Raw genomic sequence first — 57,163 nt, forward strand, 5'->3', positions numbered from 1 at the left:
CGATGGGCTTGGACTGATCCCAGTCGGCTGGCGCGCCAAGCTGCGTTCCGTTGCCCTTGCCGACGAACGAGACCCCTGGGAACCCGTGCAGTTCGCACGCCTTCGACGAGCTGTTTTTGAAGAGGATGGGCACGTACGTGCTGCCGGCGGCCCCGCTCATCGAGCCGAGCGTGACCGAGAGGTCGCTGACCGAGCAGGTCGCCGTGGCGCCGGATGTCTGGGTGGGCGTCGGAGTGCCACCGCTGTGCGTCGGGCTCGGCGTGGTGGGCGTGACGATGGGGCTGGCGGTCGGATCCACCTTCGTGCCCTTCGCGAAGACCAGGGTCGCCACCACGATGATGAGGATCGCCACGAGAACCGAGAGCACGATGATCGCGATCGTGCGTCCGCGCATGCCTCTCGGGTTGTCCGGTCCGCTTGGCCCGTCCGGCCCGGCCCCGCCGTCACCGAACGGCTCGGGGAACCCCTGCTGATCGCTCATTCACCTATCGTGCACTGCCGGGCCGTCCGGGCACTCGCGACCTGCCGAGATGCCCCGTCGATGGGGGTGTCAGGAGCCGGATGCTGCCTGCGCGGCCTCGAACTCACGGTCGAGCAGCCCGAAGATCGCCACGTCGTGCCACTCGCCGTCGACGTGATCGCGCTCGCGCAACAGCGCCTCGCGGGTCATGCCGAGGATGTCGCACAGACGAGCGGATGCCTGGTTGCCTGCATCCAGCTCGGCATACACCCGGTGCGCGCCGAGCTCGCGGAATGCGACGCCGAGGAGCGCGGTTGCTGCCTCGGTGGCGAAGCCGCGGCCGTGCACCGCCGGGTGGAACACCCAGCCGATCTCGACCTGCGCGTCTTTGGCGCTCTTCACGAACAGGCTGACGTCGCCGATGACGCGATGGTCGTTCGTGCCGTCGGTCGCGCACAGCTCGACCGCGAAAATGAGTCCGTCGCCGTCTTCTGCGAGCCGATCGAGCGCGATGCGCTTTTCGAGGTTCTTCGCCGGCTCGTCGTGGTCGTGCACCTCCCAGCGCAGGTAGCGCACCACGTCGGTGCGCTTCTGGTAGTTCTCACTGCGGTGCTCGAGGTCGCTCTTGGTGAGGGGGCGCAGCCGCAACCGGTCGGTTGCGATCTCGCGCGTCTCGAAGGGCAGCGCCAGCAGGCGGGCGTCGGTCGTCGTCTCGGAAGTCATAATGGCGTCCCTTCGTCGTCTGTGACTGTTGCCTCATAGGCAGGCATCCGCGCGCGGCACGCGGTCAGGATGCCTGGCCCTCGTCAGCAACGATACGCAGCCCTGGCCGCGCTTCCGAATCGAGGCCGAACACGGCGCTCACGCCGGCGATGAACGCCTCGGCGTCGCCGTCTCGCGAGAGTTCCCGTGCACGCACCGACGGCGTGTGCAGCAGAACGCCGACAAGGTGGCGAAGCGCCGCCTCGGTCTGCTCGGTGGAGTCGCCTCGGCGCCTGGCGCGCTCGAGTTCCGCCTCGAGAACTCCGAAGACGTGACTGCGCAGGGCCACGAGGGCCGGTTCGGTGCTCCGTTCGTCGCCCCTGGCCGCGAACTCGGCAGCGGCCTCGGCGACGACGGAACGAGCACGCTCGGTCGCGGTGAAATCCTCCAGGGGAGCGTGCAGGCCGATGGTCTCGAGGTCGAGCAGCTCGGTGCCGGTGACCTGGGCGACGTCGCGGTCCACGTTGCGCGGCAGACCGAGGTCGACGACGAGACGGTGCGCGACGGCATCCTGCCTGGCGCTCGCCCGCTCGACGAGCTCCCTGTCGACGAGCACCGTCGGGGCGAAGCTGCAGGCCACCACGAGCTCGGAGGTCGCAACGGCCTCCAGCAGCCCGTCAGGCTGAACGGCCTGGATATCGTGTTTGAGCGCGAATGCCTGAGCGCGGCCCGTGCGCGACCACACGCGCACGTTCCGCGCCCCGCGGTCGCGAAGAGCCTTCAGGCTCGCGGCTGCGTAGTTGCCCGTGCCGACGAGCAGGATGTTCGCGCTCGCCCAGTCCGCGATGCGGCTCTCGGCGAGCTCGAGTGCGAGCCTCACGATGGAGCGGCCGGCCGAGCCGACCTTGGTGCCGTTCTTGACGTCACGCGACACCCGGGATGCCGTCTGGAACAGTCGCTCGAGCTCACTCGTGGCGCTGCCGTTGCCCCTCGCGTTCTCCAGGGCGCGACGAACCTGCCCGGCGATCTCGCCCTCGCCGATCACGACCGACTCCAGGCCGCTTGCCACCGAGAACAGGTGGTCAGCGACGGAGGGGCCCTGCACGACGGCGGCTGATGCGAGCAGATCCTGGGGCGCGACGCCGGTGGCGTCGCCGATCGTGGCGAGCGCGAGGTCGGCGGCATCCGCACTGGCGGCATCCGTGATGTCGAGGTAGGCCTCGAAACGGTTGCAGGTGGCGAGAACGACGGCCCCCGCGAAGGCATCGGTGCGCGCTCGCAGTGCCGCGTCGACGTCACCGGCGCGCCGTTCGAGCCGCTCGAGCAATTCGAAATCGGCCGTGCGGTGGCTCGCGGTGAAGCAGAGAAGCACGGGATCGATGGTACGCCGCTGAAACTGTGCGTTCGTGCGGTGCACGAGAGCGACGCCAGCCGTCCTCGTGCCCGTCTCTTGCCCGTCTGCGCCAGGTTGCAGCGATTGCGCCCGATAGCGTGGCGCAACCGCCATGAAGTGGCGCAGGCACGAGTGGTCAAGAAACACGAGTGATTCACTACGTCGGCATAGGCTCAGCGGCGGGTGGGACAATCGAGCGCGTGACATCACCCGAACCGGCCACGCCGCGTACGTCAGCATCGCCCGAACCCGCGCAGGGCCTAGGGGCGGAGCATCCGCTGGTCGCCGGCCTCACCCCGCGGTCCGCGCTCATCACCGCATATTCCGGTGCCCGGCCGGCGACGCTTCCGGTGTGGTTCATGCGCCAGGCGGGCCGGTCGCTTCCTGAGTACCGGGAACTCCGCATCAGCACGAGCATGCTGGATGCCTGCCTCGACCCCGCGCTCTCGAGCGAGGTCACCCTGCAGCCGGTTCGCAGGCACCGCGTCGATGCGGCCATCTTCTTCAGCGACATCGTGGTGCCGCTGAAACTCGCGGGCGTCGACGTCGGCATCGTGCCAGGCAAGGGACCCGTGCTGGGCGCACCCGTGCGAACGGCCGCCGACGTCGCGGCGCTTCCTGAGCTCGACCCGGATGCCCTCGCACCCGTCGCAGAGGGCGTGCGGCAGACGGTTGCGGGCCTCGCCGAGCTCGGGCACGTTCCCCTGATCGGATTCGCAGGCGCACCGTTCACGCTCGCCGCCTACCTCGTGGAGGGCGGCCCGTCGAAGGACCACATCAGGGCGCGCACCCTCATGCACGCCGATCCGGATGCCTGGCACGCGCTCATGGAGTGGGCCGCGGATGTCACGGGCGCCTTCCTGAGCGCGCAGGTTCTCGCAGGCGCGAGCGCGGCGCAGCTCTTCGACTCGTGGGCCGGCGCGCTCTCGCTCGAGGACTACACGCGGCATGTGGCACCGGCATCCGCCCGCGCACTGTCTCACGTGCGCGACCTGACCTACCCGGATCCCGACCGCCCGAGCGATCCGTTGTCCACGACCCCGCCGGAGCGCAACGTACCCATCGTGCATTTCGGCGTCGGCACGAGCGAGTTGCTGCGCGCCATGTTCGACATCGGCGCCGACGTCATAGGCGTCGACTACCGGATGCCCCTGGACGAGGCGAGCAGACGCCTCGGCAATATCGTTCCTTTGCAGGGCAACATCGATCCCGCGTACCTGGATGCCCCGTGGCCCGTCATCGAGGAACACGTGCTCGACGTCGTGGAGCGCGGTCGCAGTGCGCCGTCGCACGTCGTGAACCTCGGGCACGGAGTTCCGCCAGAGACCGATCCGGACGTGCTCACGCGCATCGTCGAATTCGTGCACGGGTTGCCGGCGTGAGCGAGGCATCCGGTCGCAGCGTGAGCGAGGAGACACTGGCGGCGCTCGAGCACGCCATAACGGATGCTCCGACGAGAGTGGTCGTCGTCGGCGGAGGAGCTGCCGGGCTCGTGGCGGCGCGCGAGATCGCCCGGCCGGGGTTCGACGTGACCGTGCTGGAGGAACGAGACGAGCTCGGTGGAAGCGTTGCCAGGCACGGGGTAGCAGGCATCGAGCTGGATGCCGGCGCCGAGAGCTTCGCCACGCGCGGAGGTCACGTGGCAGCGCTGCTCGATGACCTCGGGCTCAGCGCCGAAGTGGTGACGCCGCTCGCGGCCGGTGCCTGGCTGCAGCTGCCCGGACGCGCGGTGCCTATGCCGAAGGCAGGCATCCTCGGAATCCCGAGCTCGCCCCTCGCCACCGACGTGATCGCTGCGATCGGCTGGCGCGGAGCGTTTCGCGCGTACCTCGACCGGCTCATGCCTGTGCTGAAGATCGGCGAAGAGCGCAACCTCGGCCGGCTCGTGCGACGGCGCATGGGAGCTGCCGTGCTCGACAACCTCGTGGCGCCCGTGACGACGGGGGTGTACTCCGCGTCGCCATACGACCTCGACGTCTCGGTCGCCGCTCCGGGTCTGAATCCGGCGATCACGCGAACCGGCTCACTGTCGGGGGGCGTCGCCGCGCTGAGGGGATCCGCGAAGGCGGGTTCCGCCGTCGGCGGTCTCGTCGGGGGGATGGCGCGGCTGATCGACCTGCTGGCGACGGATGCCACGGCCCGAGGCGCTCGACTGCGCACCGGCGCGAGGGCGGTCGCCCTGTACCACGGGGAAAGCCACGGCTCGGCGGAGGCGTTCGCCGGATCGGTCGACGCCGCATTCGGGGAGCGGAAACGCGACGACGATCGAGCGCGCGCGCCCCAGGCATCCGGTCGCTGGCTCGTCGAGCTCGACGACGGCGAGACGATCGCGGCCGACGCGGTGCTGCTCGCCGTGCCGGCCGACGCCGCTCTGCGGTTGCTTGGGCAGGCATCCGAGTCGCTCGCCTCGCTTGCGAGTCTGGACTGGCCGACGGCGTCGACCGTGGACATCGTCACGCTCGTGGTCGACGACCCGCGACTGGATGCTGCACCGCGCGGCACCGGGATGCTCGTGGCGGAGACCGTGCCGCAGTCCGAGGTGGCGGCGAAGGCGATGACGCACGTCACGGCGAAATGGCCATGGGTGGCGGAGCAACTGCCGCCGGGGCGCCACGTGTTGCGGCTGTCGTACGGTCGGGCCGGCGCTCCGAGTCCCCTGGAGGGGCTGGACGAGTCCGCCGTTCGCTTGCGTGCCATCGCGGACGCGTCAACCCTCTTGAATATTCCCCTAGCGGAATCTAGTGTCGTCGGATCGGATGCAGTGCGGTGGACTAATGCTCTTCCGGTTGCGGCACAGGGTCAGCGAGAACGCATCGAACAGGTGCGTGCAGGGGTCGAACAGGTCGAAGGGCTGGAGGTGACCGGCTCATGGCTGACGGGAACCGGGCTCGCCTCTGTCGTACCGGATGCGCGCAAGGCTGCCGAGCGCGTCCGCGCACTACGCTGGAAGACGCTGACCGACAAGGATCGAACTGCGTGACTGCAGGGGCGGGGGCACCATGAAAGGCAAAGTTCTCTTCGTGGTCGGACTCGGGACCGGGTATGTTCTCGGCACTCGTGCCGGCCGGCAGCGGTATGAGCAGATCAAATCGGTGTGGCTGAAGCTGTGGGATTCGCCCGCGGTTCAGAAGCAGGTGCACACGGTCCAGGACTATGCGGCCGACCGCATCGGCGATCTGGGCACGGTCGTGACCGAGAACATCAAGCGGATCGTGACGAAGTCCGTCGGATCGCAGTCGTCGAGCAAGGGCCCGAAGACCGCGGGTGGCACGGCGAGCGGTGAGAGCACCGGCCCCGCTTCGGGCTCGGTCGGGCCGGTCGGCGGCGAGGCGGCGTCGGAAGCCACCGGGCCGGGCGGGCAGGCATCCTGATGTCGGAGAGCTCTGGGTCGTCGGGGACAACGCGGGGCGGAGCCAGCTTCAGTTCGCCGAGCGCGGGAGTGCGCGACAAGCGCTCGCTCATCCAGCTGCTGCGCGATCTGCCCGGGCTCGTCGTTGCGCTGCTCAAGGCCGAACTCGCGCAACTCAAGGCCGAGCTCGTACGCAAGGCCGTCAACCTCGGCATCGGCATCGGGCTCTTCGTCGTCGCCGGAGCGCTGCTGTTCTTCATGCTCGGCACGCTCGTGGCCGCCGCCGTGCTCGGCCTCGCCGTCGTGTTTCCAGGTTGGCTCGCCGCATTGCTCGTCGCAGCCGGATTGCTGATCATCGCCGGGATCTTCGGCTTGGTCGGACTCATGGTGCTCAGGCGCGGCATGCCGCCGGCACCCACGGAGACGATCGACAGCGTCAAGCAAGACGTGAATGCGGTGAGGGGGCTGGGCGACTATGACCACTGAACCGGATCGCAGCGCGTCGCGCGGATTGCAAAGAGACGCGGAGAAGGGCACCGGCACGGGTATCGAAGCGGACGTTGCTGCTGCGCGAGCCGAACTCGCCGCGACTCTGGATGCCCTGCAAGACAAACTGAACGTGCCCAAGCGCATCCGCATCGCGGCTCGCGAGAACCCGCTGGGCCTCGCCGCGGTCGGAGCGGGTGCAGCAGCCGCACTTGCCGGAGTCGTCTGGCTGATGGTGCGGTCGTTGCGCTCCCGTTAGGGCGCAGCTCACGCGTTCTTCCCACGCTCGGGCGACACCCCGAAGCCCGGCCCGCGGCTCCTAGAGCTGGTGCCCGAGCTTGTACTCGGCCGGTTCGTCAGCCCGCGTGTATGAGAATCCGTCGGCTCCGATCGTGACGCTCAGCTCGGATGCCTCGGTGCGGGCGACCACGGGCTGCGGGTGGCCGTCGAGGTCGAGCACAAGTGAGGCATCCGTGTACCACGACGGTACGACCGGATTGCCCCACCAGTCGCGTCGCTGATTGTCGTGCACGTCCCACGTGACGACCGGGTTGTCGGGGTCGCCCGTGTAGTAGTCCTGCGTGTAGATCTCGACGCGGTGGCCGTCTGGGTCGCGCAGATAGAGGTAGAACGCGTTCGAGACGCCGTGCCTGCCCGGCCCGCGCTCGATGCAGTCGGAGCGTCGCAGGGCGCCGAGCTTGTCGCAGATGGCGAGGATGTTGTGCTTCTCGTGCGTGGAGAACGCGATGTGATGCATCCGCGGTCCATCGCCTCCCGTCATCGCGGTGTCGTGCACGGTTGGTTTGCGACGCATCCATGCCGCGTACACCGTGCCCGCCTCGTCTTGGATGTCTTCGGTCACCCGGAATCCGAGGTCCTGCATGAACTTCGCGGCTCGGGGAACGTCGGGCGTGACCTGGTTGAAGTGGTCGAGCCGCACGAGTGCGCCTGGTGTGTACAGGTCGTAGCGCCAGGTCAGCCGCTCCACGTGCTGCACGTCGTGGAAGAACTCGTACGGAAAGCCCAGCGGGTCCACGACACGCACCGAGTCGCCCACGCCCTTCGTGAAGCCGTCCGGGCGACGCTCGACGCGGCATCCGAGCTCCGAATAGAACGTGACGGCCTTGTCGAGGTCTTCGGGCGCGCGCACCCGGTACGAGAACGCTGCCACCGCCGGCACCGGTCCCTGACGCAAGACGAGGTTGTGATGGATGAACTCCTCGAGCGGCCGCAGGTAGACGGCGTTCTCGTCTTCCTCGGTGACCGTGAGTCCGAGAACGTCGACGTAGAAATCGCGCGAGCGCTGCAGGTCGGAGACTACGAGGTCCATGTAGGCACACCGCAGGATGTCCGGGGCGGGCGCCGCGGGGGTGGGCACCGGGTTTGCGCACTCGATGGGCGCCTCTTGGGAGACGAAGAAGCCGGAGGTGGTCGGCATCAGGTCTTTGCGGTCGGTCATCGGAAGCGTCCTTGCTTGGGTCGGCTGTGGTGGTGCCTCGGGTCAGCGGGGATCCGGGTCGTCGAGGGCGGATTGCACGTGGTGCTCGGCGGCCTTGCCGAACGTGGGGTTCGGCGTGGGCCCGAGCGTGATGTGCACGGCCTGCTGCTCCGTGTAGAAGTCGATCGAGCGGTATCCGCCCTCGTGCCCGAGCCCCGATGCCTTCACGCCGCCGAACGGCGTGCGCAGGTCGCGCACGTTGTTGGAGTTGAGCCACACCATGCCTGCGTCGATCGCCTGAGCGAAAGTGTGAGCCCGCTTGAGGTCGTTCGTCCACACGTAGGCTGCGAGGCCGTACTTCACCCCGTTCGCCAGTTCGAGCGCCTCCTTCTCCGTGTCGAACGGGGTTATCGCGACGACCGGGCCGAAGATCTCCTCCTGGAAGATGCGGGCATCCGGCTTCACGTCCGCGAACACCGTCGGCGCGACGAAGTTGCCGTCAGGAAAGTCAGCCGGACGTCCGCCGCCCGCGACGAGCCTGCCCTCCGACTTGCCCAGTTCGACGTAGCTCATGACCTTGGCGTAGTGCTCCGGGTGCACGAGAGCGCCCACCTCGGTCTTCGGGTCGTGCGGATACCCGACGACCACACGCTCGGCCTGCGCCGCGTACCGCTCGACGAACTCGTCATAGACCGCGCGCTCGACGAGGATGCGCGACCCGGCCGTGCAGCGCTCACCGTTGAGCGAGAACACGCCGAAGATGGTCGCGTCGATGGCGGCGTCGAGGTCGGCGTCGGCGAACACCACGGCCGGGCTCTTGCCGCCGAGCTCCATGGAGAGCCCCTTGAGATACGGAGCGGCGTTGCCGAAGATCAGCCGGCCCGTGCTGCTCTCGCCCGTGAACGAGATGAGCGGCACGTCAGGATGCTTGACCAGTGCGTCCCCGGCATCTTCCCCGAGTCCGTTCACGAGGTTGAAGACACCCTTCGGCAGCCCTGCCTCCTCGAAGATGCCCGCCCACAGGGATGCCGACAGCGGCGTGAACTCCGCCGGCTTCAGTACGACCGTGTTGCCCGTGGCCAACGCAGGGCCGAGCTTCCACGACTCGAGCATGAACGGCGTGTTCCACGGCGTGATCAGCCCGGCGACGCCGATCGGCTTGCGGTTCACGTAGTTGAGCTGGCGGCCGGGGACCTTGAACGCGTCGTCGGCCTGGGCGACGATCAGGTCGGCGAAGAAGCGGAAGTTCTCTGCTGCGCGACGCGCCTGACCCAGTGCCTGGGTGATGGGCAGGCCCGTGTCGAAGGTCTCGAGTTCGGCGAGGCGGGCATCCGTCGACTCGACGATGTCGGCGATGCGGTGAAGCACACGTGATCGTTCGCGGGGGAGCATCCTCGGCCAGGGACCTTCGTCGAACGCGCGACGGGCGGCGGCTACGGCTCGATCGATGTCGGCCTTCTTGCCTGCCGCCGCCTGCACGTACGTCTCGTTCGTCACGGGGTCGAGCACGTCGAATGTCTCGCCGTCGAGCGAGTCGACGAACTCCCCGTCGATGTGGTGCTGGATTCGCTTGGGCAGGTCGGCCGGGACGCGGCTGGTGACCCGGACGTGGCCGTTGACCTGAGCGCGGTCGGTGGCGTGAGTGCGATCGTCGGTCTGTGCAGAGGCGTCCGTCATGATTCCTCCGGGTCGTGCGATTCGGGATGCCGCGCCGCGATGAACGCCTCGAGCGTGCGCCACCTGTGGTTGCGCGCCTCGAGCTCGATGTCGATGGCCGCGGCGTGGTCGCGGATGAGCCGAACGATCTCGTCGTGCTCGTCGACCGAGTGGTGGGCGCGCTGCGGCACGAACGAGAAGGTCGAATCGCGAACCCCCCGCAGCCGCCCCCAGCCGCGGTGCACGACGTCGAGGATGTGCGGGTTCGGGCACGGCTCGAACAGCACGGAGTGGAACTGTTCGTTCAAACGAGTGAACTCGTGGGGGTCGAAGTCGTCGAGCAGGCGACGCATGCGGTCGTTGATCTCCGTTGCGCGCTCCAGGTCGGCATCCATCAGAAGCGGTGCAGAGAGCGCTGTCGCGGCACCCTCCACGAGTCCGAGCATCTGCATCACGTGCCGGTACTCCGTCTCGTCGGCGAGTGCGACCTTGGCACCAACGTTGTGCTCGAACGTCACGAACCCCTCGGCCTCGAGTCTCCTGATCGCCTCGCGCACCGGTACGACGCTCATGCCGAGGTCGTCGGCGATGGTTCCGAGAACGAGACGGTAGCCGGGGCTGTATCGGTGGTCGACGATTCGATCGCGGATGTAGGAATACGCCCGCTCCGACTTGCTGCCGGTGGCGGTGGCGGTGGCGGTGGCGGTGGCGGTGGCGGTATTGGTATCGGTCATCGATCGGCCCCTCGGGCGGCCACTCCGTCGGGTCCAAGGTCGCGGGCTCCGTCGACGGGCCTGTCGACGGGCCCGTCGATGGTCCTGTCGGTTGCGTTAGTGGCCTCGAGACCACCCGGGCGATGGTCACTCCCGTCGGTGGACTCGAGACCATCGGCGACCGCCTCAGCCGAAGCCGGCGCGACGGCAGGAACCGCACTGTCGCGACCCTCGGGGTCGAGTCCGGCCGCCTCGAGCGATCCCCACGCCTCTGCTCGCTGCGTATCGTCGACGGCAGGCAGGGAGCCCACGGCCGCATCGAAGCTGCTCGTGCCCTGCACGACGGTGGTGACGAGCCGGCCGGACGACGGATGCCCGTTCTCGCCCGGCGCATCCACCTCCACCTCGACCACGTCGCCCGGTTGCACGACTGACGAGCCCGCGGGCGTCCCGGTAAGGATGACGTCGCCGGCCTCGAGCGTGAAGTGCTGCGACAGGTCTGCGACGAACTGCGGGAGGGGGAAGAGCAGATCGTCGGTCGTCGCGTCTTGCACGACATCCCCGTTCACCCACGTGCGCAGACGCAGTGCAGCCGGGTCGATGGTGCGGGCATCGATCAGTGTGGGCCCGATCGGCGTGAAGCCGTCTCCGCCCTTGGAGCGCACGTTCGATCCCTTGTCGTTCGCTCGCAGGTCGTACAGCCCGAAGTCGTTGGCCGCGGTGACCCAAGCAACGTGGTTCCATGCGGATTCGAGCGAAACCCAACGGGCATCCGTACCGATGACAAGCGCGATCTCGCCCTCGAAGGCGAGCAATTCGGTGCCTTGCGGTCTTACGATCTCGCCTCCGGATGCCTGCACCGAACTCGATGGCTTGAAGAAGTACGACGGAGCGGATGGCCGCCGTCCACGCTGCGTTGCCCGCGAGGCATAGCTGAGGTGCACCGCGATGATCTTGCCCGGGCGTGCCGGGAGAGCGGCGAAGCGCGCGTCGGGACTTGCCACGGCGGCGTCGTTGCTGCGTGTCCCGGCGGGGTCATTGGTGCTTGCCGTGGAGGCATCGTTGCTGCGTGCGCTGGAGGGGTCGTTGCTGCTTGTCCCGGACGGGTTATGGCTGCTTGACCCGGAGGCATCGTTGCTTGGCATTGTATCTGAAATCGTATATGATCCCAGGCACGTCGACAAGGGTGTCGGTCGAGCACGTGTCCTTGCACGTGTCGTGACACACACATGACACGGCAGTCAGGCGGGCGTCGTTGCGGTGCTCCGGCGGGCGGCACATCGTTCAAGCTAGAAGCACAGACCCGGGTCCACGCCGAGCGATTGCTTGGTTCGCGACCCGGTCCGGGAGGCTCGGGCCGTGGGGCTCGAGTCGAGAGCAGGGCCAGACGCGCGGTTTCACGAAGGGGTGACCAGTGCAGTTCCACCATCACGGGTACGTGTCGGGCGATCCGGGCATCCTGCCGGCGGCCGGCACCGGTCTGGACCGACCGACCGAGATACCCGACGAGGTCGACGTGCTCGTCGTCGGCTCCGGGCCGGCGGGCATGCTGCTCGCGGCGCAGCTGTCGCAGTTCCCCGAGGCGACGACGCGGATCATCGAACGACGACCTGGCCGGCTCGTGCTGGGGCAGGCGGACGGCATCCAGCCCCGCAGTGTGGAGACGTTCCAGGCATTCGGATTCGCAGAGCGCATCGTGGCCGAGGCGTACAACATCGCGTACATGAACTTCTGGGGCCCCGACCCGCAGAATCCGGCCAACATCATTCGCACATCCCGCACCGAGGACTACGCCAAGCACATCGGCGAGTTCCCGCATCTGATCGTCAACCAGGCCCGGGTGCTCGACTACTTCGCGGAGGCCGCGGCACACGGCCCGGCCCGCATCGTTCCGGACTACGGCGTCGAGTTCACCGGCCTGACGGTGCGCGAGGAGGGCGAGTACCCGGTCGAGGTGGGCATCCGTTATGTCGCAGGCGACCGCACGGGCGAGGACCGGACCATTCGAGCGAAGTACGTCGCGGGCGGTGATGGCGCCCATAGCCGCGTTCGTGATGCGATCGGCCGCAAACATCTCGGCGAATTCGCAAGGCACGCCTGGGGAGTCATGGACGTCACCGTGAACACCGACTTTCCCGACTGGCGCATCAAGTGCGCGATCAATGCCGAGGCGGGCAACATCCTGCACATCCCCCGCGAGGGCGGCTACCTGTGCCGCATGTACATCGATCTCGGCGAGGTGACGGATGCCGACAAAGACCGGGTGCGGAAGACGCCCATCGAGGGCATCATCTCGAAGGCGAATGAGATTCTGCATCCGTACTCGATCGACGTGAAGCAGGTCGCGTGGAGCAGTGTCTACGAGGTCGGCCACCGGGTGACGGACAAGTTCGACGACGTTCCGGAGGGCAGCGAGCGCACTCCGCACGTGTTTCTGATGGGGGATGCCTGTCACACGCACAGCGCGAAAGCCGGCCAGGGCATGAATGTGTCGATGCAGGACGGCTTCAATCTGGGCTGGAAGCTGGGCAGCGTGCTGACCGGACGCAGCCCGGAGTCGTTGCTCGCCACCTATTCGGCGGAACGTCAGCCAGTTGCACAGGAGCTGATCGATTTCGATCGCGAATGGTCCAGCCTCATGGCACGCAAGCCCGAGGAGTTCACGAGCCCTCAGGAACTCGCAGACTTCTACGTCAAGACGTCCGACTTCCCTTCCGGGTTCCTCACCCAGTACAAGCCGTCCATGATCACGGGTGAGGCCGCGCATCAGGAACTCGCCGGCGGGTTCCCGATCGGCAAGCGGTTCAAGTCGGCAGAGGTCATCCGGGTCTGCGACGGCAACATCGTGCACTTGGGACACCATGCTCGAGCGGATGGCCGGTGGCGCATCTACGCGTTCGCCGATGCTCCTCGCGCGGGTGAGGCGTCCGCGTTGTCTCGCTGGTCGGAGTGGATGCAGGATGCCCCGACCTCGCCTTTGCTGTGCTTTACCACCGCCGACGGGGATGTGGACGCAGTCTTCGACGTCAAAGCCATCTACCAGCAGCGGTACGACGAGGTCGAGCTCTCGAAGGTGCCGCCCGTCTTCATGCCGAAGACCGGTCCTTTGGGCCTGACCGATTGGGAGAAGGTGTACTCGGCTGGTCCGGGCGAGGACATTTTCGAGTCGCGGCAACTCTCGCGTGACGGTGTCGTCGTCGTGGTGCGTCCGGATCAGTATGTTGCGCATGTTCTGCCCTTGACAGCGATGGATGAGTTTGCGGATTTCTTCGCCCGAACGATGCTCCCGACGCGAGTCGGCTGACAGCGGCGACGGACTGGTTAGGCGCAGTTGCTTGGAGTGCCCGTTTGGCGTGGAACGCGAGCCTCTGGACGGGACGGAGCCGCTGCCTCGGAAGTGGCGCGGTTTGAAGCCCAGCGGCATGAGATGTGCGGCCCCACAGGCCTGAGCGTTCTGCCGGGGTTGGCATCACGGAAGGCTGCGGGCCTGGGCGCACCCCCGGCGCTGGACGCCTTCCTGGAGACCCCACCGCGCTCGTTTGCACGGGAGGCTTCTTCACTTCGGGGCCGTGGCCCTCGGGCGCCTTCGCAGGGCCCCGCTCCATCGCTGGGGCGGAGCGCAGGCTAGCCGCTCGCGTATTGCGCTGCTGGTCGGCCTGGCGGCCGCGCCGCCGTTCGTCGTCGATGCTCCCACCCTGCCGATTTGGAATGGAGCTCGATCGGACCGCGATCCGGGTCGACGCTTGCGGGTGGGGTCAGTAGGTAACGAGTGCCTTCTCGGCTGATCTTCCATCCGTTGTTGTGGAGCAGCAGGTGGTGAAAGCGACAGAGCAGCACTCCGTCTGCGACATCGGTTCTTCCGTTATCGCCGTACCAGGCGTTGATGTGGTGCGCTTCGGTCGTCCAGGGGGCGCGGTCACAGCCCGGCCATACGCACCCACCGTCTCTCGTGCGAAGAACGAGCCGTTGCCGTGACGAGAAGAGGCGTTGCGCACGCCCCAGATCGAGCACATTTCCATCGCGGTCGGTGTGCATCGAGAGGGTTCCGCAGTCGCAGAGACGCGTTTCGACGACGGCTGAGGGAACGGCGTCCACGCTTCCTTCGATGTGGCCGATGCCATCTGCGATTCCATTCGGTGCGGCGTGGTCCTCGACGATCATCACGCGCACCGCGGGACGATTCGCCCGGAACGTGGTCGAATCGTCGGCTGCCGCGCCGCATCGAAGTACGTCCATGACCGTGTCGAATGCGAGTTGCTCGTTGCTGCGCGGGTCGTCGAGGAGCTGTTTCGCCCACTCGCGGTCGGCGTCGGCGACGAATCGGGGCCCGCCTCGCCGAGGGCTCAGTGCGAGTTCCAGTAGCTCGTTGACGAAGGTGCCTGACTCATCGTCGAAGACGACGTTGGCCGTCAGCTGTCCGTCTTGGTTTCGCCGAGTCGTCAGCGAGCGGTTGTCGTACCGGCGTTGCCACCGTGCTTGAACTCCCGCGGGATCGATCAGATCTCGTGCGCGGCGAGCCATTCCGAAGAGCTCGTCGACGTGCACACTGCGGGCTTCTTCGGCGAGCGAGCCGGCGGCTTCACGTAGTTCTTCGCTGCCGCAGGTCTCGCTCGGCTCGCCAAGGCCGCGCACGATCGCGTCGCCGGCGGCAGGCGAAAGGAGGCCGGCACTGACCGCCGTCGTGACCGAGTGGGTCCAGGGCAGCAGCGCGGCGCCCGAGCCGGAAGTGATCTTGGCATTGCCGCCGTCTTCGTTCCCGGTTGGCCCGCCTTCTTCTCCCTCCACTGAGCCTGTCTCGTCGACGCCCGCCGTACCCGCCTCGGAAACTCCGATGGTGCGAAGAAGCCGCTCAGCAGCATCCGCCTCACCCATCACCTCTCCGAGCCGCACCTGACGGGATGCCTCGCCTCGGCTGGAGCCGGTGAGGTGCTGGACGAAGCGAACAACGTTCTGGTGCCCATTGCGCTGCGCCAGCCCGGAGTGGCCGAGCGCTCGTTCCGACCGTTTGGCAGCGACCCCCGCTGCCGCTGTCAGCACCGTGTCGAATTCGGTGCGGCCGCGCGAAGAGTCGGCGATCAGTTCCGCGAGGGCGTCGTCGTCTAGAGCGTCGATCGATTCGATCAGCGAGACCGGCTCACTTGCGTTCGGAGGCGTCAACGAGTCGCAGACACGAGAGGTCGTGTCACGGAGTCGCTCGACGTTCGAAAGCATGGCTCGAATCTACCGAAGAGTATCGAACAAAGCAACGAGTAATCGCACGGTCAGTGAGCAATTCCCACGACGGCTGACTGGGGAGGACGAGAGTGTGCGATGTCGACATTCGAAGATCTCTTCGACTAGTGTGAGGAGGGTTCAAGCGTGATCTATCAGGAGTGGTGGCCCGTGAGGAAAGCGCGTGCACCACGCACCACGCACCACGCCCCACGCGCCGCGCCAGGCGCCGGGGCGTCACCAGCACGGGGTCGCCGACTCGGGTGCCGATACCGTGGTGGGCATGGATTGGCTCGTGTTGGTGGCGATCGTTGTGCTCGTACTCGGCGGAATCAGCCTGCTGGCGTACCTCAGGCGAATCGCCACGGCTGTCGAGCGCGTAGCCAATGCGCTTGAGGTTCAGGGTGCCGGTGCTGAACGGAATGAGCACGCCGGCGAGGCTTAGGCCAGGGATGGGCGTTAGGCCGGGAGCCTGACCAGGGGTACCGGGGAGGGGCGTTCGGCCCGGAGTCTGACCAGGGGTACCGGGGAGGGGCGTTAGGTCCGGAGTCTGATTGGGCACGCCGGGATGGCGCCAGGCCCGGAGTCTGATTGGGCACAAGGGGATGGCGCCAGGCCCGGGGCCTGACTAGGCACACAGTGCCGCCGCAACGCAGGGCGTAATGGCGAGCACCGGGGCTAGGTAAGTGGGGCGGGAGACGGCACCACGCGCGAGCTCCCGCCTGACCGGCCACGGGAGGCTGGTAGTCAGGACGGAGGTGGCGCTACGCGCGAACTCCGCGGTGGGGCGAGACGCGGGTTCCTGCCCCACCGACGAGCACGAACCCCGCCCAAGCAACGAGCGCGAACGAGCGCGCCGAAGTGGCGCCGTCGCGCCTCACGCGACGCGTCGCGCCCGGTTCTTCCAGGAGAGGATCAGCGCTTCCAGTTGCCCGTTCGGGAGATCGCGGGGGTGGTGCGCCAGCTCGTCCGCGAACTGCTGCTGCTCGCTGTACGAGAGGTTTTGCGCCCACGGAAATGCGGAGATCACCTTGGCGCGGGCATCCATGATCGGCTTCGCCTTGGCGCGGCTCGGGCGCTTACGGCGAGGGGTCGTGTTCGTGGAGGACTGCTCCGCGACACGGCTGGAGTTCTTCAACGATTCAGACATTTGCATCTATCAACACCACGGAGCGCAGTTTTATTCGGTTCAATCCAGTGTTTTCGTCAGGTTTGTTCAGCATGCGTCCAAAAACAAGGACGGCCAAGGGCTTGACTGCTCGGTCGCTCCTCGTCGAGCTCCCCGTACCCCCTTCACGCCGCTCTCATTCGGTGCGCACCGAAGTCACTCCCTCGATGCGCATCGAAGACGTCGCACGAGTTGGACGCCCCGCCGCTCCAGCCCGCTGATGCCCCGCTCCTCCAGCCCGCTCCGCATCAGCGGCTGGCGGGACGGTCGCTTTTGCCGCAAAGGGGACAACGCGGGAGACTGGATGCCATGACAGACCCGGCGGCTGCGCACGCGGCATCCGAATCCCCCAGCCAGAACGTCCGACCCGAAGCCCGAGAAGAAGCGAAGCAAGAAGCGACGGCCGACGCGCCTCAGCCTGACGGTTTCGCGCTCTGGGCCGTGCTCCGACGCGACCCGACGCGGCCCTTCAACCTCGAGGATCCGAGCGTCGAGTGGGCCATCTCCGAGCTCGAGTCCGCTGTCGCCGACGTCGAGGCAGAGGGCGTGACCGTCCGCGGCTTCTACGACGTCTCCGGTCTCAAGGCCGACGCCGACGTCATGGTGTGGTTGCACGGCCCGATCGCGGAGCAGCTTCAGGCCGCTCTGCGCCGGCTTCGACGCACTGCCATGCTGAGCGACCTCCTTCCCACGTGGAACGCGATGGGCGTTCACCGCGGAGCCGAGTTCAACAAGGCGCACGTGCCGGCGTTTCTCCGGGGACTCGAGCCGCGCCAGTGGCTCACGGTCTATCCGTTCGTACGCAGCTACGAGTGGTACCTTCTCCCCGACGCCGAGCGCAGCCGCATGCTCGCCGACCACGGTCGGAAGGGTGCGGCGTTCCGCTCGGTGCTGGCCAACACGGTCGCAGCGTTCGCGCTCGGCGACTACGAATGGCTGCTGCCGATGGAGTCAGACAATCTCGTCGATCTCGTCGACATGATGCGCGATCTCCGCGCCACGGATGCCCGCAGGCACGTGCGTGAGGAGGTCCCGTTCTACACGGGTCGGCGTATTCCTGTGAAAGACATCCCTGAGGTCTTGCGATGACGAAATACGACGCGATCCTGCTCTCCAGCTTCGGCGGTCCAGAGGGTCAGGATGACGTCATCCCGTTCCTGCGCAACGTCACGCGCGGGCGCGGCATACCCGACGAACGCCTAGAAGAGGTGGCGCACCACTACCGCCACTACGGCGGCGTCAGCCCCATCAACGAGCAGAACCGCCTGCTGAAGGCAGCGCTCGAGGCCGAGCTGGCGCGACGCGGCATCGACCTGCCGATCCATTGGGGCAACCGCAACTGGAACCCGTACTTCACGGATGCCGTACGCGAGGCGCACGAAGCCGGTCACGACCGCCTGCTCGCGCTGGTGACGAGCGCGTACACGTCGTACTCCGGCGTCGGCCAGTACCGCGAGGACTTCGAGCGGGCGCTGGCCGAGAACGAGCTCACCGACGTGATGTCGATCCATCGCATCAGGGAGTACTTCGACCACCCCGGCTTCGTGACGCCGTTCATCGAGGGCGTCGGCGCGGCGGTCGCGGAGCTCGAGGATGCCGCAGCTCGCGACGACATCCACGTGTTGTTCGTGACGCACTCCATTCCGAGCGCGGCGGCCGAGGCATCCGGTCCTGAATTCGGCAAGGGTGGCGCGTACGTGGCGCAGCACTGCGCAGTTGCGCACGCGATCTCCGAGGCTGCGGCAGAGGGCATCCCATGGTCGCTCGTCTACCAGTCGCGGTCGGGCGATCCCCGCACGCCGTGGTTGGAACCCGACATCAACGACCGCATCGCCGATCTCGGCGTCGACGGCCACACCAAGGCTGTGATCATCGTGCCGTTCGGATTCGTCAGCGACCACATGGAAGTGATGTGGGACCTCGACAACGAGGCGATCGCGACGGCCGAGGAGAACGGGCTTCGTGCCATCCGGGTGGCAACGCCTGGCACGCACCCGGCGTTCGTGGCCGGCCTCGTCGACCTGATCGAGGAGCGCCTCGACGACATCCCCGTCGAGCAGCGGCCGCACGTCACCGACCTCGGCCCGTGGCCGGATCACGAGCCCGTCGGCATGCGCGGAGAGAAGGTCGAAGTCCGATGACCGTCGTCCGGGTCGGCACACGCGGCAGCGCCCTCGCCTTGGCGCAGACGCGCCAGGTCGCCGACTCGCTGGCGAAGGCATCCGGACTCGAGATCGAGCTCGTCACGATCACGACTCACGGCGACACGGCAACCGGATCGCTCGCGCAGCTCGGCGGCTCGGGAGTGTTCACCGGTGCACTGCGCGACGCGTTGCTTGCAGGCGAGATCGACGTCGCCGTGCACTCGCTGAAGGATCTGCCCAGTGCGGAGCACCAGCAGATCGAACTCGCGGCGGTACCCAAGAGAGCGGATGCCCGCGACGTGCTGTGCGCCCGCGACCACCTCACACTCGACACGCTCCCCGAGGGCGCCCGGGTGGGCACCGGATCCCCGCGCCGCGTCGCCCAGGTCAAGGCGCAGCGGCCGGATCTGCAGATCGTGGACATCCGGGGCAACATCGACACCAGGCTGGGGCGTGTGTTCGAGCAGACCGAAGCCGACAGGCGGCTCGATGCGGTGGTGCTCGCCGCAGCCGGCCTCGGTCGCCTTGGGCGTTCGGATGCCGCCACGCAGCACCTCGAACTCTCGGAGTGGCCGACGGCGCCCGGACAGGGCGCCCTCGCCCTCGAGACGCGACGTGAGAAGGATGCCTCGGCCGAGGGTCGTGCGCTCGCCAAGGCGCTCGCCGCAGTGAACCACGTGACGACGCGGGCGACGGTCTCGGCCGAGCGCGGGGTGCTCGCCGGATTGGAAGCGGGATGCGCCGCCCCGCTGGGCGCCACGGCGCTCGTCGAAGACGGTCTGCTGTTCCTCACGGCGACCGTGTACAAGCCGGACGGCACTCGGCAGCTCACCTCATCGCATGCTGCCAGTCTCGAGGGCAACGGTTCGGCGGCCCTGCTCGAGGCTGCACAGGATGCCTCGCAGCGCGTCGTCGACGAACTCCTCGCGAACGGCGCAGCGAGCCTGGCGCCCCTGGGCGGTGCCGAGTCATGACGACGGGTCCGATTCCCACCCACGGCGCCAAACCTCTTTCGGGCTGGCGCGTGCTCGTTCCCCGCGGCGGACCGTGGGGAGATTCGGTGGCGGCAGACATCCGCGCCCACGGTGGTACGCCGGTCGTGGCTCCGATGATCAACTTCGCACCGGCATCCGATGAGGAGTCCCTCGAAAGGGCGCTCAGTGCGCTCGCGGCGGGCGACTACGACTGGGTGACCGTGACGAGCGCAACGACCGTGGACGTGCTGTCGGCGCATCAAGCGCCGATCCACCCGAGCACACGCGTCGCCGCCGTCGGCGAGACCACGGCCGCAGCGCTCTTGGCCGCCGGGTACCGAGCGGACTTCGTGCCGGGCGACGACAACTCGGCCGCCGGCATGCTTCACGAGTGGCCTGCGATCACGAGGGGCGACGGTCCGCTGCGAGTGCTCACGCTGCGCAGCGAGATCGCCAAGACCACGCTCACCGACGGTCTGACGGCCCTGGGCCACGAGGTGCACTCCGTCGTCGCCTACCGCACCATCGGCATCCCCGTGGCCGAGAAGGTCGTCGAAGAGGTGGCGTCCGGCCAGATCACGGCCATTCTGGTCACCTCGGGCAGCGTGGCCGAGCAGGTGCAGCAGCAGCTCGGACCCATCCCGACCGGCACCCTCGTTGCAGCGATCGGACCTCGCACGGCGACGGATGCCCGCGCGTACGGCCTGCGCGTCGACGTGATCGCGCCTGAGCGGACTGCCGAATCACTCGTCGAGGTGCTCGCTCGCGCCGCAGCGCAGCGGGCCGCGTCATGACAGACGCCGCACAGGAACGGGCATCCGTGCTCGCTGCGCGGCTTCGCGATGGTGACACGATCGGCGACGCGGGCGGCACCGACTCGGGCAGCGTCGACTCGACCAGGGTCGTGCTGCTCGACGAAGCGGGTGCGCCGATCGGCAGCGCAGACAAGGCCGTGGTTCACGGCCCGGAGACGCCGCTGCACCTCGGTTTCTCGTGCCACGTTCTGCTCGACGACGGTCGAGTGCTCGTCACGCGGCGTGCGCTGGCGAAGCTCACTTTTCCAGGGGTGTGGACGAACGCCTTCTGCGGGCATCCTGCGCCGGGCGAGCCGGTCGAGGATGCCGTGCGCCGCCACGCGCGCGACGAGTTGGGCATCCGGCTGAGCGAACCGGAGCTTGTGCTGCCGGACTTCCGCTACCGGGCCGTCGACGCGAACGGGGTCGTCGAATACGAGGTCTGCCCGGTCTACCTTTCTCGAGCCGTCGGCGAGTCCGTGCCGAACCCGGCGGAGGTGGCGGAGGTCGCCGCTGTCGCGCCTGCGGCGCTGGCCACCGCGCTGGCCAGTGCGCCATGGGCGTTCAGCCCTTGGCTCGTCGAGCAGGCGAGCCGCATGCCGCTGTACCGCTGACGTTGCCGCGGCTCAACCCGCCGACCGCTCGGGCGCCGGAGTCATCGGTGCCGTCGGCCGGAAGGTCCCGTTCGCAGACTCAGCGTGCCGCTGTGCGCCGCATGCTCGGGTTCACCAGCACATCGACGTTGTCCGTGCGCTGCTCGATGGTTCCTCGGCCGAGCGGCAGCGCCGAGACCTCGGGATCCGTGATTCCGTCCAGTAGTCGGGTCACGATGGCGGGATTCGGGTGCAGATAGGGGCGGTCCCAGAACTGCACGGTTGCCGGCTCGACGGATGTCAGTCCGAGGCGGTTCTGCACGCGCAGGAGCACGGCGAGAGCCTCCGCCAGGGCGGCCTGTCGTGCACCCCACGTATCGGCCTCGAGCGCGCGGTCGATGGCCGGGCCGAGCTCGGACGCGCTGCCGAGTCGGCCGAACAGCGTGCCGAACCACTTCGAGTACGGCGGCCACCGGCGCTCAAGCATGAAGGCCAGATGCATCGCGATCTGTGAGAGTCGGGATGCGATGACGCGCGAACCCCGTTCGTCGCCGCGATCCCCCGCGCGTCCGGCGAGGGGGAGCTCCTGTGCCAGCCTTGCCCAATCGCAGGCGATCACGTAGCGCCAAAGATCCTGGGGGTACCAGCGCAGGGCGTCTCTGGCGCGGCCCAGTTCGCCCGTTGCATCGGCGAACAACGGTCCAGCGGTCACCTCCAGCGCTGCCTGCCCCGTGAGCGAGAGCCAGTCGTCGACCGAGACGCCGTGCCGCGGGTCGAAGCCGAGTCGGGCATCCAGGAAGCGCTCCAGGGTGGTCACCTCTATGCGGTGGCGGGCTTCGGTCTCGCCGGTGAAAGCGAACCGGGTGGGATGTTCGCAAAACGTGGCGGGGAGCATCCGCTCGAGAAGGCCGTCCACGGCGTCCACCACGTCATCGGGAACGAACAGGCTCAGCCGCAGGCCCCAGTCGTGGTCGCGGGACATGTCATCGTCGAGCTCGAGCACGTCGGATCCCGCGCCCAGGCGCCCTGCCGCGTACGGCATGCCAGGGAAACGCTCGGCGAGCAGCGGCTGCACGACCTCGTCGTAGTACGCGTGCGACAGCCGGATGCCGCTGGGCTCGGAAGGAGGCATGCCCCCATCCTGCCCGTGAGCCCGCGCTGTGCCGCGTCCGCGCTCGGCCGGGTCGAAGGCGCGTGACGGTCAGGACTCGACGGGGAGGGCATCCTTCGGCAGCTTGCGCACCTTGGTGCGGCGCCGTCTGCGGGCGGGGATCATCGATCGCATCTCCTCGAGCTTGCCGAAGCACAGCAGGCGGTCGCCCGCCTCGAGTTCGGTGTTGCCCCTCGGGTTCGGGATCACTGCGGCGCCCCTGTGCAGGGTGAGCACAGTGATGTCGCGCTCGTCCAGGCCCGAGTCGCGGAGGCGCTTGCCGATGAGGTCGGCCCCGATGCCGACCGCCAGCTCCGCAACGCCGTATCCGGTGGAGACCGTCAGCCGCTGCCGCACGTCGATCTCGGGGAACGCCACCTGATTGTCGATGTAGTCCACGATCGCGCCTGCCACGTCGAGCCCCGTCGCGGTCTCGATGCCCTGCAGGCCGGGCGACGAGTTGACCTCCATGACGAGTGGTCCGTCGTTGCCTTCGAGCATGTCGACCCCGGCGACCCTGAGGCCCATGATCTGCGCCGAGCGCACGGCGGCCTGCTCGTACTCCGGCGGAAGCTCGATGCGCTGCACCGAGCCGCCGCGGTGCACGTTCGACCGGAACTCGTCACCGCTGGCCACGCGTCGCATCGCGGCGACCACGCGGTCCCCGACGACGAGCGCACGCACATCCCGTCCCTTGCTCTCCGCGATGAATGACTGCACGAGCACGTTCTGCTTCGTGGAGTGCAACGTCTCGATGATGGCCTCGGCGATCTTCGCCTCTGGCGCGAGGATGACCCCGATGCCCTGTGTGCCCTCGAGGAGCTTGATCACGACGGGCGCTCCCCCGACCGACTCGATCGCCGTGCGCACGTCGGCCCGGCTGTGCACGAACGCGGTGGCAGGCATACCGATGTTGTGCCTGGACAAGATCTGGTTGGCTCGCAGCTTGTCCCGGGAGTTGGTGATGCCGTTCGCGGTGTTCGGGGTGTAGACATCCATCTGCTCGAACTGGCGTACGACGGCAGTACCGAAGTAGGTGATCGAGCTGCCGATGCGGGGCAGGATGGCGTCGTAGTCGGACAGCAGCTTGCCCCGGTACTGCAGGTCCGGCTCCTCGCCGGACAGGTCGATCGAGAACCGCAGGGTGTCGAGCACCTTGGCACGGTGTCCTCGATCGAGTGCCGCAGCCTTCAACCGCTGAGTCGAGTACGACTGCGGAGCCCGCGACAGAATGGCCAACTTCACCGTGGGCTCCTGGAAAGATGGGGGAATGGGCGAGACCATCCATTCAAGCACCGTCGTGGGGTGGCGCGAGTGGGTTTCCCTGCCCGCCATCGAGGTGCCATGGGTGAAGGCAAAGCTCGACACCGGTGCACGCAGCTCGGCCTTGCACGCGTTCGACATCGAGGAGCTCGACGGCGGCGAACGCGTGCGCTTCCACGTGCGACCCTGGCAGGACTCCAACCGTGATGCCGTCGTGGTCGAATGCCCGGTTCACGACAGACGGCTGGTGCGCAGTTCGACCGGCCACGCACAACGGCGTTACGTCGTGCTCATCGAGCTCGAACTGTGCGGTCGCACGGTGCAGGCCGAGACGACGCTCACCAATCGGGATGCCATGGGCTTCCGGATGCTCGTCGGCCGCCAGGCGCTCCGCCAGGGCGGTTTCGTGGTCGACGCGGGCAGGTCGTTCCTCGGCGGGCGCGCGCCCCGACCGGTGCGGCGCCGCAACCGCGGGCGGGCGTAGGCGCTCGCCGCGGGCGCGCTGCAGCGCTCGCCGCCCGCGCGCTGCGCCGATTGCGCCAGGACGCGGCGATTGCGCCAGGAAACGTGGCGCAATCGCGAAGACATGGCGCAGTCAGGTGGAGGAGGCCCGGCGCGGTCAGGGTGGAGGAGGCCCGGCGCGATCAGGGTGTCGGAGGCCCGGCGCGATCAGGGCGGAGGGGTCCTGGCGCAATCAGGGGTGGACTTGTTCCTCGTACGACCGCGGATGCCACGAGGCGAGCAGCACGGCGTGCACGACTGCCAGCCCCGTCGCGATCGCGATGACCGTGATCCACTCCGGAACGGCATCCGCTCCGGAGCCGTTCACGAACACGATGCCGAGGATGGTCGTTGCAAGGATGGCGCCGACGTAGCGGGAGGTCTGGAAGATTCCGGCCGCGACGCCGGCATCCTTCGGCGCCGCGGACGCGTAGAGGGCTTGGCTCATCGCGATGCTCACGACGCAATACGGCGCGCCCATGGCTGCCGTGATGAGGAGGATCGCCACCGGGTTCACGGTCGCCGCCGCCACGGCGAGCAGGCCGGCGCCGGCGATGAGCCCCACCCCTCCCGTGATGAGCGTGAACCGCAGGCCGCGGGTCTCGATCCAGCGAGCGCCGAGCGGGGTCAGCCCGATGGTCACGGCCGCCAGCGGGAACATCAGCAGACCCGTCACTCCAGCGCCGTACCCGCCGTGCTCCTGCAGCAGCTGCGGCAGGCCGAAGAACGCCGTGTAATACACGAGATTGAAGACGGCGAAGCAGAGGTACACCATCATGAGCGAGCGATTCGCCGCCAGCAGCCTGAGGTTGATGAACGGAACGGATGCCGTCTGCTCGCGCCACACGAAGCATCCGCCGGCCAGCACCGCGACGGCGAGCAACCACCACGCCGGGGCCTGCAGCCCGAGCAGGAAGATCAGCAGCGCGACGAGCGTGCCGACGAAGAGTGCGATCCCCGGGATGTCTGACTGGAGCACAAGCACGCGGAAGCGCTCGGCGCGGCGGGCCCTGTCGGCGGGGGCGAGCATCCACGTGCCGACGAGGGCGAGAGCGGCGAGCGGAACGTTCACGGCGAAGATCGCCTGCCAGCCGAGTGTGCTCACGAGCAGGCCGCCCAGCACCGGGCCGACGGCGGCGCCCGCGGTGTTCGCGATCTGGATGCGCCCAAGCAGTCGCGGAGTCGTCACGCCGGACTGCGCGCTGAGCGGTCGCACCATCGCTACGGCAGACGGAAACGCAGTGGCCGTACCGATCGCGAGCCCGATGCGACCGACGCACACGAGCGCGAACGATGGCGCGAACGGCGTAAGTGCGCTCACGACGATCACGACGGCCATGCCGAACACGAAGAGCCTGCGAGGTCCGAAGCGATCGCCGAGCCGGCCCATGAGCGGCTGACCGGCGGCGGACGCGAGGTAGAACGCCGTGATGACCCAGGTGGCTTCGGCGATGCCGAGCATGAACGTCTTCTGCAGATCGACGAGCGCCACCGCGATCATCGACGAGTTGAGGGGGTTCAGTGCCGTGCCGAGACTCAGGCCGGCGACCGCGAGACCGGTGCGACGCCGCGCGCCGGGCTCCGGTCCGGGGTCGGGGGCCGGAGCTGCTGCGTCACTCACAGTTCCGTCACACCCACGCCCTCGATGGTAGCGACGGATGCGCGCGCCGTCGGGGCAGTCGCCTGCGAATGCCCGCCCGAGCAAGCACTCAGGGGCGCGCCACTAGCCTTGAACGGTGAACGACGTGCTGCATCCGACTGTTCGCCCCCGCCGCCTCCGCGCCACCCCGGCGATGCGCCGGCTCACGGCCGAGACCCGGCTGCACCCGGCCGAGCTGATCCTGCCGATCTTCGTGCGGGAGGGCATCCGCGAGCCGCAACCCATCGCATCCATGCCTGGCGTCGTGCAGCACACCCTGGGCAGCCTCAAGGGCGCTGTGGCGCAGGCGGCCGCGGCGGGCATCGGAGGCGTCATGCTCTTCGGCGTGCCCGAGGTGCGGGATGCCATCGGCAGTGGGGCCACCGACGCTCACGGCATCCTGAACGCGGCGACCAGGGCAGTGGTCGCCGAGGCGGGCGACGCGCTCGTCGTGCAGACCGACCTCTGCCTCGACGAGTTCACCGATCACGGGCACTGCGGCGTGCTGGATGCCTCCGGCCGCGTCGACAACGACGCCACGCTCGAGCGCTACCGCGACATGGCACTGGCCCAGGCGGATGCCGGATCGCAGCTCCTCGGGCTCAGCGGCATGATGGACGGTCAGGTCGCCGCCGTGCGCGACGCGCTCGACACCGGAGGCTTCGCCGAGACCGGGGTGCTTGCATACGCCGCGAAGTATGCATCCGGCTTTTACGGCCCCTTCCGCGAGGCCGTCGACTCGCAGCTCCAAGGTGACCGGCGCAGCTATCAGCAGGATCCGGCGAATCGGCGCGAGGGTCTGCGCGAGGCGCGGCTCGACCTCGAGGAGGGCGCGGACATCCTGATGGTGAAGCCCGCAATGTCGTACCTCGATGTGCTGAGCGACGTGGCCGAGATCAGTGATATTCCCGTATGGGCATATCAGGTCAGCGGCGAGTATTCGATGGTTGAGGCGGCCGCCGCGAACGGTTGGATCGACCGTGACCGAGCCGTGCTCGAGACGCTGACGAGCATCCGCCGTGCCGGTGCCGACGCCGTTCTCACGTACTGGGCTGTCGAGGTTGCCGGGTGGCTCAAGTGAGCGGGCGGGCCCGGTCGTTCTCCTTGAGCGAGCGAAGCGAGTCGAAGGGCCCACACCGATGAACAGCAACGACGCGGCATTCGAGCGCGCTAGGGCCGTCATCCCTGGCGGCGTCAACTCGCCTGTGCGCGCGTTCCGCTCCGTCGGCGGCACGCCCCGTTCGCTCGTGACCGCGCACGGCCCGTACGTCACAGACGTCGAGGGGCGGGAATACGTCGACCTCGTGGCGTCGTGGGGTCCTGCGATACTCGGGCACGCGCATCCGGAGGTGGTCGCCGCCGTGCAGGATGCCGCCGCTCGTGGCCTGAGCTTCGGCGCGTCCACCCCGGCGGAGACCGAACTCGCCGAACTCGTCATCGACCGGCTGACCGTGACGCCCGGCTCGCACCACCTCAGCGGCCGTTCGCTCGTGAGGTCCCGGCTGATCGACGAGCTGCGGCTCGTCTCGACCGGCACGGAGGCGACGATGACCGCCATCCGCCTGGCACGTGGGGCGACGGGCCGCGACCTCGTGGTCAAGTTCTCCGGCCTCTATCACGGCCACTCCGACGGACTGCTTGCGGATGCCGGCAGCGGCCTCGCCACGCTGGCCCTGCCCGCCTCCGCCGGAGTGCCCGCCGATATCGCGGCGCAGACCGTGGTGATTCCGTACAACGACAAGGATGCCGTGCGCGCGGTCTTCGCGCAGCACGGCCCCCGCATCGCAGCCATCATCACCGAGGCGGTCCCGGCGAACATGGGTGTCGTCACGCCCGCCCCCGGTTTCAATGCCTTCCTCGCCGACATCGCGCACGACAACGGTGCCCTGCTCATCCTCGACGAGGTGCTCACGGGCTTCCGTGTCGGCCCGGCGGGTTGGTGGGGCGAGTCAGCGTTCACGATCCGCGAAGGGGATGACGGCTCCCGCGCACTCGTCTCGCCCACCTACCTGCCCGACCTCGTGACGTTCGGCAAGGTCATCGGCGGCGGGATGCCCCTTGCCGCCCTCGGCGGACGCCGGGAGCTCATGGATCTGCTCGCGCCGAGCGGTCCCGTCTACCAGGCGGGCACCTTGTCCGGAAACCCGGTCGCCGTCGCCGCCGGCCTGACCACACTGCGTCTAGCCGATGCGGATGTCTATGCCCGGCTCGATCAGGTCGCTTCAGTGATCTCAGAGGCCATCGACGACGCGCTCACGGCATCCGGTGTTCCGCACTACATCTCGCACGCAGGCAACCTCTTCAGCATCCAGTTCCGCGAGGCGCCCGCGACCGACTACGCAGGCGTTCAGGCGCAGGATGCCTTCCGCTACGCACCGTTCTTCCACGCGATGCTCGACGCCGGCGTCTCCTTGCCGCCGAGTGTTTTCGAAGCGTGGTTCGTCACGGCGGCACACGACGACGCCGCCGTCAACCGGGTGCTCGACGCGCTGCCGGGGGCCGCACGCGCGGCCGCTGCTGCCACGCGGGCAGAGTAGGGCGCACCCGGTTATCGACCGGGGGTCATGGGTTTGACTGGGAGTGTCCCTTCCACGCTTTCGCCTCGGAAAGGGGATTCCTAGACGGGCGTCGATGTGATGTATTGTGGCGGCGTTGTGGACTGACGTCCCCGCTGCCCCGTTCGCATCTGAAGACTGGACACCGTTGTCTCGCTACCGAAATTTCGCGCTCTCGGCGCTCACCATCACAGTCCTGGCTGGTGCCTCGGTCATCGCTATGGCGGCACCGGCAGCTGCATCCCCGCCGCTTGCGTTCAGCGATTCCCCCGCGAATCTGTTCGTCGGAGACAGCGCCGACGTTCAGATCACGTTCCAGGTTCCGGCGGACGCAGCGGTGGAGGAGCTGCCAACCGCTGCGTCGTTCAGCGCGACTCCTGACGGCGGCACGAGCGGCGGAGCCATCGCGTTCTCGATCAGTTCGAACAGTGCAAACCTCTCAGACTGCACGGTCGCTGCAGACGGCGCGAGTGGGACTTGTACGTGGGCGGGAGCCACCCCGGGAGACACCGAGACCGTGTCCGTCCACGAAACCGGAGTCCAGGGCATTCTTGGTGTCCAGCACCTTAGGTTCACGACAACGATGCCCAATGGCACCGAGAGCTTGGCGGGGTTGCAGGACGTCACGGTGCTCGATCGCCCGGTGACGGCCACCGGGTCAGTGTCGGCGGCGACCGTACCGGTCGGGGGAATCCTGACGGTCACCGCGACCTTCACGGTGTCGCCAACAACCCCAGAGCAGTACCTGCCGCAATTCGTAGGGTTCTATGTGTTGCAGGATGCGGCTGCCGACACAAGCGCATTCAGCTTTCAAGTCACATCGGCAAGCGCCGGCGCATCGTGCCAGCCGGATCCGGGTGGGAAAGGGATCGGTTGCCCGCTCTCCGGGGTAACAGCAGGATCGACCATCACGATCAGCGGGACGGGAACAGCTGGAGCGGATCCCCTGGGAACCCATCAGCTTTTTCTCTACTACGAGAATGCTGCCGTCCTCGGCCAGACCGTCAAGGCCGGCGAGACGGTCGACGTCGTTCCGTCTTCCGGATCCTCCTCGACGCCGAGTGGTACAACGACGCCGAGTTCGGGAGTGGCCGGTACGGATCCCTCGGACCCCTCCGCAGCCGCGGCAGCTCCTGCCGGCAGCCTCGCGGCAACCGGCAGCGAGCAGTACACTCCGGCGCTCGAGGCTGCACTGCTGCTCGCCGCCGGCGCGACGCTCACGGTTGTCGCTGCTAATCGACGTCGCCGGACCCGTCAGGACTGAGAAGCCCCACGCCGCCCGTCGCACGGAGTTAACCATCACACTGAGGACTATTTCCTTTAGAGCCATTGTCCTGACAATCTCGGCCGGATATGGTCGGGAACAGTGACTCTCGTGTGCCTCTGACGGGGGTCATCGTCGAACCCAGAGCCGGAAGTGGGGATCGGCCGTCTGGGTTCCGCGAGCGTGTCTGCTCGACAGCCCGGGACAGCATCCGCACCGGCAAGCGAAAGGACGCACGACGCGATGACGCTCGATTCCCAATCCCCAGACGAACGACGGCGCAGGCGCAGGCGCCTGACTGCAGCGACAGGCGTGGCCGCGTTCGCGCTGTTGGCCGCCGCGCTCCCGGCATCCGGTGCATCCGCACAGACATCCTCACCCGATGGCTGGCACTTCGTCGACGCGTACCAGACGAACCAGTCGACGAACACGACGCCCGAGACGAACGCGGCCATCCGCCTGCTCGGCAAGTTCTCCGACCTCTGGCAGCCGGGCACGAGCTGGGACAACGGAACCAAGCTCAACGCGGCCGTGCTCGACGAGAACATCCAGAAGGCGATCGACATCACGAGCTCGCTCACGCCCGCCGAGTCGAAGGAGGCCTATCTCACCGACCGCCGCAACCAGAGCTACACGGCGATCAACGGGTTCGGCCCTTATACGGATGCCGTGCGTACCGCAGCGAACGCCGGTACCACGATCGGCGACGACATTCCGGCCGACGCCACCACTGTCAAATACAACGACGCGGGGAACGCGAACGGTGTGTGGGCGGACGAGAATTCGGCGCTCGGCAAGGTCGTGACCCTCGTCGACACGCTCCGAGGCAACTACTCCTCAGGGAACCCGTCGAAGAACTTCTATCAGTACATGCGGCCGTGGCGCTGGTCGGACCAGGTGAAGGTCGTGCCCCAGCTCGAGCCGGAGAAGTCGACGACGCCCGCGACAGACGGCGGGTTCCCGAGCGGGCACACGAATGCGGGCTACCTCGCCGACATCGCGTTCGCGTACGCGTATCCGGAGCGCTACCAGCAGCTGCTCACCAACGCCTCCGAAATCGGCAACAGCCGAATCCAAGCGGGCATGCACTCGCCGCTCGACGTGATGGGCGGACGAGTGCTGGGCACCGCGCTCGCCGCCGCGATCCTGAACGATCCGGCGAATGCGGCACTCAAGCAGAGCGCGCACGCGCAGGCCGAGCAGGTGCTCGCAAACGCGGCGCCCAGCGGCGACGACACCTATGGCGACTACGCGGCGAACCGGGCGGCGTATCGCCAGCGACTCACGTACGGATTCGAACAGATCGGGCCGACAGACATCCCGGCGACCGTGCCCAAGGGCGCTGAGGCTCTGCTCGAGACTCGGTACCCGTACCTGAGTGGCGAGCAGATCCGGGACGTTCTGCGCACGACCGCGCTGCCCTCCGGATACCCGCTGCTCGACGACGAGGAGGGCTGGGGGCGCCTCGATCTGTTCTCGGCATCGAGTGGATACGGCGCACTCGACTCGGCGGTGACCGTGTCGATGAACAAGGCGGACGGCGGCCTCTCCGCTGCCGACACCTGGCAGAACGACATCCCAGGCGCAGGCTCGCTGACGAAGGCCGGCACAGGTGAGCTGACGCTCGCCGGGTCCAACACCTACCGCGGCGGCACAAGCGTTGTCGATGGAACGCTCGTTGCCGACTCGGCCTCCGCCCTCGGCATCGGCTCGGTGCGCGTCGCCGACGGCACTCTCGCGGAGGCGACATCCGACACCGTGAAGGTGGGCGGCTCGCTCACCGAGTCGAGCGCCGGCACGCTCAAGCTCTCGATCGACTCGGGCTCGCCCGCAATGCAGGTCGACGGTCGAGCGGTACTGAACGGCAAGCTGGCCGTCGACGTGGCGCCTGGCACGCAACTGGGCAACGATGTCGTGCTGCTGACCGCGCACGGGCTGACCTCGTCCCTTTCTGCGGGCGACGTGACGATCACGGGCCTCCCGTCGGGCTACCAGGGCAAAGTGGTCGAGCGCGGTGGAGCGCTGCACCTGGTGAACGCGGCAGCGCAGGGCCACGGCGCGGTCTCGGTGAGTGTGAGCAAGCATCCTGTACCCGCCGGCTGCACGACGACCGTCTCGGTGAAGGGCCTCGCGGCGCTGTCCATCACGGGCATCCGGCTCGACGGGCACCCGGTCGCGGCGCTGAAGGCGGATGCCCTCGGCAACGCGTCGAAGCAGGTGGCTGTGCCCCGGTCGGCCCGCGCAGGCACGCACACGGTGACGGTGACGGATGCCTCAGGCACGCCGCTAGCGTCGGCGCCGCTCGTGGTGACGAAGGCGCAGCATCGGTGCGACGCCCGGCACTGGTGAGCTGACACAGACGGCGCGACGGTGGCGTGTCCGTGCTTCCGAACCGAGGGTTGAGCTTGTTGAAACCCGGCTTCATGACTGGAACGTTTTGGCGCGGAGCTCAGTTTCCCGCCAGTGCATTCAATCCACTGATGGCGGCGCTGGCGGTCAGCGGCGCTGCGACAAGGATTCCGAGTTCCCGGGCTCTTCTGATCACGTCGACACGTCCTCGCCCGCCGAGCTTGCGGCCGATGCTGCTGATGTGGTGTTTTACGGTGACCTTCTCGATGCCGAGCCGGGCCGCGATGGCGCTGGTGGTCGCCTTGTCCAAGAGAAGCAGGAAGACTGCTGCTTCACGTTTGCTCAGTGCCGCCCGAAGCCGTGAGCTGTCTACGATCTCACTCACGATGTCCTCTCGCCGCACCGCGACGCCGGCAGAATCGAGAACAAGGGCGATGCCGAACAGTAAGTGTCGCGCGAGGCAGATGGCGATCTCGATGTTCCGGCCCGGGAACACAAGATCAAGCTGTTTCAGCGCCGTCTCGAACAACACGGCGGCTCCTGCAAGCGCAACGCCCGGGGGGATGCCGCTGTCGGCCAGCTCGACAACGACGTTGCGTGTGTCAAGCGACGGCGCTTCGTTGACAGGGCCATTCAAGGCCGTGAGCACCACGCTAACGATGCTTCGGGCATACTCCGCGCGCTCGGCAGCGAGTGCGTCTGTGGCGATGAGCGGGCTGCCGACGAGACGAAGCTGGTGCACGTAGGCGAAAGCGATCGTGTCGACGAGCGCTTCTCCTTCGTCGATTGCACTGTCTGCGGCGGGAGAAGGTAGCCGAGGCGGGGTGGCGATCGTGGGTTCAACGGTCATCGGGGTGATTTCTGCGTACTGACATCTCGCGGGAGTGTCGGACGACCTCGGCGGAATAGTATCTGAAAATACGGGTGGATACACCGTTACCATCCCGTTTGGAAATCGGGGAATTGTCGTAAGAGTGATGGACCAAGGCGGTGACCGCACCAACTACTATCGGATCAGCGTCCCGGGAAAGGAAGCGTTTACCCGTTCTGGGTTGCCTTCAACGAATCCAGAAGAAACCCACATACCAATTAGTAGCACGTCAATTGATGAAATTATAAGGATCGTAAGAAAGATCCGAGGGAATGGGTGATGCTCACCGATCGCCTCTGGGGAGGCAGCCTGCAAGCTGCAGACCTCGACGTCAGAAATCAAACCTTGAGTCTTAAGGTGAGAGTTGATCACGGAAGTTCGCACGAGATCCACGAACTTCAGATAGTTCGCATGCACGAACTTCAATTTAGAAATTCGATCGGCCCCGATTGGGATTATGCGGAATTTACGGAATGTTGGCTCGAATTCGACTCGACTTCACACCTCTGGAACTTTCAAGTAGTTCTCTGGGTGGAGCCCACTGGGTTTGCAGGAAGTTGCGAAGAGATCACGATGGACGGGGTTGAGGTTCCGCGGCCAGGCTACGACTAGCGGGTGGGCTCGGCGGTTGAGTACCAGAACGTTTTGATTGACGATTCCTTGGGTGAATGGGCAACAAGAGGTGCTAAGGATGAGGCATCTGGTTCCACCATCGATCCATCGACACCGGCGGGGGGCGCATGCAACAGGGCGCCCCAAGTCCGGGCACCGGGGTGAACCGCGCACGGTTCCGAGGAGGTGAAGCGTCGGTCAGTTGCGGCATGACTCGCCCGATGTGAGGCCCCGATTGCGGCATGACTCGCCTCGATGTGAGGCCTCGATGTGAGGCCTCCGATTCGAGGCGCTTACGCTCTTGATGGACATAAGCGATCGGGGAAAGTAGTGCCAATTCCCTACCGTGATCAAGATTTGAGCGCCCCCGAGCATGCGCTGGTTAACGAAGCGAGAATGGACGATGTTTCGTTCGATTGGGTACTCATCCATCTGGGCATAGTGGGTAATCCGCCTCCATATGCGTCGTGGCGACCATCCAAGACCGACGTTGACCGCGCGTTCATTACACTTCATAAACTGCTCAAAAGGGGTTGTATTGCGGTAGGCAGAATGGAACCAACGGGCGAATGGACGTCAAGCGGCACGGCTCGACTTCGGCACGTGTCGGAGTCGCCGGATATCGTTCGGCGTCAGGTCCTCGCGTCATTAGGGGAGTCCGACCCGCATGTATGGGAAACGTCATGCTGGGTAACGGCAGCGCCGCTCGACTCCTGAAGGCCCACTGTGATCCTATTCACCGTACGAGTTCCGTCGGCAGGTGAGTTGCACCGGGCTCTGAAGCCTAGGGCTTGAGTACTGGTCGGCTGGAGAGGGGCGCTCGGGCGGTGGTCCTGCCGCGTGGCTGGGGGCACGAGGCGAACGAATGCGACCTGTACTAGTGACCTGTCCACACCAAGGGGCCGCCCGCACGAAGCGGACGGCCCCTTGGTGTGAAGGGCGGAGACTACTGGCTGTTCTTGGCCAGCTCCTCGAGGGTCGAGTTGTTCGAGTACGCCTGCACCGCGTTCTGCTTGGTCACCAGGATCGGCGTGAGCGGCTTGTACGGAACGGTGATCGTGCCGTTGTAGGCGTTGGTCTTGTCGTTGTAGTCGACGCCCGACGGCTTCTTCTTGCCGTTGGCCAGGTCGTTGATCAGGTCGACCGCGGCCTTCGCCTCCTCGTCGGTGTTCTTGTAGATCGTCGAGTACTGAACGCCCTTCATGATCAGCGGAATCGACGCGGTCTCGGAGTCCTGACCCGTCACCACGGGAACGGGCAGACCTGCCTGCTGTGCGGCCGTGATGATCGAGCGACCGAGCGTGTCGTTCGGGGAGAGAACGCCGTCGAGCTCGGTGCCGTTCGAGTACGTCTTGGTGATGATGTTGGTCATGCGGGTCTGGGAGTTCTTCGGGTCCCAGTTGTCCGTCTGCACCTGCTGGAAGGATGTCTGCCCCGACGGCACCTTCACCTCGCCCTTGTCGATGAGCGGCTTGAGCACGCTCATCGCGCCGTTGTAGAACACCGTCGCGTTGGCGTCGGTGTTGGCGCCGGCGAAGATCTCCACGTTGTAAGGGCCGTTGGGCTTCTTGGCCTTCATGCCGTCGAGCAGGGCCTGGGCCTGCAGCTCGCCGACCTTGTAGTTGTTGAACGCGGCGTAGAAGTCGACGTTCTTGGTGTTCATGATGTTGCGGTCCCACGCGATGACCGTCGCGCCGGACTTCTTCGCCTGCGCGACCTGGGTGCCGAGCTGGCTGCCGTCCTGCGCCGCGATCACGATGACCTTGTCGCCCTTGGTCACCATCGACTGGATCACGTTCTGCTGGTCGGAGACGCTCGCCGAGTACTGCACGTCGGACTTGAATCCGGCATCCTTCAGCGCGTTCTCGAACGAGGCCTTCGCGAGCACCCAGTTCTGCGACGTCTTGGCGGGGAGGGCAACGCCGATGGTGTCGCCCTTCTTCACGGTGGTGTCGGCGGAGCCCGCATTGCCGCGCGACGAGCATCCGGTCAGTGCGACACCGGCAAGGGCCACGGCGGTGAGGCCGATGAGCAGTTTCTTGCGCATGTTGTTCCTTCTTGTTGTGTATTGCAGGGCGGCCCTGTCGATGGGTCGCGCCTTCTATGGAGCTGTCCGGTGGTGCGCCGGACAGCAAGCTAGGAGCGGCGTCAGGCCTGCGGCACCTTGACCTGTTCGCCCGCCGGCTGGTCGATCCCCTGAGGCTGGGTCTCGACCGCCTCCTCGGTTGCGGTCGGCTTCTTCTTGCGTCCGACACCGACCCCGCGCAGCAGCAGTCCGGTGATGGACGGCTTGCCCTGCGTCTTGTTGTAGACGTCGAATGCCACGGCGGCGATGAGCACGAGTCCGCGGATGATCGACACCCACGAGGAGTCGAGCCCGAGCAGCGAGAGGCCGTTGGCGAGGAACGCCATCACGAACGCGCCGATGATCGATCCGGCAACGGTGCCGACGCCGCCGAAGATGGCCGCGCCGCCGACGAAGACCGCTGCGATGGCATCCAGCTCCCAGCCGGTGCCGTCGAACGGACCGGATGCCTGCGCGTTGCCGATGAAGACCATGCCCGCGACTGCGGCGAGGATCGACATGTTCATCATGAGCAGGAAGTTCACGCGACGTGACTTCACGCCAGACAGCACTGCGGCGCTGGCGTTGCCGCCAACGGCGTAGATGTGGCGGCCGAACACCGTGCTGCTCGTGATGAAGCTGTAGAGGAGGATGAGGAGCCCGGCGATGATGCCGACCACGGGGAAGCTCGTGCCCACGCGCCCGGTCGCGAACAGGTAGGTCGCGAAGATGGTCACGCCGCACAGCAGCACGAGCTTGACGACGCTTGCCCAGACCGGCTGCAGCGCCGCACCCATGCGCACGCGCTTGCGGCGGTCGTGCACCTCTTTCCAGATGAGCGCGATAACGACGATCAGGCCGAGGATGAGCGTGGGGTTGCTGTAGCCGAAGTCGGGGCCGAAGTCGGGCAGGGATCCGTTGCCGATCCAGTTGTACGACGCAGGGGTGGGAACAGCCGTCGAGTTGCCGACCACCTGGTTGGCACCGCGGAAGATGAGCTGGCCCGCGAGAGTGACGATGAAGGCGGGAACGCGAACGTACGCCACCCAGAAGCCCTGCCAAGCACCCACGAGCGCGCCGACCACGAGGCCGAGCAGCATGGCCAGCCCAGCTGGCAGGTGCCAGACAGCCATCGACTGGGCGACCACGACACCGACGAACGCGGCGACCGAACCGACGGAGAGGTCGATGTGCCCAGCGATGATCAGCATGACCATCCCGATCGCCAGGATCAGGATGTACGAGTACTGCTGCACCATGTTGATCACGTTCGTGGGGTCGAGCGTGTAGCCGCCCGTCCAGATCTCGAACACGACGATGATCGCGACCAGCGCGATGATCATGCTGTACTGGCTCAGTCCGCGCCCCCCTGTGAGGGTGCGCACGCCATCGGAGAACTTGCTCATGCTGCTTGTCCGGTCTTTCGGGTCGAGGTCATGCTGACCATGAGGGATTCGGGGTTGGCCTCTTCTGCCGGCAGCACGTTCGTGATCTGGCCCTCGAAGATCGTGTAGATGCGGTCGGACATGCCGAGCAGCTCGGGCAGCTCGGAGGAGATCAGCACGATCCCCTTACCCTGCGCGGCCAACTGGTTGATGATGTTGTAGATCTCGTACTTGGCGCCGACGTCGATGCCTCGAGTCGGCTCGTCGAGGATCAGCAGGTCGGGGTCGGTGAACATCCACTTGGCCAGCACGACCTTCTGCTGGTTTCCGCCGGACAGCTTGCTCACGCCCTCGTCCACCGACGTCGCCTTGGTGCGCAGCGCCTTGCGGTACTCCTCGGCGACCTTGTATTCCTGCAGGTCGTCGACGACGCCGCCGTGCGCGATCTTGTCGAGCCGCGCAGAGACGGTGGCACGCTTGATGGTGTCGAGCAGGTTGAGCCCGAGCGTCTTGCGGTCCTCGCTCACGTAACCCATTCCTTGCTCGATGGCGTCGTGCACGTTCGCCACCTTGATGCGGCGGCCGTCCTTGTAGATCTCGCCGCTGAGGTAGGTGCCGTAGCTGCGGCCGAAGACGCTCATCGCGAGCTCCGTGCGGCCGGCGCCCATCAGGCCCGCGAAGCCGACGATCTCTCCGCGGCGCACGAAGAAGCTCTCGTTCTTGCACACGAGGCGGTCCGGGTCCACGGGATGCTGCACGGTCCAGTTGCGCACCTCGAAGAACGTCTCGCCGATGTTCGGCGTGCGCTCAGGGAAGCGGCTCTCCAGAGACCGGCCGACCATGCCGCGGATGATGCGGTCCTCGTCGACGCCCCCGGATGCCACATCCAGCGTCTCGATCGTCTTGCCGTCACGGATGATCGTGATCGAGTCGGCGACCCGCTCGATCTCGTTCAGCTTGTGGCTGATCATGATCGAGGTCATGCCCGACTTCCTGAACTCGAGGATGAGGTCCAGCAGATGCTGGGACTCCGCTTCGTTCAGCGCCGCGGTCGGTTCGTCGAGGATGAGCAGCTTGACGTCTTTGTGCAGGGCCTTCGCGATCTCGACGAGCTGCTGCTTGCCGACACCGAGCGTCTTGATGAGCGTGTCGGGGTCTTCGCGCAGTCCGACCAGGTCGAGCAGCTCGCGCGCCCGCTTTTGAGCCGCCACCCAGTCGATCACGCCGAACCGCGACACCTCGTTGCCGAGGAACAGGTTCTCGGTGATCGAGAGCTCCGGGATGAGCGCGAGCTCCTGATGGATGATCGCGATGCCTGCCGACTCGCTCTGCTTCGTGGTGGAGAAGCGGACCTCTTCACCTTCGTAGATGATCTGGCCCTCGTACGTGCCGTAGGGGTAGACGCCGGAGAGCACCTTCATGAGGGTGGACTTCCCTGCGCCGTTCTCACCGCAGATGGCGTGGATCGCTCCGCGCTGCACGGTCATCGTCACGTTCGAGAGTGCGACCACGCCGGGGAAGCGCTTGGTGATGTCGCGCATTTCCAGAATGGGGGCCTTCGCCACGGATGATCCTCTCGCTGTGCGGGCGGGGCATCCGTCGGATCAGGCTCTCGCCTGATGGGTGCGTTAGACGCCCTCGTCCCGTGGTGCAGCGGCCGTTCGGGCCGCGTCGCGTTGCCTCGGGGCTGCAACGAAACGCAACGGTAACACAATTGCGTTCAGGGGTTGAACGCAAGTGCGAAAACGAGCATGGTGCGACAGCGCGTCGATTCAGGCCTTCGCCGCAAGCCGGCGGGAGAGTTGCTCTTAGGCGCGACCGTGGCTGGCGCGCGAGCGTCTGGAAAGTGAATCCACGATGACGGCGAGCAGCAGCACCGCGCCGGTGATCATGTAGCGAACCGATGAGTCAAGGTTGAGCAGCGTGAGTCCGCTGGAGATGGCCGAGATGACCAGTACGCCGAGCACGGCAGACCACGCGCTGCCTCGTCCGCCGAACAGGCTCGTGCCGCCGATGATGGCTGCCGCGATCGCATTGAGGTTGGTGTCGGCGGATCCCGTGATGGTCGTCGCCGAGCCCAGTCGCGCCGCCGAGAGCACACCGCCGAGTGCAGCCAAAGCCGAGCACACGACGAAAGCCGTGACGAGCGTGCGGGTGACGTGCAGTCCTGCCCGGCGGGCGGCATCCACATTCCCTCCGACGGCGAAGACGGAACGGCCCCACCGTGACCTGCGCAGCAGGTACGAGATCACGACGACGAGCAGCAGGAACAGCACGGGCATGACCGCGGTGCCGCGGTCGAGGGAGAGGTACCAGACGGCGACGCACAGCACCACGAGCAGGGCAACGGCCTTGAGCACGGAGACCGAAGGATGCTCCGCGGGAAGCTGTGCGCGCATCCTTCTGCTCCTGCGCAGCAGCCCCGCGCCGAGCACGCCCAGCGCGGCGATGCCGGCGAGTACGTACGCCGCCCATGGCGGCAGGAACCAGGTGTTCGCGAACTGCACGAGCGGGTCGGAGAACGGGATGTTGATCGACCCCGATGGCCCGAGCAGCGCGAGCTGCAGGCCGAGGAATGCGAGCAGACCGGCGAGTGTGATGAGGAAGCTCGGCACTCCGAACCGGGTGAGCAGGAACCCGTAGAACGCGCCGATCGCCGCTCCCACGGCGACGGCCGCGAGGATGCCTACGAGCATGGGCCACTGCAGCCGCATCGCGCAGACCCCGACCACGGCACTCGCGAGGCCGCTGACCGAGCCGACGGAGAGGTCGATCTGGGCGACGAGCAGCACGACGACGGTACCCAGGGCGATGACGCCGAGCGGCGCGGCCTGCAGGGTGAGGTTCACGAGGTTCCCTGGCGCCAGGAACCGCGGATTGAGCACCTGGAAAAGCACGGCGATGATGAGCAGGCCGACCACGACGGGCAGGGCGCCGAGCTCACCGTCTCGCACGCGCCCGGCGAATGCAGTGGCCACGTCGCGGAGCGTGTACGCGGCGCCTGGCTCGGTGCTGCCGCGCGCGAGCATCCCTCGTTCCGCGCTCATCGAGGGCCGCCTTCCGTGTGGTCGGACCACGGGGCGCGGGGTGCCGATCCTCGCATCCGTTCGCGCGGGTCGTCTTCCGGCGTGCCCTCCTCGAGATTCAGCACACCGGTGATCGAGGCGATGATGTCTTCGTAGCTCAGGTCGGGTGCGCGGAACCGTCCGTTGACGCGTCCCAACCGCAGCACGATGACCCGGTCGGCCACCGCCTGAACGTCGGCCATGTTGTGGCTGATCAGCACGACGCAGTGCCCCCGGTCGCGCAGCAGTTCGATGAGGTTGAGCACCTCGGCCGTCTGAGCCACGCCCAACGCCGCCGTCGGCTCGTCGAGGATGACCACACGCGGATCGCCGATGAGCGATCGCGCGATCGCCACGGTCTGTCGCTGGCCGCCCGAGAGCGTTGCGACGGGCATCCGCACAGAGGGGATGCGGGCGGACAGCTGGCGCAGCAGCTCCCACGAGCGCTGCTCCATCGCCTCTTCGTCGAGGGGGCCGCGGCTGAGTTCCTGCCCAAGGAACAGATTGGCGACCACGTCGAGGTTGTCGCACAGCGCGAGGTCCTGGAACACCGTGGCGATTCCCAGCTCACGGGATGCCGCGGGCGAGGGTATCGAGACGACGCGTCCTTCGTACGCGATGGTGCCGGCGTCGGGCGGATGCACACCCGCCAGGATCTTCACGAGCGTCGACTTCCCTGCCCCGTTGTCGCCGACCAGTGCGACGACCTCGCCGGCATACAGGTCGAGATCAACGTTGCGCAGGGCCTGGATGTGGCCGAACGACTTGCTGATGCCGCGCATGCTCACGACGGGCTCGAGCGCGGCGGCCAGGGCGGCGGCATCCGTGCGCGCTGCTGCGTCTCCTGCGCTCATGAGATGCCGTGCTCCTTGCAGTAGGTCTCGTATGCGGGCGTGCAGATCTCTGCCACCGTATGGAAACCGCTGTCGATCACGACCTTCTTCACGTTCTGCAGCGTGACGGGGACCGGCGTCAGCAACACCGTTGGCACCTGCTTGCCGCCCGTCTTCGTCGTGGTCGTGCCTTTCGGGTGCCCGCCGCGCACGAGCGTCAGCGCTGCGTCGGCCGCGATCCGCGCCTGTTGCTTGATGGGCTTGTACACCGTCATGTACTGGGTGCCGGCGAGGATGCGCTGCACGGCGGCCACCTCGGCATCCTGACCCGTGGTCGGTGGAACGGGATCGACACCGGCGGCCTGCAGAGCCGCGATGGCGCCTTGCGCTAGGCCGTCGTTGGCGGCGTACACGCCCGCTATGCGGTTGCCGAACTGCGTGATCTGACCGGCGACCCAGGTCTGCGCCTCCGAGCCGTCCCAGTCGGGAGTGTCGTACTCCGCCAGGATGCTGTAGCCCGACGAGTCGATGACCGAATGCGCCCCCGTGCGATAGCCGGACGCATTGTTGTCGGTCGGCGATCCGTTGACCATGAGGATGCCCGACCCGGCAGGGACCTTCAGCTGGCGCAGCCTGTTCACGAGCGCCTGCGCCTGGAGCACGCCCACGTGCTCGTTGTTCGCGGAGACGAAGAACGAAACGTCGGGGCTGTCGATGATGCGGTCGTACGCGATCACCGGAACGCCCTTGGCGACCGCCTCGTTCACGATGGATGCCGCTGCCTTGCCGTCGACGGCATCCAGCACGAGCACGCCCACCCCCTGGGCGAGCATCGACTCAGCCTGTTGCTGCTGACGTGCGGCATCGGCCGAAGCGTTCTGGTAGGCGACGCTGCAGCCGGGGCATTTCTCGTGGATGCGTGCGGTGAACGCCGGTCGGTCGGTGGCTTCATACCGTGTGGTCGTCGAATCCGGCAGCAGAAGCCCGATGCTCGCGTGCGCAGGATCGACGGCGGCGTGCGTCGTGTCGCCGGGCGCCACCGCGTTGGAACACCCGACGAGGGCGAACACGCAGGCGGCGACCGCGAGCAGCAAACCCGCGCGGACCGCCTTCATTCCCCGGCGTCCTCCGCGGCTGTCGTGTCTTCGGGCTGAATGGAGACGCGCTCGACGGCCATGGCCACTGCGCCGATCGCTGCGGCAGCCGGCCCCAGTTGACCCTGCACGATCTCGGGTGCGAACTCGGTCCCGGCCAGCACCGAGCGCTCCACCTCGCGGCGCATGGGTCCGAGCAACAGCTCGCCCGATCGGCCGAGCTCCCCGCCGACCACGATGCGCTCCGGATCGAGAAGATTGCTGAGGTTGGCGGTGGCCACCCCGATAGCGGTACCGGCGTCGGCGATCGCACGGATGGCATCCGCGTCGCCCGACATGGCCCGCACGATCACGTCTTGCAGCTTGATGCCGCGGTTGCCCGACTGCAGCCTCTGGATCAGTGCGCTTCCGCCCGCGATGGCCTGCACGCATCCGCGGTTGCCGCACTCGCACACCGGGCCGTCCTCCTGGATGACGGTGTGCCCGAGCTCGCCGGCCATGCCGCCGTGGCCGGAGTAGATGCGTCCGCCGAAGACGAGCCCAGCGCCGATGCGGTCGCCCACGTCGATGAACACGACGTCGTCTTTGCCGCGGGCGGCGCCCAGCCGGAGTTCTCCGAGGGCGGCGGCGTTGGCATCCGTGTCGACGAAAACGGGTCGCTTGAGGCGCTGCTGCAGCACATCCGCCACCTCGACGCCGTCCCAGCCGCGAAGGATGCCCCGCCGCGCTATGCGCCCGGTGCGTCGGTCGACGGGAGCGGGAAGCGCCACGCCCACCGCCAGCAGGTCGAGCATGCCCGCCCCGGCGGAGTCGAGCATGTCGGCCAGTAGCAGCATGACGCGGTCGAGCTCGTTGTCGGCCCTGTGGTCTTTGGCCAGCGGCATGTGCGTCTCGGCGACGACCGTGTAGGCGACGTCGGAGATGGAGATGCGCAGGTGGCGGGTGGAGAAATGCACACCTGCGACGAGGCCGAGCGCGTGCGCGAGCGTGACGTGCTGAGCGCGGCGACCGCTGCGGGTGCCCGGCGCGGTGTTCAGGACGCCCGCGCCGCTGAGCTCTTTGACGATGTTGGAGACGGTGGCAGGAGAGAGCCCGGTGAGGCCCGCGAGCTCGATCTGGCTGAGCCCCCCGTACTTCTTCACGGCGTCGACAATGCGGCCGCGATTGGCTTCACGCAATGAAGTCTGCGACCCCGGTGTACGACGGGCGGCTACCACGGAATCACACTACGCGATCGGTGCTATGCAGCGGCAGGGATATGGGGTGGGTGTGCCGGGAGCGGTCACGAGATCCCTTTAACCGTTGAGGGTTGCCGCCTCGTCCTCCGTCTACTGGTGCACATCGAGCCGGAGGTCGGTGTCAGTCGATGACCTTGTCGAACACCTCGTTGAACGCTTCGGTCGAGCTCGGATGGGTGTAGATCGAGTCTCTGAGTTCCGTGGCCGTGATGCCGAATCGCATCGCCAGCGCGACCGTGTTGATCAGCTCTTGCGCATCGATGCTGAGGAGGGCTGCACCGAGGATCAGGTCGGTGTCGGCGTCCACAATAAACTTCATCAGACCGCGGGTTTCCTCGACCGTGTATGCGCGGGGCATCGCAATAATGTCCGCGACGTTCTCACGCGACACCTTGATGTTGCGTCCCTCGGCGCGTGCCCGGCGTTCGGTCAGTCCGACCGTCGCCAGCGGTGGCGTGATGAAGAGGGTGTGCGGCACTGCGACGCGATCAGTCGTGGCACGTCGACCGTCCCCGAGGAGTTGGTCGAGAACGATGCGTGCGTCATCGAGGGAGATGTAGGTGAACTGCTCACCGCCGTTGACGTCTCCAAGAGCGAAGATGTGCGGCCGACTGGTGCGCAAGTGCTCATCGACGCGGATGCCCCCACGTTCGGTCAGTTCGACGCCTGCAGCATCCAATCCGAGTTCCGCCACCACCGGACGCCGCCCGGTGGCTGGAAGCAGAGCATCTGCCTGGACCTCGTGCGTCTCGCCGTCGACGATGTAGGTCACCGTGGAAGATTCGTCTCCGTCACGCGCCTCGAGCACGGTCGCACCGGTAACGAGCCGGATGCCCTCGCCCGCCAGGATGCCCGTCACGGCCTTGGCGATGTCGTCGTCCTCGCGTGGGAGCAGCCGCTCCGCGCTCTCGAGCACGGTAACCTCGGCCCCGAAGCTCCGGTAGATCGCCGCGAACTCGAGGCCGAGGTACCCGCCGCCTATGACGACGAGGCGGTTCGGCAGCCGGTCCTTCTGGATGAGGTCCGTGCTGCTTACGAGGCGGCTGCTCTCGGCGAGACCCGGAATGGCCGGGATGATCGGCGCGGAACCCGTATTCACGAGGATCGTGGGCGCGGCCACACTGATCGCGTCGTCGCCCTCGCCCACTGAGACGGTGTGGTCGTCTACGAATCGGGCGCTGCCCGTCAGCACCATCGCTGTATCGTGCGCGTTCATTCCCTCGAGGTTGCCGGCGCGGAAGGCACTGGTCAACTCCCGCACGCCGGCGATCGAGTGTGCGAAGAACTCCTGCGCGTCGTCCTCGAGCCGCTTCTCGCCCGAGTAATGCACGAGCATCTTGGTCGGCACGCAGCCCACGTTAGGGCAGGTCCCGCCGTACATGTTCTCGGAGCGCTCGATCAGCACGACGCGCCTGCCCGTGTCCGCGAGCGCATGAGCCGCCGTCTTGCCGCCTTTGCCGAAGCCGACGACGATGACGTCGGCGGAGATGGTGTGTTCCTTGGTCATGATCCCACCATGGCGCGACAGGTTGCGCCGCACCCCTAGAAAAGGCTCGTCTGTATGTCCCAGAGTTCCACTATGGACTCCTTGAGTAGGTTGCTCGAGGTCGCACATCTGCGTGCAACCTTGGATAAGCACTGCATGTTGTCGGCGTCGACTGTTATGGACGTCGCCCCTCAGCGTTCCCGGAGCGCGGCCTTCCATGTTCTGTTAGAAGGGACAGCGCGCTTCCATGTCGAAGGCGTCGAGCTCAACCTGCAGGCCGGCGATGTCGTCGTCATCCCATCCGGTGCAGGCCACCGCGTGACAACTCGGGGACCTGAGCCTGTGCGCGCGACGCACGAGACCTTCGGCTCTGCATTCACGACGACGCGAACTCGCGGAGAGGGTGACCCCGTAATCGATCTGTACTGCGGGCATTTTGATTACGGTCCAGGCGCAGGCGATGTCTTGTTCCGCACCCTGCCCACACCGCTGCGAGTGTCGCTTGCGACGACTGCCGAGGAAGCATCGATGCTCCGCGCGCTGAGCGACCTCTTGCGTGGCGAGACTTCCAACGAAGGACGGGGCACGGCAGCGGTGATGAGTGCGCTGTGCACCGTGCTCCTCGCCTTGGTTCTGCGCACCGCCGGAAGCGAAACCGGCACAGCGCCGGTGTGGACGAGCATGACGGACGCAGGTGTGGGTCGAGTCATCGACTCGGTCCTGCGCGCGCCCGGGGACGGCTGGACGATCGCGACCCTTTCTGAGACGGCGAGGATGTCACGAGCAACATTCCTTCGCCGCTTCGCTGCGAGCACCGGGATGACGCCGGGGCAGTTCCTCACCAAGGTCCGGATCATGGCGGGGGCAGATCTACTTACAGGCGACGATCTGACGGTGGCTGCGGTGGCGGCAGCAGTCGGATATCAATCAGAGTCGAGCTTCTCAAGGGCATTCCGGGTCGAGATCGGTCGTTCGCCCGGCAGCTTCCGACGCGAGAGCCGGAAACCCCTTCCCACGAGGGTCGTGAACCCCGATCATGAACCGCGATCGTAACGTCAGAGCGTGCCCGATGCACCGACGGCAGCGGATGTCTAGGCCGGACCGGGTGAGGACGCTGGCCGCACCGCCTCCGGAACCCGATTCAACCGAAATGCAACCGTCGTTGCGGCGCCAAGAGGCCTCAGTTCTGTAACGTCTCGTCCGGTCGCGTTCGCATCCGGGAAGCTGCCATGGCGACCCGGCAGACTAGTGGCATGGCCGACTTCCACGTGTATCGCGATCGACTCGAGATCCGCCTCACCCGTGCGGAGAAGCTGCTCGCGCTGCGCCGCGACGACATCGTTGTGCCGCGGGAGAGCATCCGCAGCGTGGCGATCACGGAAGACCCGTGGATCTGGATTCGCGGCGTGCGAGCGCCGGGTAACAGCATCCCTCTGACGCTTGCTGTCGGCACCTGGAAGTTCCACGGCGGCAAGGACTTTCTCGTGCTGAAGGGCAAGCAGCGCACGGCCGTCGTGATCGACATCGACCAGCCTGACGCACAGGCCTCGGACGAGTCGGATGCCGAGACATCCGAGTCCACGCCGGTGACGGATGCCCCGTCCTCGCCCGCCGAGGTGGCCGCCGACGCCGCTGTGGGCGGCTCCGGCCCGGTTCCGGGGGCTGCAGAACCGCTGCCGGTCTCCGGCGAGGTCGCCGACGGATTCTCACGCGTCATCGTCTCGACACAGCACGCGTCGCAGCTGGTCGAGGCGCTGCGCGACATCCATCCGGGCTCGGACGGCCCGGCAGACGAGGTCATCTCGTAGTCATGGCGCGCGTGAAGTCGCGCAAGGCCGAGCCGGCGCGCATCGACGTCGACTGCTGCATCGCCGGTGGCGGCCCGGCCGGCGTCATGCTCGGGATGCTCCTGGCCCGTGCGGGCGTGCAGGTGGCGGTTCTCGAGAAGCACGGCGATTTTCTGCGCGACTTCCGCGGCGACACCATCCACCCGTCCACGCTGCAGGTGCTCGACGAGCTCGGGCTTCGCGACGCGTTCCTCACGCTGCCGCACACCTCGGTCTCCACGCTCGACGCGGTGGTCGACGGAACCCGCCTCACCCCTGTCGACTTCGACAGCCTGGGGGGCCGGAACGACTTTCTCGTGCTCATGCCGCAGTGGGACTTCCTCGGCTTCCTGACCGAGCACGCCGCTGCGTATCCCGGATTCCGCCTCCTGATGAACACGGAGGCCACTGGCCTGCTGACCGAGACCGAGCCCACGAGTGGTGTGGCGCGCGTGTCCGGCGTGCTCGCGACCGGACCCGACGGACCAGTCGAGGTGCACGCAGCACTCACGGTCGCGGCGGACGGGAGGGATTCCGTGCTGCGCGCGGCATCCGGGCTTCCGACCACTGACTTCGGGGCGCCGATCGACGTCGTGTGGTTCCGCCTGCCATACCCTCCGCACCGGCCGCCGGACACTCTCGGCTACATCGACGAGCACCGGCTCGTGCTGACGATTCCGCGCGAGGGCTACTACCAGATGGGCCTCGTCATTCCGAAGGGCGGGTTCGACGGGTTGCGCGAGAAGGGCATCGACTCGGTCCGCCAGGCGCTGCTCGAGACGGCGCCGTTCCTGCGCCCGGTCGTCGGTGAGCTCAAGTCGTTCGCACAGCTCAAGCTGCTGTCGGTGCAGATCGACCGGCTCGAGACGTGGTGGCGTCCTGGGCTGCTGTGCATCGGCGACGCCGCGCACGCCATGTCGCCCGCCTTCGGCGTCGGTGTGAACTTCGCCGTACAGGATGCCGTCGCCACCGCGAACCGGCTCGCGCCGCTGCTGCGCGGGGCCGGCTCGGTGGCCGGTGCACGGGCATCCGACTTGGATGCCGCCTCAGCGTGGGTGCAGCGCAGACGGATGCCTCCGGTGCGCGCCATGCAGGCCGTGCAGCTTGCGGCGCATCGGGTGATCAACGGCGCGGGAGTCGCGGTGCTGCCGTCGCCGTTGCCCGAGCCGCAGCGCATCCTGGTCTCGGCCGTCCTGCCTCTAGTGCGGCGCGTCGCGGCCCGCGTGATCGGCCGCGGGTTCCGTCCGGAGCACGTGTCGCCGCAGGTGCGAGGCGCTACGACGCATCCGTTCGGCGACTCGGCCGACTGAAGACCGCCGGTCAGGTCGTGATCGGGTCGCTCAGGAAGATCAGCACGATGCCCGCGAGCGGCAGGATGCCCTGAATCAACGCCGCGCGGATGTACCGTGCCCCGGTGGTCACCAGCACCACGGCGGCGAGCACCATGCACGTGAGCGTGAAGAACGTGAGCGTCAACCCGATGGCGTGCTGACCTATGCCGTACATGATGATGCCGACAAGAGCACCGATCGCCAGGAACAGGTTGTAGAAGCCCTGGTTGTAGGCCATGGGCTTGGTGATGTCGGCGGATGCCTGATCCTTCACCGCGAATCGCTTCCACACAGCGGGACGAGCCCAGAAGACGCTCTCGAGCGCGAAGATCAGCACGTGCAAGACGGCGGCCAGCGCCACGACGAGGGTCGCGATGACGATCATGGCGCCAGCCTATGGGGTGCCGAGTGCCGCACCGCGAGTGGCGTGCCGCGCGAGGGTGGTGCGGTGAAAACAGCAGTTGTCGGTGAGAACAGCAGAGAACCTGCTGTTCTCAGCGCGAGAGCGCGGACACTGCTGTTTTTGTTGCGGGGATACGGGCGTTGGCGCGCTCGTCTCAGTCAGCTGTATTCGCGGCTGGCGCCGCTCGACAGCCTCCATCGGCTCGGCGAAACGAGCGAGCTCGTTCCCCGCTCGCCTCAGTCAGCTGTGCACGTCGACGACGGTGCGTCCGCGGATCTGACCGGCGAGGATGCGGCCGGCCGCGCCGATGGCGTCCTCGAGACCGATCGTCGTGGTCATGGCGTCGAGCAGGTGCACGTCGAGGTCGCGCGCGAGGCGCAGCCAGGCATCCTGTCTCAGCTTGCGCGGCGCCTCGACCGAGTTGATGCCGGCGAGCGTGACGCCGCGCAGGATGAACGGCATCACGGTGGCTGGCAGGTCGGCCCCGCCCGCGACTCCGCACGCTGCGACGATTCCGCCGTACGACGTCTGCGCCAGCACGTTGGCGAGCGTGACGCCGCCCACCGTGTCGATGGCGCCGGCCCAGCGCGCCTTCTGGAGGGGACGTCCGGGCTCGCTGAAGTCCGCGCGGTTGAGAATGGCGGATGCCCCGAGCTCCCGCAGGTAGTCCGCTTCGCTGTCGCCTCGCCCGGTGGATGCGGTCACCGAGTATCCGAGCTTGGCGAGCACCGCGATCGCGACCGACCCGACTCCGCCCGCGGCTCCCGTGACGAGCACGTCGCCGGAGGATGGCGTCACGCCACCGTGCTCGAGCGCCAGCACGGCCAGCATCGCGGTGAACCCGGCAGTGCCGATGCCTGCCGCGTGGTGCAGCGTGAACTCGTCTGGTACGACGACGAGCGCCTCGCCCCGAACACGCGCGCGCTCGGCGAGTCCGCCGTCGTGCGTTTCGCCGATGCCGTCCCCGTTCAGCACCACGCGGTCCCCCGGCAGGATGCGCGGATCACCGGATGCCCGCACCCGGCCGACGAGATCGATACCCGGGATGATCGGGCTGCGCCGCAGAACGCCTGGGCGTCCGGCGAGAGCGAGGCCGTCCTTGTAGTTGAGCGCCGAGTACGCGACGTCGATCTCCACGTCGGCCGGCTCGAGCACATCGTCATCGAGGGAACGCAACCGCGCATCGTGCGAGACGATCGCGCCGTTCTCGATCTGCTGTTCGACGTAGAGCGCACGGAACGACATGGCCCCACCCTAGGCGCCGGTGGCCAGGGGTGGGAACCCGTTCGGAACGAGCGCTATGCGACCGGCGGCCGCTGGTCGTCCACGGCCGGCGCGACAGGCGATCCTGCAGCGGCAGAGCCGCGGGTGACCCCTCCAGCTGCGAAGTACGCGTTCGCCGCCGGAACGTACATGAGCACGATGGCGATGATCAGAATGACGACCTGTACGACCGATACGCTGGATGAGGAGTTCCATCCGGCCGAGAACCACGGCACGATCGCGCCGATCAGCGACAGGATGCCCAGCACAGCCAGCACCGTGCGCGCCCAGTTGCGCCCGTCGCGCATGCGGTTCACGATGACCAGCTCGACGATCGCGATGATGAACACGAAGATGGCGAAGACGAGCACGACTGCGCCGGCCGCCGCACCGGTGACTCCACCAGCCGCTGCCCCGGCACCGAGCGCGATCACTCCGACGAAGAGCGCGAAGATCGCTCCGATCAACGAGACGATGGCGCCGATCAACCAGATGACGTATGCCGCGGTGACGGCGCCTGGGCGCCTCGCGGGTGCTGCTGTACTCATGTGATTCCCCCTAATGTCGTCCGCCCGTTCCCCCAGGCGGTCGTGCGAGCGACGGACATCCTTCGCCCCGCACATGCACAGCCTAGGCCGCGCCCGTCGAATCCCGACAGGTGGTCGAGTGCAGAAAGGCGGCGGGAACAGCAGGCATCCCGCCGTTCCCGCCGCCCGAATGCGACCCCGCTCGTCAGCTGCGGATGAGGCTGCCTCCTGCGCGCACGCGCGAGACGGCATCCACCGTGGCGGCAAGGATGAGCACGCCGCCGGTGACCGCGTAGTTCACGCCAGCGGGCAGGTTGAGCAGCCCAAGCCCGTTCGTGATGACGGCGATCACCACGGCGCCGATGGCCGCGTGAAGCAGTCGCCCGCGTCCGCCGAACAGGCTCACCCCGCCGACGACCGCGGCTGCCACGCCACTCAGCACGATGGAGACACCGGCTGACGGGTCGACCGATCCCACCTTGGAGATGCTGAACAACTGAGAGACCACCGCGAGAGTCGAGCAGATCACGAACGCGACCCATCGGATCGTGATGACCTTCACGCCCGACCGCCTCGCCGCTTCGGCGTTGCCGCCGACGGCGTAGAGGTAGCGACCGAACTTGGTGCGGTCGAGTACGAACGTGCCGATCCACAGAATCGCCAACGTGATCGGCACCACGATGGGTACGCCTTCGACCTTGATGAATCCGGTGCCGCGGTTCTGGCTCAGCAGGCCGACGACGATGCCGCCGATGACGGCGATGACGGCGACCTTGATCCAGACCAGAAGGATGGGACGGTTCGGAACCCCTGCCCTATCACGACGTGCGCGATCCCAGAACGACGTGCCGAGCGAGATTGCGACCATGATCGCGAGCATCGTCCAGCCGCCCCAGATGGGGAGGTTGTTGTTCATGATCGCGAGGATGCCCGGGTCCTGCACGTTGTACAGGCCGCCGTTGCCGATGATGATCAGCTCGAGGCCCTGGAAGCCCAGGAACAGGCCAAGAGTGACCACGAATGACGGTATGCCCACTCTCGCGACGAAGAACCCGATGAAAGCTCCGGTCGCAAGCCCGATGAGGAACCCGACGAGCAGAGCTACCAGGGTCGGCCACTTGGCGACATCCACCAGCACGATGAACGCACACATGGCGACGCCGCCCGTGACGCCGGCCGAGAGGTCGATCTCGCCGAGAAGGATGACGAACACCAGCGCCATGCCGAGCATGACGAGCGTCGCCGCCTGGGTGAGCAGGTTCGCGAAGTTGCGCTCCGTGAGGAAGTACGGGCTCAGGAACGCGAACAGGATGGCGAGCACGATGAGTCCGCCGATGGCGGGCAGCGCACCCATCTCGCCCCCGCGCAGGCGCTGGAAGTAGGCCCGCACCTGATCGCCGACGCCGCCCTCGACGCCGCTGCCGATGAGGTCGCCCACCAGAGGGTCGGGCAGCGCCTCCGTTGTCTCTGCTTGTGCACTCATGCCGGCTCTCCTGCGTACGTCTTGCTTCCGGTGATATAGCCCACGACGTCGTCGTACGTGGTCTCGGATGTCTTCACCGACGCCACCATGCGGCCGAGGTAGAGCACGCTGATGAAGTCAGCGACTTTGAACACGTCGGCGAGGTTGTGGCTGATGATGATGATCGCGACGTTCTGCTCGGCAAGCCGCTTGACCAGGTTGAGCACCTGCTCGGTCTGAGCGACGCCGAGCGCCGCAGTCGGCTCGTCGAGGATGACGAGCCTTGACTTGTTGATGACGGAGCGCGCGATGGCCACCGTCTGGCGCTGGCCTCCGGAAAGCGACGAGACCTTCTGCCGCACAGACTTCACGGTGCGCACCGAGAGTTGCTGCAGCGCTCGGCTCGTCGCCATTTCCATACTGCCCTCGTCGAAGGTGCCGAACCTGGTCTCTTCGCGGCCGAGGAACATGTTCTGAACGATGTCGAGGTTGTCGGCCAGCGCGAGGTCTTGGTACACGACCTCGATTCCGAGCCGGGATGCCTCGCGCGGGTTGTGCAGGTGCACGACCTCTCCGTCGTATCGCACCTCGCCCGCGTCGTACGGCTGCACGCCGGCAAGGCCTTTGATCAGCGTCGACTTGCCCGCGCCGTTGTCGCCGACGAGTGCGGTGACCTTGCCCGGGTAGGCCTTCAGATCGACGCTTCTGAGAACGTCGACGGGGCCGAAGCTCTTCTTGACTCCCGTCAGCGAGATGAGCGGCTCATCCATGTCGGGTTCCTTTCGTTCGGGTGGAGTCAGGGGATCCCCCGGCGCTGCCGCACGGGGAGAGATGTCTGATGAACCCCATTGGAGCGGGGCACGAGCGGAGGGGCTTCGTGACGGACGCCTGTCCGTGCACGAAGCCCCTCGCTCTCGTTAGCGGCGGACTGCTACTTCACGCCGTACTGCGTGCAGGCTGCCTGCACTGCTGGTGTGCAGATGTCGCTCGCCTTGGCATTGCCGTCGTCGATGACCTTCTGAACGTCCTTCGCCGTGATCAGCTGGGGCGTTTCGGAGATGAACGGAACGCCGTCCACCTTGTTGGTGATCCCGCTCGGCTTCTTACCCTTCAGCAGGGTGATCGCCAGCTGGGATGCCGCCTTCGCCTCGTCCTGATACGGCTTGTAGACCGTCGCGGTCTGCTTGCCGAGCAGCACGTTCTGCAGGCCGGCGGTGGAGGCATCCTGTCCGGAGACGGGAACCTTCAGGCCGTTCTTGTCGAGAACGGAGATGACACCGGATGCGTTGGTGTCGTTGGCGACCCAGACCGCGTCGACCTTGCCGCCGAGCGAGGTCAGCGCCTGCTCGAAGTTGGTCGCCGACTTGTCGGCGTCCCAGATCCCCGGGGGCTCAGCCGCAGGCTTGATCCCGGCTGCCGACATCGCCTTGACCGCTCCGTCGTGGAACATCTTGGCGTTGCCGTCCGTCGGGTCTCCGCCCATGTACACGACGACCGCGGATGCCGGATCCTTGCCTTCTGCCTTCAGGCCGTCGACGATCGACTGGCCCTCCAGCTCGCCGACCTTCGCGTTGTCGAACGACACGTAGTAGTCGGCGCCCTTGATCGGACGGTCGTATGCGATGACGGGGATGCCTTGAGCCTTCGCCTTCTTCGCGACCGTGACGGCTGCGCCGTTGTAGTCGACGAGGAGCATCACACCGCAACCCTTGTTGAGCTGCTGGTCGGCGATGGTGGCGTACTTGCTGGTGTCTCCCTGTGCGTTCTGGATGTCGGCCTGGAAGCCGGCATCGGTGATTGCCTTCTGCAGTGCAGGGCGGTCACCGTTCTCCCAACGGGGGGAAGACACGGCGTCGGGAAGGATCACGCATGCGCGTGTCTTTCCGCCCGCATTGCTGGTGCTGTTGCCGCCACTACCGCTCGAACAGCCGGCCAGCAGCAATGCTGACGCGCTGGCGAGAACGGCGACGGAAATCAGCGTCGATTTCTTCACGTCTCTCTCCTTCGATGAGACTCGGACTACTCCGGGACCGCCGCGTTCAACTTGTGAATGCGGCTGAGGCGATCATGCCCCGTATTGTTCGGCGTCGATACTTTTTCTCAGACACAATCAGATAACGGTTGGGGTAGCGGCACCCGTTCGAGGCACGCAGAGGCTCGAACGGTTCGGATGCCGTCTGCAGCGCATAGCATGAGCCCATGCCGGCGGGGCGAACCGAAGACGGCGTCGCCAGCGTGCGGGCGCCGGAGCCGGTCACGCCGACCGAACCGGCCGCGGTGACGACTCCCGGCGTTGCCGGCATCACGCCAGGGGGAGAGCCGGAGCCGGAGAAGCGGCCGGCCGTGCACATCCGCATGCGGTTCACGCGCGCGATCGACTACGGATACTTCCTCCTCGCCACGCTCGCCGCCATCTGGCTGGCGTGGCTGCTCGCCTCGGAGAGCTTCGGGTGGGGCTGGTGGCTCATCCTCTTCTTCGTGCTGTTCTGGGCGCTGCTGGCGTACCTCGTGCTGCCGCGGTTGCACAGCATCCTTACGCGCATCTACGTGCCGAACTACTTCATCGGCAGGGCAAGGACGAGCGACGGCCTGCTCGGCGATCCCATCAACCTGGCGCTTCTGGGCTCGCAGGCCCAGTTGGAGACCGCCATGGTCGCGGCCGGCTGGACCCGCGCCGACGCCGTGACCGTGCGATCGAGCTGGCGCATCGTGAGCTCGACCCTGCTGCGCCGCAGCTATGACGAAGCTCCCGTGAGCCCTCTGCTGCTGTTCGGCAGGCAGCAGGATCTCGCGTATCAGCAGGAGGTGCTCGGCAACCCGGCGAAGCGCCACCACGTGCGGTTCTGGAAGTGCCCTGAGGGGTGGCGGCTACCCGGAGGCGAGCCGGCCGACTGGCTGGGCGCGGCCACGTTCGACCGACGCGTCGGACTCTCGCTGTTCACGCTGCAGGTCACGCACAAGATCGACGCGAACACCGACATCGAGCGCGACCACGTGGTGAGCACCCTGCAGAAAGCGGATGCCGACGTGCGGCTGGGAGCCATCCGAGACTTCTCCACGGGTTACCACTCGCGCAACGGCGGAGGCGACTCGATCATCACCGACGGCGACCTTCCCGTCGTCGATCTGAGACAGGTCCGATCGCGCCCTGAGTTCGAGAACGAAACGGATGTCGTCGAAGCCGCAGCCGACAAGCGGCCGGTTTCCATCGCACTCGGCTGCGCATTGCTCGCGCTTCGGGCGATCGCCGGAGTGGCCTTCGTGGTGATCACGGCCATCCATTGGACCGCTTACGTGAACTCGCTGTCGATCGACGTGGACGGGGTGCCCTCCGACTTCACGCACACGGTGACGCTCATCATCGCGGGGGCCGCCTTCGGCATCACGATCGCAGGGTTGCTGGTGCAGTTCGCGCTGATCACGCTCATCTTCCGCGGAAGCGACTGGGCGCGCATCCTCTCGATGACGCTCAGCGCCATCGCCGTCATTGCGGCCGCGGTCGATTTCTTCGCGGGCGGCCCGCAGGTGAATCTGCGCGCGAACCTGCTCGGGCTTCCGCTGGACATCCTCGTGCTGCTCGCGCTCTCGTCGGAGCGATCGAGTGCCTGGACGCGACGCATCCGATATCTGCGCATCGAGCGACGCTGGGCGAGGCGACTCATGCGGCTGGCCCACCGCAGGTCGCCGCGGGCCGAGTAGCGGCGATAGTGGCGTACCGAAACCGCTCACCGAACCGAACGGGTTCGGCGGGGGGTCTGGGTTTCGATACGCGGCGCTTCGCGCCGCTACTCAACCGGCGGTTACTAGGGCCTAGCGCGCGACGATGGTCCAGCCGGCGGTCGTCGACTCGTCCGGCTGCAGCACGATGAGGTCGGTGCCGGAGTTGAACGCATCCGGCGGGCACGTCATCGGCTCGACCGCGAGGCCACGGCGGCTGGTGGCCGGGTCCGGCTGATCGGCCGTGTGCACCTGCACCCACGGGCATGCGGCATCCCACCGCATGGCGACGCCGTTGCCGTCGGGCGCGGTGAGCTCGACGGATGCCACGCCGTCGGCATCCCTTGTCAGGCCCGTGAACGCGTGGTCGATGAACACGTCGCCGATGGTGCGGGGTGTGCGGAAGTCGAAGGCCGCACCCTGCTCGGTGGCGACATCCGCCAACCCGACGGGGGCGAGCCGGTCGGGCGTGACGGTGAGCACCTGGTCGGCCGGTAGAGCGAGCATCCAGTCGTCGACGCGGCCCTGGCCTGCGACGAGGTAGGGGTGCGGACCGGTGCCGAAGGGTGCGGCGTCCGCTCCCGTGTTGCGTGCGGTGACTGCCGAGTACAGGCCGTCGTCGCCGAGCCGGAAGACCACTGTCACATCGAGACGATGCGGATATCCCTGCTGGGCCTGGATGGTCGTTGCCAGCTCCACGAAGTCGTCGCCGCGGTCGCGCACCTCGTAGTCGAGCCATGCGCCGAGTCCGTGCAGCGCGTTGCGCAGGTGCGGTTCGGTCAGGGCCAGCTGCTGCTCGACGCCTTCGAAGCTGTAGCGGCCGTCGACAACCCGGTTGGGCCACGGCACCAGCGTTGCGCCGCGGAACGCGGGCCGCACTTCGTCGGCGTCGAACGGCACGACGAGGTCTCGCCCATCGTGGGTCAACGAGCGCAGCGAAGCGGCGACGCTGGCGATGGAAGCGCGGTACGGGCCGTGCTCGAGGTCGATGGACGTTCCGGAGAGGGGGATGCTCACGCCTCCATTCTGCCGAACGGGCGGGCCGTGCCCGACGCGTGTGTGGTGGGATCGATACGACGACAGGAGACGGCATGCCCAAGCAGTGGCAACTGCACGAACGCACGCACCTCGGGCTGATGCTCGCGCTCACGTTCTCGACCGGCGTTGTGGATGCCGTCGGCTACCTCGGTCTCGACCGCGTCTTCACGGGCAACATGACGGGCAATGTCGTCATTCTGGGCATGGCCCTGCTCGGAGGCGACAACCTTCCGATCATCGGTCCGGTCATCGCCCTCGTGTGCTTCATGGCGGGAGCCGCAGCTGGCGGTCGCGTGCTGCGCACCGTGGATGTCGGCTGGACACGGCTCTCCACGACCATGTTCAGCGGAGTCGGCGTGCTGTTGCTGGCTGCCGCAGTCGTGCTGTTCAGCGTGGGCAGGCATCCGGGTGACGCTGTGCAGTGGACCGTGACGGGGATGCTCGGCCTCGCCATGGGCGCGCAAGCCGCAACCGCGAGGCACATCGCGGTGAAGGACGTGACGACGGTCGTCGTGACCTCGACGCTCGCGGGTCTCGCCGCCGATTCCGTATTCGGTGCGAGCAAGGGGCAGCCATGGCCGAGGCGAGCCGGCGCCGTCGCGCTCATCGGGCTGGGCGCGATGCTGGGGGCGGCGGCAGTGCACGTCGAGCCGGCGATCGGACTGTTGGTGTCCGCACTGATCGTGCTCGTCGTCGCGGCATGGGGGCACGTGGCGACCAGCGGTCCGCTGCGACAGATCGTGGCGGAGTCGTAGGAGTGCGCGCGAACGAACGTGCTCCCGAGGGGTGGGCTGTGCGTGCTCGGCAGCGGCGTCGGCTGTCCCAGGGCATTCTGACGGTCGCAGTGGTCGCCGCTTGCATCGCGGGAACGGGTGCTATCGGTGTTCCGGCCGGATTCGCGTCGACGTCGTCGAAGGACCCGCACGCGTTGGGCACCTCGACGAAGCTCTTCGTGCGGGTGCCCGACCACGGCTCGGCCGAACAAGGAGTCCAGCTGCTCAGACGCGGGTGGGAGTCGGATGCCGCGGCGCTGGCGAGGGTGGATCTGACACCTCAGGCGGTGTGGCTCACCGGCGGAACGGCGACGCAAGTGCGCACTGCCGTCGAGAAGACGATGGCCGCTGCGGCTACCGAGCGGAGGACGC

Annotated in this window: 50 protein-coding genes and 1 pseudogene (2 of these 51 only partly in view); 23 read left to right on the forward strand and 28 right to left on the reverse strand. The window is 67.1% G+C overall.

The window, feature by feature from the left end; all coding sequences use genetic code 11:
* The 3 genes from ACO2Q7_RS10990 to ACO2Q7_RS11000 all read right to left on the reverse strand — a co-directional run.
* Positions 1–481, reverse strand: the 5' portion of a protein-coding gene (locus ACO2Q7_RS10990; RefSeq protein WP_423355641.1) for a DUF4232 domain-containing protein. It extends 224 nt beyond the left edge of the window; the window shows 481 of its 705 coding nt (coding positions 1–481); it begins with the start codon at positions 479–481; the stop codon falls past the left edge of the window.
* 69 nt (positions 482–550) lie between these two features.
* The gene (locus tag ACO2Q7_RS10995; RefSeq protein WP_423355642.1) at positions 551–1,183 is read right to left on the reverse strand and encodes a GNAT family N-acetyltransferase; all 633 of its coding nucleotides are present in this window, start codon (positions 1,181–1,183) and stop codon (positions 551–553) included.
* 64 nt (positions 1,184–1,247) lie between these two features.
* Positions 1,248–2,534 (reverse strand): glutamyl-tRNA reductase, encoded by a 1,287-nt coding sequence (locus tag ACO2Q7_RS11000; RefSeq protein ID WP_423355643.1) that lies wholly within the window; start codon positions 2,532–2,534, stop codon positions 1,248–1,250.
* 221 nt (positions 2,535–2,755) lie between these two features.
* On the opposite strand from ACO2Q7_RS11000, the gene hemE reads away from it, so the two are divergent.
* From hemE to ACO2Q7_RS11025, 5 genes are read left to right on the forward strand one after another with little or no spacing between them, the layout of a single operon-like run.
* The gene (hemE, locus tag ACO2Q7_RS11005) at positions 2,756–3,937 is read left to right on the forward strand and encodes a uroporphyrinogen decarboxylase (RefSeq protein ID WP_423355644.1); all 1,182 of its coding nucleotides are present in this window, start codon (positions 2,756–2,758) and stop codon (positions 3,935–3,937) included.
* Between the two features lie 20 nt (positions 3,938–3,957).
* Entirely contained in the window at positions 3,958–5,535 is a 1,578-nt protein-coding gene (locus ACO2Q7_RS11010) for a protoporphyrinogen/coproporphyrinogen oxidase (RefSeq protein ID WP_423355645.1), read from the forward strand.
* Positions 5,536–5,554: 19 nt separating this feature from the next.
* Positions 5,555–5,926 (forward strand): YtxH domain-containing protein, encoded by a 372-nt coding sequence (locus tag ACO2Q7_RS11015; RefSeq protein WP_423355646.1) that lies wholly within the window; start codon positions 5,555–5,557, stop codon positions 5,924–5,926.
* Positions 5,926–6,390, forward strand: coding sequence for a phage holin family protein (locus tag ACO2Q7_RS11020; RefSeq protein ID WP_423355647.1), 465 nt, complete (start codon positions 5,926–5,928; stop codon positions 6,388–6,390). Before ACO2Q7_RS11015 ends, ACO2Q7_RS11020 begins: the two co-directional genes overlap by 1 nt.
* Positions 6,380–6,649 (forward strand): DUF3618 domain-containing protein, encoded by a 270-nt coding sequence (locus ACO2Q7_RS11025; protein ID WP_423355648.1) that lies wholly within the window; start codon positions 6,380–6,382, stop codon positions 6,647–6,649. The genes ACO2Q7_RS11020 and ACO2Q7_RS11025 overlap by 11 nt, the downstream gene beginning before the upstream one ends.
* 60 nt (positions 6,650–6,709) lie before the next feature.
* Here ACO2Q7_RS11025 and hpaD read toward each other — a convergent pair whose 3' ends face one another.
* The 4 genes and pseudogenes from hpaD to ACO2Q7_RS11045 form a co-directional block, all read right to left on the reverse strand.
* Complete coding sequence (hpaD, locus tag ACO2Q7_RS11030; protein ID WP_423355649.1) at positions 6,710–7,849, reverse strand: 3,4-dihydroxyphenylacetate 2,3-dioxygenase; 1,140 nt, start codon at positions 7,847–7,849, stop codon at positions 6,710–6,712.
* 42 nt (positions 7,850–7,891) lie between these two features.
* The gene (gene hpaE / locus ACO2Q7_RS11035; protein WP_423355650.1) at positions 7,892–9,505 is read right to left on the reverse strand and encodes a 5-carboxymethyl-2-hydroxymuconate semialdehyde dehydrogenase; all 1,614 of its coding nucleotides are present in this window, start codon (positions 9,503–9,505) and stop codon (positions 7,892–7,894) included.
* A complete protein-coding gene (locus tag ACO2Q7_RS11040) occupies positions 9,502–10,218 on the reverse strand; it encodes a GntR family transcriptional regulator (protein WP_423355651.1) in 717 nt (238 codons plus the stop codon). The genes hpaE and ACO2Q7_RS11040 overlap by 4 nt, the downstream gene beginning before the upstream one ends.
* A 218-nt stretch (positions 10,219–10,436) precedes the next feature.
* Positions 10,437–11,201 (reverse strand): annotated as a pseudogene (locus ACO2Q7_RS11045) (fumarylacetoacetate hydrolase family protein); the annotation flags it as partial.
* A 410-nt stretch (positions 11,202–11,611) separates the two neighbouring features.
* Between ACO2Q7_RS11045 and ACO2Q7_RS11050 the strand changes: the two are divergent.
* The gene (locus ACO2Q7_RS11050; RefSeq protein ID WP_423355652.1) at positions 11,612–13,501 is read left to right on the forward strand and encodes an FAD-binding monooxygenase; all 1,890 of its coding nucleotides are present in this window, start codon (positions 11,612–11,614) and stop codon (positions 13,499–13,501) included.
* Between the two features lie 320 nt (positions 13,502–13,821).
* Here ACO2Q7_RS11050 and ACO2Q7_RS11055 read toward each other — a convergent pair whose 3' ends face one another.
* The gene (locus tag ACO2Q7_RS11055; RefSeq protein WP_423355653.1) at positions 13,822–15,408 is read right to left on the reverse strand and encodes a DUF222 domain-containing protein; all 1,587 of its coding nucleotides are present in this window, start codon (positions 15,406–15,408) and stop codon (positions 13,822–13,824) included.
* 184 nt (positions 15,409–15,592) lie between these two features.
* Between ACO2Q7_RS11055 and ACO2Q7_RS11060 the strand changes: the two genes are divergently transcribed.
* Positions 15,593–15,853: a hypothetical protein gene (locus ACO2Q7_RS11060; protein WP_423355654.1), complete on the forward strand. Its 261-nt coding sequence runs from the start codon at positions 15,593–15,595 to the stop codon at positions 15,851–15,853.
* Between the two features lie 432 nt (positions 15,854–16,285).
* Here the strand turns inward: ACO2Q7_RS11060 and ACO2Q7_RS11065 are convergent, their stop codons facing one another.
* Complete coding sequence (locus tag ACO2Q7_RS11065) at positions 16,286–16,558, reverse strand: hypothetical protein (RefSeq protein WP_423355655.1); 273 nt, start codon at positions 16,556–16,558, stop codon at positions 16,286–16,288.
* 327 nt (positions 16,559–16,885) lie between these two features.
* Here ACO2Q7_RS11065 and hemQ point away from each other — a divergent pair, with 327 nt between their 5' ends.
* The 5 genes from hemQ to idi are packed head-to-tail and all read left to right on the forward strand — an operon-like array spanning position 16,886 to position 21,102.
* Positions 16,886–17,665, forward strand: a complete 780-nt coding sequence (hemQ, locus tag ACO2Q7_RS11070; protein ID WP_423355656.1) for a hydrogen peroxide-dependent heme synthase — start codon at positions 16,886–16,888, stop codon at positions 17,663–17,665.
* Positions 17,662–18,717 (forward strand): ferrochelatase, encoded by a 1,056-nt coding sequence (locus ACO2Q7_RS11075; protein WP_423355657.1) that lies wholly within the window; start codon positions 17,662–17,664, stop codon positions 18,715–18,717. The genes hemQ and ACO2Q7_RS11075 overlap by 4 nt, the downstream gene beginning before the upstream one ends.
* Positions 18,714–19,694 (forward strand): hydroxymethylbilane synthase, encoded by a 981-nt coding sequence (hemC, locus tag ACO2Q7_RS11080; protein WP_423355658.1) that lies wholly within the window; start codon positions 18,714–18,716, stop codon positions 19,692–19,694. The genes ACO2Q7_RS11075 and hemC overlap by 4 nt, the downstream gene beginning before the upstream one ends.
* Positions 19,691–20,488 (forward strand): uroporphyrinogen-III synthase, encoded by a 798-nt coding sequence (locus ACO2Q7_RS11085; protein WP_423355659.1) that lies wholly within the window; start codon positions 19,691–19,693, stop codon positions 20,486–20,488. The genes hemC and ACO2Q7_RS11085 overlap by 4 nt, the downstream gene beginning before the upstream one ends.
* On the forward strand, positions 20,485–21,102 hold the full coding sequence (idi, locus tag ACO2Q7_RS11090) for an isopentenyl-diphosphate Delta-isomerase (RefSeq protein ID WP_423355660.1): 618 nt from the start codon (positions 20,485–20,487) through the stop codon (positions 21,100–21,102). The genes ACO2Q7_RS11085 and idi overlap by 4 nt, the downstream gene beginning before the upstream one ends.
* Before the next feature lie 79 nt (positions 21,103–21,181).
* On the opposite strand, the gene ACO2Q7_RS11095 is transcribed toward idi, so the two are convergent.
* Both ACO2Q7_RS11095 and ACO2Q7_RS11100 read right to left on the reverse strand, forming a co-directional pair.
* A complete protein-coding gene (locus ACO2Q7_RS11095) occupies positions 21,182–22,213 on the reverse strand; it encodes a DUF4037 domain-containing protein (protein WP_423355661.1) in 1,032 nt (343 codons plus the stop codon).
* 69 nt (positions 22,214–22,282) lie between these two features.
* The gene (locus ACO2Q7_RS11100) at positions 22,283–23,476 is read right to left on the reverse strand and encodes a RimK family alpha-L-glutamate ligase (protein ID WP_423355662.1); all 1,194 of its coding nucleotides are present in this window, start codon (positions 23,474–23,476) and stop codon (positions 22,283–22,285) included.
* Positions 23,477–23,501: 25 nt separating this feature from the next.
* On the opposite strand from ACO2Q7_RS11100, the gene ACO2Q7_RS11105 reads away from it, so the two are divergent.
* Positions 23,502–23,978, forward strand: coding sequence for an ATP-dependent zinc protease (locus tag ACO2Q7_RS11105; RefSeq protein ID WP_423355663.1), 477 nt, complete (start codon positions 23,502–23,504; stop codon positions 23,976–23,978).
* A 210-nt stretch (positions 23,979–24,188) separates the two neighbouring features.
* On the opposite strand, the gene ACO2Q7_RS11110 is transcribed toward ACO2Q7_RS11105, so the two are convergent.
* Complete coding sequence (locus tag ACO2Q7_RS11110) at positions 24,189–25,616, reverse strand: MFS transporter (protein WP_423355664.1); 1,428 nt, start codon at positions 25,614–25,616, stop codon at positions 24,189–24,191.
* Between the two features lie 124 nt (positions 25,617–25,740).
* Between ACO2Q7_RS11110 and hemB the strand changes: the two genes are divergently transcribed.
* The 4 genes from hemB (at position 25,741) to ACO2Q7_RS11130 (ending at position 31,802) form a co-directional block, all read left to right on the forward strand.
* On the forward strand, positions 25,741–26,715 hold the full coding sequence (gene hemB, locus ACO2Q7_RS11115) for a porphobilinogen synthase (protein WP_423356012.1): 975 nt from the start codon (positions 25,741–25,743) through the stop codon (positions 26,713–26,715).
* A gap of 58 nt (positions 26,716–26,773) precedes the next feature.
* Entirely contained in the window at positions 26,774–28,171 is a 1,398-nt protein-coding gene (hemL, locus tag ACO2Q7_RS11120) for a glutamate-1-semialdehyde 2,1-aminomutase (RefSeq protein WP_423355665.1), read from the forward strand.
* A gap of 166 nt (positions 28,172–28,337) precedes the next feature.
* Positions 28,338–29,453 (forward strand): hypothetical protein, encoded by a 1,116-nt coding sequence (locus tag ACO2Q7_RS11125; RefSeq protein WP_423355666.1) that lies wholly within the window; start codon positions 28,338–28,340, stop codon positions 29,451–29,453.
* A 243-nt stretch (positions 29,454–29,696) separates the two neighbouring features.
* On the forward strand, positions 29,697–31,802 hold the full coding sequence (locus tag ACO2Q7_RS11130; RefSeq protein ID WP_423355667.1) for a phosphatase PAP2 family protein: 2,106 nt from the start codon (positions 29,697–29,699) through the stop codon (positions 31,800–31,802).
* A gap of 100 nt (positions 31,803–31,902) precedes the next feature.
* On the opposite strand, the gene ACO2Q7_RS11135 is transcribed toward ACO2Q7_RS11130, so the two are convergent.
* The 9 genes from ACO2Q7_RS11135 to ACO2Q7_RS11175 all read right to left on the reverse strand — a co-directional run bounded on the left by ACO2Q7_RS11135 (position 31,903) and on the right by ACO2Q7_RS11175 (position 44,472).
* The gene (locus ACO2Q7_RS11135) at positions 31,903–32,454 is read right to left on the reverse strand and encodes a LuxR C-terminal-related transcriptional regulator (RefSeq protein ID WP_423355668.1); all 552 of its coding nucleotides are present in this window, start codon (positions 32,452–32,454) and stop codon (positions 31,903–31,905) included.
* Between the two features lie 1,777 nt (positions 32,455–34,231).
* The gene (locus ACO2Q7_RS11140) at positions 34,232–35,332 is read right to left on the reverse strand and encodes a substrate-binding domain-containing protein (RefSeq protein WP_423355669.1); all 1,101 of its coding nucleotides are present in this window, start codon (positions 35,330–35,332) and stop codon (positions 34,232–34,234) included.
* A 101-nt stretch (positions 35,333–35,433) separates the two neighbouring features.
* Positions 35,434–36,756, reverse strand: a complete 1,323-nt coding sequence (mmsB, locus tag ACO2Q7_RS11145) for a multiple monosaccharide ABC transporter permease (RefSeq protein WP_423355670.1) — start codon at positions 36,754–36,756, stop codon at positions 35,434–35,436.
* Complete coding sequence (mmsA, locus tag ACO2Q7_RS11150) at positions 36,753–38,276, reverse strand: multiple monosaccharide ABC transporter ATP-binding protein (protein ID WP_423356013.1); 1,524 nt, start codon at positions 38,274–38,276, stop codon at positions 36,753–36,755. The genes mmsB and mmsA overlap by 4 nt, the downstream gene beginning before the upstream one ends.
* Before the next feature lie 267 nt (positions 38,277–38,543).
* Entirely contained in the window at positions 38,544–39,782 is a 1,239-nt protein-coding gene (locus ACO2Q7_RS11155) for a sugar ABC transporter permease (RefSeq protein WP_423355671.1), read from the reverse strand.
* A complete protein-coding gene (locus ACO2Q7_RS11160) occupies positions 39,779–40,654 on the reverse strand; it encodes an ATP-binding cassette domain-containing protein (RefSeq protein WP_423355672.1) in 876 nt (291 codons plus the stop codon). Before ACO2Q7_RS11160 ends, ACO2Q7_RS11155 begins: the two co-directional genes overlap by 4 nt.
* Positions 40,651–41,748, reverse strand: a complete 1,098-nt coding sequence (locus tag ACO2Q7_RS11165) for a substrate-binding domain-containing protein (RefSeq protein WP_423355673.1) — start codon at positions 41,746–41,748, stop codon at positions 40,651–40,653. Before ACO2Q7_RS11165 ends, ACO2Q7_RS11160 begins: the two co-directional genes overlap by 4 nt.
* Positions 41,745–42,869, reverse strand: a complete 1,125-nt coding sequence (locus ACO2Q7_RS11170; RefSeq protein ID WP_423355674.1) for an ROK family protein — start codon at positions 42,867–42,869, stop codon at positions 41,745–41,747. Before ACO2Q7_RS11170 ends, ACO2Q7_RS11165 begins: the two co-directional genes overlap by 4 nt.
* A gap of 217 nt (positions 42,870–43,086) precedes the next feature.
* Positions 43,087–44,472 carry a dihydrolipoyl dehydrogenase family protein gene (locus tag ACO2Q7_RS11175; protein ID WP_423355675.1) on the reverse strand — a complete coding sequence of 462 codons (1,386 nt, stop codon included), beginning with the start codon at positions 44,470–44,472 and terminating at the stop codon, positions 43,087–43,089.
* A gap of 72 nt (positions 44,473–44,544) precedes the next feature.
* Here ACO2Q7_RS11175 and ACO2Q7_RS11180 point away from each other — a divergent pair, with 72 nt between their 5' ends.
* From ACO2Q7_RS11180 to ACO2Q7_RS11190, 3 genes are all read left to right on the forward strand, one after another.
* Positions 44,545–45,504, forward strand: a complete 960-nt coding sequence (locus ACO2Q7_RS11180) for a cupin domain-containing protein (RefSeq protein ID WP_423355676.1) — start codon at positions 44,545–44,547, stop codon at positions 45,502–45,504.
* Between the two features lie 200 nt (positions 45,505–45,704).
* Complete coding sequence (locus tag ACO2Q7_RS11185; protein WP_423355677.1) at positions 45,705–46,259, forward strand: hypothetical protein; 555 nt, start codon at positions 45,705–45,707, stop codon at positions 46,257–46,259.
* A gap of 2 nt (positions 46,260–46,261) precedes the next feature.
* Positions 46,262–47,587, forward strand: coding sequence for an FAD-dependent oxidoreductase (locus tag ACO2Q7_RS11190; RefSeq protein ID WP_423355678.1), 1,326 nt, complete (start codon positions 46,262–46,264; stop codon positions 47,585–47,587).
* 10 nt (positions 47,588–47,597) lie between these two features.
* Here the strand turns inward: ACO2Q7_RS11190 and ACO2Q7_RS11195 are convergent, their stop codons facing one another.
* The 6 genes from ACO2Q7_RS11195 to ACO2Q7_RS11220 form a co-directional block, all read right to left on the reverse strand.
* Complete coding sequence (locus ACO2Q7_RS11195) at positions 47,598–47,993, reverse strand: DUF1304 domain-containing protein (RefSeq protein ID WP_423355679.1); 396 nt, start codon at positions 47,991–47,993, stop codon at positions 47,598–47,600.
* 258 nt (positions 47,994–48,251) lie between these two features.
* Positions 48,252–49,256: an MDR family oxidoreductase gene (locus ACO2Q7_RS11200; protein WP_423355680.1), complete on the reverse strand. Its 1,005-nt coding sequence runs from the start codon at positions 49,254–49,256 to the stop codon at positions 48,252–48,254.
* A gap of 53 nt (positions 49,257–49,309) precedes the next feature.
* The gene (locus ACO2Q7_RS11205) at positions 49,310–49,822 is read right to left on the reverse strand and encodes a hypothetical protein (RefSeq protein ID WP_423355681.1); all 513 of its coding nucleotides are present in this window, start codon (positions 49,820–49,822) and stop codon (positions 49,310–49,312) included.
* 184 nt (positions 49,823–50,006) lie between these two features.
* Positions 50,007–51,284 carry a sugar ABC transporter permease gene (locus ACO2Q7_RS11210; protein ID WP_423355682.1) on the reverse strand — a complete coding sequence of 426 codons (1,278 nt, stop codon included), beginning with the start codon at positions 51,282–51,284 and terminating at the stop codon, positions 50,007–50,009.
* On the reverse strand, positions 51,281–52,033 hold the full coding sequence (locus tag ACO2Q7_RS11215) for an ATP-binding cassette domain-containing protein (protein ID WP_423355683.1): 753 nt from the start codon (positions 52,031–52,033) through the stop codon (positions 51,281–51,283). Before ACO2Q7_RS11215 ends, ACO2Q7_RS11210 begins: the two co-directional genes overlap by 4 nt.
* A 161-nt stretch (positions 52,034–52,194) precedes the next feature.
* On the reverse strand, positions 52,195–53,256 hold the full coding sequence (locus tag ACO2Q7_RS11220; protein ID WP_423355684.1) for a sugar ABC transporter substrate-binding protein: 1,062 nt from the start codon (positions 53,254–53,256) through the stop codon (positions 52,195–52,197).
* A 206-nt stretch (positions 53,257–53,462) separates the two neighbouring features.
* Between ACO2Q7_RS11220 and ACO2Q7_RS11225 the strand changes: the two genes are divergently transcribed.
* Positions 53,463–54,962, forward strand: coding sequence for an LssY C-terminal domain-containing protein (locus ACO2Q7_RS11225; protein WP_423355685.1), 1,500 nt, complete (start codon positions 53,463–53,465; stop codon positions 54,960–54,962).
* Between the two features lie 111 nt (positions 54,963–55,073).
* Here the strand turns inward: ACO2Q7_RS11225 and ACO2Q7_RS11230 are convergent, their stop codons facing one another.
* Positions 55,074–55,997 carry an aldose 1-epimerase family protein gene (locus ACO2Q7_RS11230; protein WP_423355686.1) on the reverse strand — a complete coding sequence of 308 codons (924 nt, stop codon included), beginning with the start codon at positions 55,995–55,997 and terminating at the stop codon, positions 55,074–55,076.
* 74 nt (positions 55,998–56,071) lie between these two features.
* Between ACO2Q7_RS11230 and ACO2Q7_RS11235 the strand changes: the two genes are divergently transcribed.
* Both ACO2Q7_RS11235 and ACO2Q7_RS11240 read left to right on the forward strand, forming a co-directional pair.
* Positions 56,072–56,773, forward strand: a complete 702-nt coding sequence (locus ACO2Q7_RS11235) for a YoaK family protein (RefSeq protein WP_423355687.1) — start codon at positions 56,072–56,074, stop codon at positions 56,771–56,773.
* Between the two features lie 2 nt (positions 56,774–56,775).
* Positions 56,776–57,163, forward strand: the 5' portion of a protein-coding gene (locus ACO2Q7_RS11240; RefSeq protein WP_423355688.1) for a glycoside hydrolase family 6 protein. The gene runs 1,085 nt beyond the window's last position; only the first 388 of its 1,473 coding nucleotides appear in the window; its start codon is at positions 56,776–56,778; its stop codon lies beyond the right edge, outside the window.

This window comes from Rathayibacter sp. KR2-224 (assembly GCF_049446075.1).
Classification (GTDB): Bacteria; Actinomycetota; Actinomycetes; order Actinomycetales; family Microbacteriaceae; genus Humibacter.

Excerpts from the sequence above, each read along its gene's own strand:
- ACO2Q7_RS11040 (WP_423355651.1), bottom strand. The coding sequence starts at position 10,218 with ATGACCGATACCAATACCGCCACCGCCACCGCCACCGCCACCGCCACC.
- ACO2Q7_RS11185 (WP_423355677.1), top strand. The coding sequence starts at position 45,705 with ATGGCCGACTTCCACGTGTATCGCGATCGACTCGAGATCCGCCTCACC.
- ACO2Q7_RS11020 (WP_423355647.1), top strand. The coding sequence starts at position 5,926 with ATGTCGGAGAGCTCTGGGTCGTCGGGGACAACGCGGGGCGGAGCCAGC.
- mmsB (WP_423355670.1), bottom strand. The coding sequence starts at position 36,756 with ATGAGCAAGTTCTCCGATGGCGTGCGCACCCTCACAGGGGGGCGCGGA.
- ACO2Q7_RS11025 (WP_423355648.1), top strand. The coding sequence starts at position 6,380 with ATGACCACTGAACCGGATCGCAGCGCGTCGCGCGGATTGCAAAGAGAC.
- ACO2Q7_RS11140 (WP_423355669.1), bottom strand. The coding sequence starts at position 35,332 with ATGCGCAAGAAACTGCTCATCGGCCTCACCGCCGTGGCCCTTGCCGGT.
- ACO2Q7_RS11105 (WP_423355663.1), top strand. The coding sequence starts at position 23,502 with ATGGGCGAGACCATCCATTCAAGCACCGTCGTGGGGTGGCGCGAGTGG.
- ACO2Q7_RS11215 (WP_423355683.1), bottom strand. The coding sequence starts at position 52,033 with ATGGATGAGCCGCTCATCTCGCTGACGGGAGTCAAGAAGAGCTTCGGC.
- idi (WP_423355660.1), top strand. The coding sequence starts at position 20,485 with ATGACAGACGCCGCACAGGAACGGGCATCCGTGCTCGCTGCGCGGCTT.
- hpaE (WP_423355650.1), bottom strand. The coding sequence starts at position 9,505 with ATGACGGACGCCTCTGCACAGACCGACGATCGCACTCACGCCACCGAC.
- ACO2Q7_RS11155 (WP_423355671.1), bottom strand. The coding sequence starts at position 39,782 with ATGAGCGCGGAACGAGGGATGCTCGCGCGCGGCAGCACCGAGCCAGGC.
- ACO2Q7_RS11195 (WP_423355679.1), bottom strand. The coding sequence starts at position 47,993 with ATGATCGTCATCGCGACCCTCGTCGTGGCGCTGGCCGCCGTCTTGCAC.
- ACO2Q7_RS11075 (WP_423355657.1), top strand. The coding sequence starts at position 17,662 with ATGACGAAATACGACGCGATCCTGCTCTCCAGCTTCGGCGGTCCAGAG.
- ACO2Q7_RS11225 (WP_423355685.1), top strand. The coding sequence starts at position 53,463 with ATGCCGGCGGGGCGAACCGAAGACGGCGTCGCCAGCGTGCGGGCGCCG.
- ACO2Q7_RS11065 (WP_423355655.1), bottom strand. The coding sequence starts at position 16,558 with ATGTCTGAATCGTTGAAGAACTCCAGCCGTGTCGCGGAGCAGTCCTCC.
- ACO2Q7_RS11055 (WP_423355653.1), bottom strand. The coding sequence starts at position 15,408 with ATGCTTTCGAACGTCGAGCGACTCCGTGACACGACCTCTCGTGTCTGC.
- ACO2Q7_RS11205 (WP_423355681.1), bottom strand. The coding sequence starts at position 49,822 with ATGAGTACAGCAGCACCCGCGAGGCGCCCAGGCGCCGTCACCGCGGCA.
- ACO2Q7_RS11180 (WP_423355676.1), top strand. The coding sequence starts at position 44,545 with ATGGACTCCTTGAGTAGGTTGCTCGAGGTCGCACATCTGCGTGCAACC.
- ACO2Q7_RS11175 (WP_423355675.1), bottom strand. The coding sequence starts at position 44,472 with ATGACCAAGGAACACACCATCTCCGCCGACGTCATCGTCGTCGGCTTC.
- ACO2Q7_RS11130 (WP_423355667.1), top strand. The coding sequence starts at position 29,697 with ATGACGCTCGATTCCCAATCCCCAGACGAACGACGGCGCAGGCGCAGG.
- mmsA (WP_423356013.1), bottom strand. The coding sequence starts at position 38,276 with ATGCGCGACATCACCAAGCGCTTCCCCGGCGTGGTCGCACTCTCGAAC.
- ACO2Q7_RS10995 (WP_423355642.1), bottom strand. The coding sequence starts at position 1,183 with ATGACTTCCGAGACGACGACCGACGCCCGCCTGCTGGCGCTGCCCTTC.
- ACO2Q7_RS11085 (WP_423355659.1), top strand. The coding sequence starts at position 19,691 with ATGACGACGGGTCCGATTCCCACCCACGGCGCCAAACCTCTTTCGGGC.
- ACO2Q7_RS11210 (WP_423355682.1), bottom strand. The coding sequence starts at position 51,284 with ATGAGTGCACAAGCAGAGACAACGGAGGCGCTGCCCGACCCTCTGGTG.
- ACO2Q7_RS11200 (WP_423355680.1), bottom strand. The coding sequence starts at position 49,256 with ATGTCGTTCCGTGCGCTCTACGTCGAACAGCAGATCGAGAACGGCGCG.
- hemC (WP_423355658.1), top strand. The coding sequence starts at position 18,714 with ATGACCGTCGTCCGGGTCGGCACACGCGGCAGCGCCCTCGCCTTGGCG.
- hemL (WP_423355665.1), top strand. The coding sequence starts at position 26,774 with ATGAACAGCAACGACGCGGCATTCGAGCGCGCTAGGGCCGTCATCCCT.
- ACO2Q7_RS11160 (WP_423355672.1), bottom strand. The coding sequence starts at position 40,654 with ATGAGCGCAGGAGACGCAGCAGCGCGCACGGATGCCGCCGCCCTGGCC.
- ACO2Q7_RS11235 (WP_423355687.1), top strand. The coding sequence starts at position 56,072 with ATGCCCAAGCAGTGGCAACTGCACGAACGCACGCACCTCGGGCTGATG.
- ACO2Q7_RS11015 (WP_423355646.1), top strand. The coding sequence starts at position 5,555 with ATGAAAGGCAAAGTTCTCTTCGTGGTCGGACTCGGGACCGGGTATGTT.
- ACO2Q7_RS11190 (WP_423355678.1), top strand. The coding sequence starts at position 46,262 with ATGGCGCGCGTGAAGTCGCGCAAGGCCGAGCCGGCGCGCATCGACGTC.
- hpaD (WP_423355649.1), bottom strand. The coding sequence starts at position 7,849 with ATGACCGACCGCAAAGACCTGATGCCGACCACCTCCGGCTTCTTCGTC.
- ACO2Q7_RS11165 (WP_423355673.1), bottom strand. The coding sequence starts at position 41,748 with ATGAAGGCGGTCCGCGCGGGTTTGCTGCTCGCGGTCGCCGCCTGCGTG.
- hemQ (WP_423355656.1), top strand. The coding sequence starts at position 16,886 with ATGACAGACCCGGCGGCTGCGCACGCGGCATCCGAATCCCCCAGCCAG.
- ACO2Q7_RS11095 (WP_423355661.1), bottom strand. The coding sequence starts at position 22,213 with ATGCCTCCTTCCGAGCCCAGCGGCATCCGGCTGTCGCACGCGTACTAC.